The organism is Stenotrophomonas maltophilia (assembly GCF_003970865.1).
Lineage (GTDB): Bacteria > Pseudomonadota > Gammaproteobacteria > Xanthomonadales > Xanthomonadaceae > Stenotrophomonas > Stenotrophomonas maltophilia_AR.
In genome coordinates this window covers 1-54845 of sequence record NZ_RXLZ01000031.1, presented here as the reverse complement: position 1 = coordinate 54845, position 54845 = coordinate 1, and the positions used below count along the sequence as shown (strand labels likewise).

Below are 54845 nucleotides of genomic sequence, written 5' to 3'. Positions count from 1 at the left end.
ATGCCGCTGGTGCCGCCGATGACCAGAACCTTGTTGCCTTTGAAGATGTCGTTCATCTGGAGTGCCTTCGTATGCGTGGCCGATGATCGCCGGCCGGGGGGGGGGGGGGGCCCCCCCCCCCCCCGGCCCCGGGCGGGCGAGGGCACCGCGGACGTTTTCGCCGTGAAAGATTCTTCACAGGGGGGGGTGGGGTTACCGTCGGGGGGGGGGGCGGGCGAGGCGGGGGCGGCGGCGGCGGGGCGTCGACGATGGTCACCATGACGTTGCGCTCCTTCTCAGCCACGGCCTTGGGAGCCACGGCGGGGATCAGGAGCATCATGAACGCGGCCAGATGCAGGGCAATTACAAACGCGATGCCGACGATGCGAGGCCAGCTCAGCCCCTTGTCATCGGGTTGTTCGTACCGGTGAACGACTAGTTGTTCCGTCATGCGCCAAGAGCTCAATAGTGGGGCCGGGATGCCGGGGGCGGAATCCCTGATCAGCGGTGCATGACACCGCAGGAACCTCCAAGCTTATACCAATCCTGAGCGCCTGCGCATCAACTGTGCAGGCATTCAGGCGTTATTCCTACTTACTTCAGGTTGATGATTTTTTTGGCATCAGCCTGGTTCTTCACACCCTTCGCCAGCGCCTGCTGGGCGGCCTGCTTGGCCTCCGGGATGCGACCTTCGGCATGCAGGACGCGTGCCAGGTTCAGGTAGGTCTCACCGTCCTTGGACAGCGGGGCAGCCTTCTGCCACGCATCGATCGCCTGCGGCACCTGGTCGGAGTAGTAGTAGGACTGGGCCAGCGCCAGGTAGACCTGGTAGTCCGGCTTCAGGATGCCCTTCTGCAACCCTTCGTTGATGACCGCGATGACGTCCTTTTCCTTGTGTTCGGTGTTGGCATAGATTGAGTACAGCTGCTTGTACTCGCGCTCTTCGGTGAGCTGGCCGCTGCTGCGCAGCTTGTCCATCACCGCGGCAGCCTTCTCCATCTGATCGGCCTGCATGTACATGCTGGCCAGGTTCAGCTGGGCCTTCTTGTCGTTCGGGTTCTTGGCGGCCAGTGCCTCGGCTTCCTTCACCGCTTCACCGGACTGGCCGGCTTCGGAGAGGGCCGCCATCAGCAGTTGGTTCCAGTTGTCCTTCGGTTCGGCGGCGCCGGCGATGGCCTGCTTCAGCACCGGGATCGCTTCCTGGTAGCGCTCCAGCTGGTACAGCGCCTGGCCCTTGGCGATCAGTTCTTCCGGCTTGGTCGACTTGCTCTCGGCGAAGTACTTGTCCAGGGTCGCCAGGCCTTCGGCGGTCTGGTCTTCCTGCAGCTGCAGCTGGCCCAGCATCAGCATCGACTGGAAGTGGCCGTTGTTGTCCAGGCCGTTGAACTGCAGGACCTGCTTCAGGTAGGCAACGGCAGCCGGGGTGTCATCGGTCTGGTAGGCGGCCTGCGAGGCCAGCTGCGCGGCCAGCGACTTGTCGTACTCGTTCGCGGCGCTGTCAGCCAGGATCGCGTCGGCCTGCGTGCGCGTCTCCGGGAACTTTTCCTTGTTGTAGCTGTCGATCATCTTCTGCAGCTTGCTGCCCAGCTTGGCCGATGCCTTGACGGTCGGCTCTTCACGGGTCGCGTTCGGGTACAGCGCTTCGGCCTTGGCCTGCTTGCCGCCGCGGTTGCCACGCTCGGAGGAACGCGAGGACTGCGCGAAGGCATCGGTGACCACGGCGCCGGTCAGGGCGGTCGCGACGAGGACGGAAAGTACAGCTTTGTGGTTACGGAAAATCATCGTTCACCTCGATCGAACCGCCGGATAGCGGCAAAGTCGGACTGTCAGAAAAATCTGAGCCGCCAAACGTATCAGAAACAGATGGCGTGAGAAATCGTTTTATGTGCTGCAATACAGCATAGAAATGCGCACTCATCCGCACTTTGGCCGCATCCCGGCCGCCTGCGCCTGCTGATAGACCGGCGTCAGCCCCGGTGCATCGCGTCGCAGTTCCTGGATTCGGTTGGCTGGATCGGGGTGGGTGGACAGCCATTGCGGGCTGCGACCGCCACTGGCGGCCATCATGTTCTGCCACAGATCGACCGCCTGCGCCGGGTTGAAACCGGCCTGGGCCATCAGTCGCTGGCCGATCACGTCGGCCTCGCTTTCCTGGGTGCGTGAACCGGGCAACAGGAAAGCGGTCTGCGCGCCCATGCCACCGAGCTGGTTGACGGTGCTGGCAGCGCCTTCACCGTAGGCCGCGCCGGCCAGCGCGCCGAGCACGGCCAGCCCGGTCTGCGCACCCATCTGCCGGGTGATGCGCTCTTCGTGGTGGCGGGCGATGACGTGGCCGATTTCATGGCCGATTACGGCAGCCAGCTGATCCTGGTTCTTGGCGACGGTGAAGATGCCGGTGTTCACACCGACCTTGCCGCCGGGCAGGGCGAAGGCGTTGGGCTCCTTGTCGACGAACACGGCCGTCTCCCACCGTACGCCACGGTATTGAGGTGGCAACTGCGCGACCAGGGCGTTGACCACGCACTGCACGTAACCGTTCTGGCGGCCGTCGGTGCTGATCTTTTCCTTCTGCTTGGTTTCGGCGAACGCCTGTGCGCCGAGCTGGTCCAGCTGCGCCTGCGACACCCCGCCCACCATCTGCCGGCGGCCGGTAGGGGAGGTCGTGGTCGCGCAGGCGCTGACCAGGGTGGTGATGACAAGGGCCAGCAGCAGTTGTTTCATGGATCCACCCCCGTGTTCATATGCGCAGTGTGTAGCGTAGCGGCTTAATCTTTCGTCAAGCGGACACGGCGTTACGTTGCCCCGAAGAACACAAGCGCGGCAAGTGCCACACCGTTGTTCAGCGCGTGCGCGGTGATCGCGGCCCAGAGCGTTCCGGTGCGCTGGTACAACCAGCAGAACGCGGCACCCATGCCGCCGTAGACCAGCCACAGCTGCGCGATTTCGGCCGGGCCGTTGGCGCTGGTGCCAGGAATTTCATGGATCAGGGCGAAAGCAAGGCTGCTCAGTACCACGCCCAGCCACGGGCGCCCGGCCTTCCACAGGCGGCCAAACAGCACGCGGCGGAACAGCAGCTCCTCGTAGGCCGGTGCCAGCACCACCGCGAACAACACCAGGAACAAGGGAAAGCGCGCGATCGCGCTCTGCATCAGCGCCAGGTTGGTGGGGACCGGCTCGATGCCGAACTGCTTGGCCAGGAAGGCGATGCCATTGCTGCCGAGCACGATCAGGGTCGCCACCAGCAGGGTCCAGCCCCAGGTGGAGGGACGGCGCAGCGCCTGGCGCGACGCGTGGCGCTCGGCGGCGTTGGCCGGCCGTCGCCAGAAGTACAGCAGCAACGCGGCACCGCCGGTGGCAAACAGCGCCATGAGAATCTGCGCAAGCGCGCCGGGCTGGCCCAGTGACGCCGCTACCGAACTGGCGTCGGGTGCGCCAGCGCCAGCCTGCGCGTTCGCGTAACCGACCACCACGCCACGGTACAGGCCCCACAGCAGGCCGCTGATCAGGCTCAGGCCGAACAGGGTGACAGCGGCGATGCCCAGGTCGATGAAGAACCCCGCCAACGGCGAAACGGCACGCGGCGCGGCAGAAGCCGGCGGAACCGGGGGCGGAGCGGAAACCGGGGCGGATGCGGACATCAGGTACCTGCGTTCAAGAGTCGAAGGCCGGCGCGCCTCCCCGCGCACCGGCCGTGTCCCGATTGTGTCAGATATCCAGGTTTGCGACCTTCAGCGCGTTGTCTTCGATGAAGTCACGACGCGGTTCGACGACATCGCCCATCAGCGTGCTGAAGATCTGGTCGGCAGCGACAGCGTCTTCGATGCGCACCTGCAACAGTCGACGGGTTTCCGGATTCACCGTGGTGTCCCACAGCTGCTCCGGATTCATTTCACCCAGGCCCTTGAATCGCTGGATCTGGCGGCCGCGCTTGGCCTCCTCGAGCAGCCAGTTCTGTGCCTTGGCAAAGCTGTCGACTTCGATCGACTTGGCACCGCGGGAAATGATCGCGCCTTCGCGGACCAGACCGTGCAGCAGCTTGGAGGCCTGGTGGATCGCGCGCAGTTCGCCGCTTTCGAAGGCCGACATCGGCAGCACCTGGATGTGCTGTTCGCCCATGTGGCGACGGGTCACCAGCACAGCGGCCGGGCGCTCGTCGTTGGCTTCCTGCAGCTCCAGCGTGAAACGCGGGCTGCCCAGGCTGCCCTGGTTGAGGCGCTTGGCCAGTGCATCCAGACCCTCGCCTTCGCCGGCAGCGCGCAGGCTGTCCAGGTCCATCGGTACGAAGTCGACCAGCGCTTCAAGCAGGTTGCGGTCGTAGCGGTGTGCGTTGCGCTCGATCGAATCCAGCGCGGCCGCGTAGGCCAGCAGCAGCTTCTCCAGCGCAAGGCCTTCGATGCCGGGCTCGCCGGTGGCCGGCACCAGTGCAGCGTTTTCCACTGCGCTGCTCGCCAGGTAGCTGTCCAGCGCCGGGTCATCCTTCAGGTACAGCTCCTGCTTGCCCTGCTTGATCTTGTACAGCGGCGGCAGGCCGATGTAGACGTAACCGCGCTCGATCAGCTCCGGCATCTGACGGTAGAAGAACGTCAGCAGCAGGGTGCGGATGTGGGCGCCGTCGACGTCGGCGTCGGTCATGATGATGATCTTGTGGTAACGCAGCTTGTCCGGGTTGTACTCGTCACGGCCGATGCCGGTGCCCAGCGCGGTGATCAGCGTACCGACCTGGTCGGAAGACAGCATGCGGTCGAAGCGTGCGCGTTCCACGTTGAGGATCTTGCCGCGCAGCGGCAGCACCGCCTGGTTCTTGCGGTTGCGGCCCTGCTTGGCCGAACCACCTGCCGAGTCACCCTCGACGATGAACAGTTCGGACAGCGCCGGATCCTTTTCCTGGCAGTCGGCCAGCTTGCCCGGCAGGCCGGCGATATCCAGTGCACCCTTGCGGCGGGTCAGGTCGCGGGCCTTGCGCGCGGCTTCACGTGCACGTGCGGCATCGACGATCTTGCCGGCGATCGCCTTGGCTTCGTTCGGGTTTTCCTGCAGGAACTCTTCCAGGCGCGCACCGAAGGCGTTTTCCACCGCCGGACGCACATCGGAGCTGACCAGCTTTTCCTTGGTCTGGCTGGAGAAGCTCGGATCCGGCACCTTCACCGACAGCACCGCGATCATGCCTTCGCGCATGTCGTCGCCGGTCAGGTTGATCTTGGCCTGCTTGGCGATGCCGTTCTGCTCGATGTAGTTGTTGAGCACACGGGTCAGCGCACCGCGGAAACCGGCCAGGTGGGTACCGCCATCCTTCTGCGGAATGTTGTTGGTGAAGCAGTACATCGTCTCCTGGTAGGAGTCGGTCCACTGCAGCGCCACATCCACCACGATGCCGTTGTGCTCGCCGGTGACTGAAATGACGTTCGGGTGCAGCGGGGTCTTCAGCTGGGCCAGATGCTCCACGAAGCTGCGGATGCCGCCTTCGTAGTGGAAGTCATCGCGACGGCCATCGCCACGCTCGTCGGCAAGGACGATCTTGACGCCGGAGTTCAGGAACGACAGCTCGCGCAGGCGGCGGGCCAGGATGTCGTAGTGGAATTCCACGTTGTCGTGGAAGGCGACAGTCGACGGCCAGAAGCGCACGGTGGTACCGCGCTTGGTGGTGGCTTCCAGCTTGGCCAGCGCGGTCACGGCTGCGCCGTTGCTGAATTCCTGCTGGTAGTGGGAGCCGTTCTGGAACACGTCCACCAGCAACTTCTGCGACAGCGCATTGACCACGCTGACGCCGACGCCGTGCAGGCCGCCCGAAACCTTGTAGCTGTTGTCGTCGAACTTGCCGCCTGCGTGCAGGACGGTCATGACGACTTCGGCCGCAGACACTTCCCGGCCGAGCTTTGCGCTCATCTGCTCGTGCTTGCCGGTGGGAATGCCGCGGCCGTTGTCGGACACCGAGACCGAGCCGTCGGCGTGGATCGTCACCGCAACGTGGTCGGCGTGGCCGGCCAGCGCTTCGTCGATCGAGTTGTCGACGACCTCGAACACCATGTGGTGCAGACCGGTACCGTCATGCACGTCGCCGATGTACATGCCGGGACGCTTGCGGACAGCCTCCAGGCCTTCCAGGGCGGTAATGCTGTTGGCGTCGTAATTGCCGTTGTTTGCCGGGGTGTTCTGTTCGTCGCTCATTGCGCTTGCCGTAGGCTCCGCAGGTCGGCCACCGCTTGGGGCGATGTGCCGAGAATGAAAGGATTCCAACCCGAATTATACCAGCCGGGGTCGAGCGGCCCTGGTGTGCCCACTATGGCACAGCCACGATCTGTGCATGTTCCACGTGGAACCGGGCGATGTGGGTCAGTTCCTGCAGCGCCGCCGGGGTTTCGGTGGCGGTAATGAAGATCTGTGCCGGTCCATTGAGCAGGCGCTCCAGTACCCGCGCCTGATGGGTGCGATCCAGCTCCGAGGCCAGATCGTCCAACGCGATCACCGGCCATTCGCCTCGCTGTTCCGCATAGTCCTCGGCCTGTGCCAGCAGGCAGGCCAATGCCGTCAGCTTGGCCTGGCCGCGGGACAGCGCATCACGCCCCGGGATGCTGTGGAAATCCACACTCCAGTCCGCCCGGTGCGGGCCGACCGAGGTATACCCGGCCTGCCGGTCACGTTCCCGGGCCAGAAGCAGGGCATCGGCCAAGGGAAGCTCATGCCGCCGCCAACCGGGGCTCAGTTCCAATCCCTGGATACCCAGCTGCGGAGCCAGGCTGGCGGCCAAGGCCACCGTGCGCTGCTGCAGACGCTCCAGATAGTGCTGGCGGCGGCTGGTCAGCGGTTCCCCGGCCTCGGCCAGCTCGTGATCCCAGGTATCGAGCATCCGCGACGGCCCACCCTGCTTGAGCAGGGCATTGCGCTGCTTCAGCGCCCGGGAGTAGCGGCGCCACAGGGATAGAAAATCCGGTTCCACGTGGAACAAGCCCCAATCGAGGAAGCGGCGGCGGGGTTCGCCACCGCCACTGACCAGTGCATGGCTCCCGGGTTCGAACGTCACCACGGCCAGCGCTGCGCAGAGATTGCCCAGCTGCGCGACATCTTCGCCGTCCAATCGCCCCTTCCAGTCCTGGCCACTGTGGCGCAGCCCGGCTTTTCGGCGGTGCGGCGGGTGATTGGCACGCTGTTCGTCCCATTCCACGAAGATTTCCAGCGCTTCCTGGCCCTGCCGCACCAGACCGTCGCGCACCCGGCCACGGAAGCTGCGCCCATAGGCCATCAGGTGCAGGGCTTCGAGCACGCTGGTCTTGCCGGCACCGTTGTCGCCGGTCAGCAGGTTCAATCCCGGCTGGGGCGACAGGTCCACCGCACTGAAACGACGCAGTTGATGCAAGGCGAGGCGGCGGATCTGCATGGGGCGCGAAAGACCATCCGCACAAGGCGGTAGAGGGGCAGGGAATCCATCAGCTTACTGCATCGGTCAAGCCAGCCGTGCCGCGCCAGACATCGCCACTGTGCTGAAGCCTCCGCCTGGCAACCCTACGCGTGTTCCACGTGGTGGCGCTCCCTCACCTGGGCTCGCCTGGGTCTGGATATGCCCGGGAATCCTTGAATTCTGAGCGGCGGCGCAGGGTACAGGCCATCAGATTTCAGCGATTTCAGCCTCATTCCACGAGTATCGCCAAGCGCCCCCGCGGTGGATTGCGCGAACTCCGCGCAGATTTCTTGAAATCTACGATGCGATGCCCTGGAGGGTTCCACAGATTTCAAAGAATTCGAGCCGGTCGTTTCACGCTGTCCACAGCCGGTCTGTATGACTTATACACAAGGTATGGGCAAACTGTGGATAAAAAAGCCCTTTTGCCCGGCCTTGGAAACTATCCACAGGTTCCCCCCCAGCCTGAGGGGCCTCTATACAGGGGGTTTCATGTGCATAAATCTTTTAAAAATCAATTAGATAATGCATTTTTCCACGAAATCTGGCCCTACCATCACCACCATGCTTTAGATTTATACCCAGATTTAGAAGCTAGGCTAGCCCTGATTCGGCCCCAACCAAGCCTGTGGACAGTGACGTCTGCAGATGAAGCAACCGCAGCGTTGCGCCCTGCGATCTGCTTGATGCATCCGGCCTGTTCGGGGTAAATGCAATCAGGTCTGAAGACCCAGTACTGTCTACAAGATCGAAGGTGGCTGGACAGCGCCCGAGCAAGCAACCTGGGCTCCAATCGCTCAGGACAATTGCATCGGGAGGCTAGCCAGGATCAATCGGCAGCCAGCAATCTCGGGGAAGCCGTTCACACAGACGTGGAGATCCAGCGATCCCGATGCTCCACGTGGAACCTGCAAAAAAAAAACGCCCGGGAAGATCCCGGGCGTCCTTCGGTTCCACGTGGAACAGGCTGCTGTCAGAGACGCAGCGGCATCACCACGTGGCGCGACTTCTCGCTGCTGGATTCACGCACCAGCGCCGAGGAATTGGAGTCGCGCAGCTGGATGATGACTTCCTCGTCGCGCAGGGCAGACAGGGCATCCAGCAGATAGTTCACGTTGAAGCCGATGGCCAGATCGCTGACCGTGGTGTCGGCTTCGATCTCTTCCTGGGCTTCTTCCTGTTCCGGGTTGTGCGCGCTGATCTTCAGGTTGCCCGGCGAGACTTCCACGCGGATGCCGCGGTACTTCTCGTTGGACAGGATCGCGGCGCGCTGCAGCGAGGCACGCAGTGCTTCACGATCAACCTTCACTTCGCGGTCGGCACCGATCGGGATCACCGCTTCGTAATCCGGGAAACGGCCGTCGATCAGCTTCGAGGTGAAGGTGACATCGTCGCGCTTGACGCGGACGTGGCTACGGCCGACTTCCAGTTCGATCTCGCGATCACCGCTCTCCAGCAGGCGCTGCAGTTCGGTCACGCCCTTGCGCGGCACGATGATCTGGCGCTTGGAACCGCTCGGCTTGGCCAGGTCGGTTTCGCACAGCGCCAGGCGGTGGCCGTCGGTGGCAACGGTACGCAGGGCATCACCGCGCAGGTCGAACAGCAGGCCGTTGAGGTAGTAGCGCACGTCCTGCTGGGCCATCGCGAACGCAGTGCGCTCGATCAGCTCCTTCAGGGTCGCTTCGCCGATGGCCACGCGCTCGGTGGCTTCCACTTCGTCCACCGACGGGAAGTCGTTGGAGGGCAGGGTCGCCAGAGTGAAGCGGCTGCGGCCAGCCTGCACGGTGATCTTGTCACCGGTCTGCGAGACGGTGATCCGGCTGCCGTCGGGCAGGGCACGGATGATCTCGAACAGCTTGCGGGCGGGGATGGTGGTTTCGCCGTCCTGGGCATCTTCAACCGCGATCCGCGACACCATCTCCACTTCCAGGTCGGTACCGGTCAGCGACAGCTGGCCGTTCTGCACCTGGACCAGGAAATTGGCCAGAACCGGAAGGGTCTGGCGGCGTTCGACCACGTTGACGACCTGTGCCAACGGCTTGAGAAAGGCTTCGCGCTGCAGTGTGAAACGCATGTGGTTCCGTGCCCCTATGCTTTAAAAAATGTGGAATAAATCAAAAGCTTGGTGGTGCTGGTAGAGACAGAATCGCTGGAAAACAACGCTAAGTCTTTGTAAATAAAAGAATTTCAGACCTCGAAACCCTCTGTATTACCGCCCCCCAGGGGGTGGGGAAAGCTGTGGATAAATCCGACGCGATTTCAGACGCCTTTTTTATCCACAACGTGTCCCGCGCTTGCTACCGGATTCTGCACCGTTTTGTGCGATGACGCCTCATCGGCATCCGTGCATCATTCGCTCAGCTTCCGGATCAGCTTGTCCCAGTCCTCACGGAGCTTGCCGTCGGTTTCCATTAGGGTCCGGATCTGGCGGCAGGCATGCAGCACCGTGGTGTGATCGCGACCGGCAAAGGCGTCGCCGATCTCGGGCAGGCTGTGCTCGGTCAGTTCCTTGGTCAGGGCCATGGCGACCTGGCGGGGGCGGGCCAGCGAGCGGGTCCGACGCTTCGACAGCAGATCCTTGATCTGCAGGCCGTAGTAGTCGGCAACGGTTTTCTGGATGTTGGGAATGCTGATCGCCTGCTGCTGGGCGCGCAGCAGGTCGCGCAGGGTTTCCTGGGCGAATTCGGTGGTGATCGCGCGGCCGGTGAAGTTGGCGCGGGCGGTCAGGGTATTGAGCGCACCTTCGAGGTCGCGCACGTTGGAGCGCATCTTCTTGGCGATCAGGAACGCAACATCATCGGGAATCTCGGCACCGCGTTCGCGTGCCTTGGCCAGCACGATCGCGGCGCGGGTCTCGAAGTCCGGCGGTTCGATCGCGACCGACAGGCCCCAGGCAAGCCGCGACTTCAGGCGCGCTTCCAGGCCTTCGACTTCGCGCGGATAGCGGTCGCAGGTCAGGATGATCTGCTGCTTGCCATCGAACAGTGCGTTGAAGGTGTGGAAGAACTCTTCCTGCGTGCGGTCCTTGCCGGCGAAGAACTGGATGTCATCGATCAGCAGCGCGTCCACCTGCTGGAACTGGCGCTTGAACTGATCCATGGTCTTTTCCTGCAGGGCCCGGATCATCGCGCTGAAGAACTGTTCCGAACGCAGGTACAGCACCTTCGCGCCCGGATTGGCCTGGCGCATGGCGTTGCCGGCGGCGAACATCAGGTGGGTCTTGCCCAGGCCGGTGCCTCCGTACAGCAGCAGCGGGTTGTGCGCACGGTCGCCCGGCTTCTGCGCTGCCTGGAAGGCAGCGGCCAGGCCCAGCTGGTTGCTGCGGCCTTCGACGAAGTTGGCGAACGTGTAGTGGTTGTCCAGGTTGCCGGCGAACGGCACCTGCGGTTCGCTGGACACATGCGCCGACGGCGTGGAAACCGGCGCGTTCTGCGCCTCCACGGGACGCGGGCGCGAGCCGATTTCAAGAAAAACGTCGCTGAAACCGGCGAAATGAGCCAGCAGTTCGCGGATCCGGGCCAGGTACAGCTCGCGGACCTGGTCGACGATGAAGGCATTCGGTGCATACAGCACCAGGCTGTCCACGCGCAGATCGGCCTGCAGTGGCTTCAACCAGGTATGAACGTCTTCCGGCGGGAACTCCGCTTCGAGGCGCTCGAGACTACGGGACCAAGCATCCATCAGCAATAATCGTCCGGTGGCCGGGGCATGGACGCGACAAGGCGCCCAAACACAGGCCGGAAAGGGGGGAAATGGATGGCTCAGACTACCACCGAGCGCCCGCCTTCGGAATGCTTGTCCCCTACTTATTCACAAAAACATCCACAGCTATTGCACAGCCCAGTGAATTCGCGTAGCTGACAGGGGTTGACTTGGGGCGGGGTACCTCTCTAGAATTTCCGGTTCTTTCCGTCCCATTCATACGAGAGGCCCCCAATGGCCACGAAGCGCACCTACCAGCCCAGCAACCTCAAGCGTAAGCGCGACCACGGCTTCCGTGCCCGTATGAAGACCGCTGACGGCCGCAAGATCCTGTCGCGTCGCCGCGCCAAGGGCCGCAAAGTCCTGAGCGCCTGATTGCCATGCCGCACATCGCGGCAGACGCAATCCCTTCGACAGTGAATACTGCAGACCCGCGCAAGCGATTCCCTCGCTCTGCGCGGGTTCGCACGCGTGCCGAATACTCAACGGTCTTCAACGGCGCCCGCCGTGTGTCCGATCCGCTGATGACCCTGCACTGGCTGCCGGCTGACCGGCCGGCCAGGCTGGGTCTGGCGGTTTCCCGCAAGGTTGATCCGAACGCCGTCGGGCGTAACCGGATCAAGCGCGTCCTGCGCGACATCCTGCGTCAGACACGTACCGACATCCAGCCAGGCGACTTTGTCGTCGTGGCTCGTAGTGCTGCGCGTTCTGCCAGCAACGATGAGATCCGCCAGGCCTTCCTGCGCCTGCTGCGTCGCCTGCGTGCATTGCCCACGCCGGGCGTGGACGGCACAATGCCGCCGCCTGATGGCATCGCAACTCCTTCTTTGACCGAGCCGGCATCGCGTCCCGGCCCCGCCGAGCCTGTCCGCTGATGAACCAGACCCGCGTATTCCTCATTTTTGCCTGGCTGATGGTGGCCGTGCTGCTGTGGATGGAGTGGAGCCGTGAAAAGGCTGCTCCGACCCCGGCACCGACGACCACGTCGGCCCCGGCCGCCGCACAGAGCGTTCCGGGCGCAACCCCGGGCGCCATCCCCAGCGCCCAGGTTCCGGGTGCCCCCGGCCAGGCCGCCGTGCAGGCGCAGGCCAGCGCCACCCCGGCCAGCCAGCGCGTGACCGTCACCACCGACGTTCTGCGCCTGGTGCTCGATGGCGGCCGCGTGCTCGACGCCGAGCTGCTGCAGTTCCCGCAGACCAAGGACGAAGGCAGCCCGCCGGTCCGCCTGCTGACCGAAGACCCCGCGCACCCGTACAGCGCGATCAGTGGCTGGGCCAGCGAAGACAAGAACACCCCGGTCCCCGGCGCTGACGGCTTCAAGCTGGTCGGTGACACCAAGGACTTCGTGCTGGCCAAGGGCCAGAACGAGCTGCAGATCCCGTTCGTGTGGACCGCCGACAACGGCGTGACCATCAAGCGCACCCTGACCGTCTCGCGCAACGAGTACGCCGTGCGCTTCAAGGACGAAGTCAGCAACGCTGGCGCCGCCCCGTGGAACGGCTACGTCTACCGCACCCTGGACCGCACCCCGACCATCCTGTCGCGGAGCATGACCAACCCGGATTCCTTCAGCTTCAACGGTGCCACCTGGTACGACAACGACAAGAAGTACCAGCGTCGTGCGTTCAAGGACTACCTGGAAGACGGCACGCTGAACCAGAACATCACCGGTGGCTGGCTGGCGATGCTGCAGCACCACTTCTTCACCGCCTGGATCCCGCAGAAGGACCAGACCGCGCACTACGTGCTGTCGCAGGTGGCCGGTCGTGACCTGATCGAAGCGCGTGGCCCGGCCTTCACCGTGGCCCCGGGCCAGTCCACCAGCACCGAAGCCCGCCTGTGGGTCGGCCCGAAGCTGGTCAACCTGATCGCCAAGGAAGACGTGCCGGGCCTGGACCGCGTGGTCGACTACAGCCGCTTCTCGATGATGGCGGTGATCGGCCAGGGCCTGTTCTGGGTGCTGAACCAGGTGCACAAGCTGGTCGGCAACTGGGGCTGGGCGATCGTCGGCCTGGTGGTGCTGCTGAAGCTGGTGCTGTACCCGCTGTCGGCGACCCAGTACAAGAGCGGCGCCAAGATGCGTCGCTTCCAGCCGCGCATCGCGCAGCTGAAGGAACGCTATGGCGATGACCGCCAGAAGTTCCAGACCGCGATGATGGAGCTGTACAAGAAGGAAAAGATCAATCCGATGGGCGGCTGCCTGCCGATCCTCATCCAGATGCCGATCTTCTTCGCCCTGTACTGGGTGCTGGTGGAATCGGTCGAACTGCGCCAGGCGCCCTGGTTCGGCTGGATCCAGGACCTGACCGCACGCGACCCGTACTTCATCCTGCCGGTGATCAACGTGGCAGTGATGTGGTTCACCCAGAAGCTGACCCCGGCACCGGGCATGGACCCGATGCAGCAGAAGATGATGCAGTTCATGCCGCTGGTGTTCGGCGTCATGATGGCCTTCATGCCGTCCGGCCTGGTCCTGTACTGGGTGGTCAACGGCGGCCTGGGCCTGCTGCAGCAGTGGTGGATGACCAAGCGCCATGGCGGCGAGCCGGTTCCGGCCACCACCGCGCCGGCCCCGGTCAAAAAGAAGTAATCGGTAGAGCCGGCCGCTGGCCGGCTGACCCCAGCAAAAGCCCGCCGAAAGGCGGGCTTTTCGCATGCGGCGTTAGAATCGCCTGCACATCGTTCCTCCCACCTTCGAGTTCACCATGCCGCGTGCGTCGTCGTTTCGCCTGTTCCTGCCTTCGCTGTTGTTGACGCTGGTTGTTGCCGGCTGCGGCGACAAGGACGCGAAGGCGCCGGCGACCACGGTCACCCAGCCGAGCGCGCAGGCCGCGGCCGTCGCCGATCCCGCCGCAGCGCCGTTGCTGGCGGCGCTGCAGAAGCAGCTTGACGGCTACCGCCGGATCATCGTGCTGCTGGCCGACGAGGAACAGCAGTCGGCTGCCGACCGCGGCACCTCCACGCGAGTGGGCCAGCAGCTGTTCCACGATGGCCTGGAACAGCGCACGGCCATCGCCGCGCAGTTCGACACCCTGCTGCGTGGCTCCAGCGCACAGCGCTTCGCTACCCTCGGCACCGTGCTGGACTACATCGAGTCGGCGCCGGAACTGTTCGACGCCGACCGCCTGGCCTTCCGCGAAGTTCTGCGTGACCTGCATGAGCGGGTCGGTACTGATTCCTCGCTGCCGGCGGTGAAGCTGCACCAGCGCATCGGCGAGGATCTGGAGGCACTCGATGAAATCGAGCGCAACTACAACCAGGAACTGACCCGCATCTTCAGCCGCTTCGAGCGCACCCGCGCCATCGAGTTGAAGCGTGAGAAGTGGGACGACTACATCGCCCATCTGCACAAGGACTACAGCCGCGAAGCGATCCTGCGCGACTACGGCGTGATCGAGCCGTACCCGATGTCGATGAAGGATAGCGACCGCGAGATCTTCGGCCGTGACCTGCCGGCCAAGACCGTGGTGCTGACCTTCGACGATGGCCCGCACAAGGCCTATACCGATGAAGTGGTGGCCATCCTCAAGCGCTATGACGTGCCGGGCGTGTTCTTCGAAGTGGGCCGCAACCTGGGCAAGGTCGAGGCCGATGGCAAGGTCAGCCTTGGCCCGATGGCCAAGATCAGCCGCAACCTGATGGAAGAGGGCTATGCGGTCGGCAACCACAGCCTGACCCACGCCCAGCTGTCGCGCACCACCGGCGACGCGCTGCGCCAGCAGGTGCTCGACACCGACGCGCTGCTGAAGGACGTGGACAGCAAGCGCGCGCCCCTGTTCCGCTTCCCGTATGGCGCGCGCAACGCCGAAGGCCTGCAGCTGCTCAACGAAGCCGGGCTGAAGTCGATCATGTGGAACATCGATTCGATGGACTGGGCCGACCCGGTGCCGGAGTCGATCGTGCAGCGCGTGCTCGACCAGGTGAACAAGGAACAGCGCGGCATCATCCTGTTCCATGACATCCACGACCGTGCGGTGAAGGCGCTGCCGCAGATCCTCGATCGTCTGATCGCCGATGGTTACCAGTTCGCCGGCTGGAACGGCCGCGACTTCACCGTCGCCCGTGCGCGCAAGGGTGATGCCGGTGCCGCCACGGTTACCACCGGCTACGAGAAGTCGTGGGCGATCGTGGTCGGCATCGACAACTACGCCAAGTGGCCGAAGCTGGAATACGCCAGCCATGACGCACAGGCAGTGGCCGATACTTTGACCGGGCAATTCGGCTTCCCGTCCTCGCAGGTGATCGTGCTGAAGAACGAGCAGGCCACCCGCAACAACATCCTGGCCGCCTTCCACGACCGCCTGGCCGATGACCGCACCGGCAAGAACGACCGCGTGTTCGTGTTCTTCGCCGGCCATGGCGCCACACGCCAGCTCGCCTCCGGGCGCGACCTCGGCTACATCATTCCGGTCGATTCGGATCCGAAGGAATTCGCCACCGACGCGATTGCGATGACCGACATCCAGAACATCGCCGAAAGCATGCAGGCCAAGCATGTGATGTTCGTGATGGATGCCTGCTACAGCGGCCTGGGCCTGACCCGTGGTGGCCCGTCGTCGTCGTCGTTCCTGCGCGAGAACGCGCGCCGCAGCGCGCGGCAGATGCTGACCGCCGGCGGTGCCGACCAGCAGGTGGCCGATGCCGGCCCGAACGGCCACTCGGTGTTCACCTGGGTGCTGCTGCAGGCATTGGCCGGCAAGGGCGACCTCAACGGCGATGGCCTGATCACCGGTACCGAGCTGGCCGCCTACGTGGCGCCAGCGGTCTCGGCGGTCTCGCACCAGACCCCGGCCTTCGGCAGCCTGCCGGGATCGCAGGGTGGCGAGTTCGTGTTCCAGGTGCCGGACAGCCAGGAATTCCTCAATGCCGATACGCGCCAGCTGACTGCCGATGCGATCGCGCTGAACAACAAGGTGGATGCCGCCAGCGAAGTAAAGGGCAGTCAGGCGCCGGTGACCGTGGCCGACCTGCAGGGCGGCAAGGCCAAGCTGGTGGTGCCCACCGCCGGCCCGGCGTCCGACCGCCAGCGCGCGCAGCAGGCCAATGACCGTGGCCTGCAGCTGTACCGCGAGAAGCAGTACGACGAAGCGGTAGCCCAGTTCACCGAGGCGCTGAAGCTGCGTCCGGACTTCGCCCAGGCCGCCAACAACCTCGGCTTCGTCTACTACCGTCAGCAGCGCTATGCCGAAGCCGCGCGCTGGCTGGAGAACACGCTGAAGATCGACCCCTCGCGTGCCGTGGCCTATCTCAACCTGGGCGATGCCTACTTCAACGCCGGCGACAAGGCCAAGGCGAAGCAGGCCTACACCACCTACCTGGCGTTGCAGCCGCAGGGCAGTGGTGCCGCGCAGGCGCGCGCACAGCTGGAGAAACTCTGAGCCATGAACGACGCGATCCGCACCGACACCATCGTGGCCATCGCCAGCGCCTCTGGCGCCGGCGGTGTCGGCCTGCTGCGCCTGTCCGGCCCGCGTGCAGCGGCCATCGCCAACGCGCTGGGCGCGCCTGCACTGCGCCCGCGCCACGCGCACTATGCGCGGCTGCGCGATGCCGATGGCGAGGTCATCGACGATGGCATCGTGCTGTGGTTCCCGGCGCCGAACAGCTTCACCGGCGAGGAAGTGGTGGAACTGCAGGGCCATGGCAGTCCGGTGCTGCTGCAGCAACTGGTCGCGCGCTGCATCGCGCTCGGTGCGCGCCAGGCGCGACCGGGTGAGTTCAGCGAACGGGCGTTCCTCAACGGCAAGCTCGACCTGGCCCAGGCCGAGGCCATCGCCGACCTGATCGCCGCGGGTGACAACCGCGCCGCGCGCGCGGCACGTCGTTCGCTGGATGGCGTGTTCTCGCGTCGCATCGACGCCGTGGTCGAGCAGCTGGTGCTGCTGCGAATCCACGTGGAAGCGGCCATCGACTTCGCCGACGAACCGCTGGACACGCTCGGCGGCGCGCAGGTGCGGCGTGGGCTGGAGCAGGCACGCAGCGACCTGGCCATTCTGCGCCGCGATGCCGAACGCGGCCGTCGCCTGCGCGATGGCCTGCACGCGGTGCTGATCGGTCCGCCGAATGCGGGCAAGAGTTCACTGCTCAACGCGCTGGCCGGTAGCGAACGCGCCATCGTCACCGACATCGCCGGTACCACCCGCGACACCCTGCGCGAGACCATCCGCCTGGACGGCCTGGAGCTGACCCTGGTCGACACCGCCGGCCTGCGCGACGGCGGCGATGCCATCGAACGCGAAGGCATGCGTCGCGCCCATGTGGAGATCGAGCGCACCGACCTGGCGCTGATCGTGCTGGATGCGCGCGATCCGGCGGCCGGCGAAGCGGCGCTGGGCGATGCGGTGGCGGCGGTGCCGCACAAGGTCTACATCCACAACAAGTCGGATCTTCTGACGGCGCTGCCAACGCTGGACGATCCGGATCGCGTGTTCGTGTCGGCCGCCACCGGTGCTGGCCTGGAAGACCTGCATACCCGCCTGCGTTCGATTGCCTCGGCCGGGGCAGGGGAGCAGGTGGACGGCGAATTCTCCGCGCGCACCCGTCATGTGGATGCGATCGAGCGTGCGCAGGAACATGCGCAGCGCGCCGATGGCGAGCTGGCGTATGAGCACCTGGAACTGGCTGCCGAGGAACTACGGCTGGCGCATGACGCGCTGGGCGAGATCACCGGACAGATGAGTGCCGATGACCTGCTGGGAAGGATCTTCTCCAGCTTCTGCATCGGCAAGTAACGCCAGGGTCGGATCCCCGCCGGGGCTCTGACCCTTCGCATCACCACAATCGACGCCATGTGGTTTCAACCCGGGCCGCGACACCGCCTTGATATCATCCCGCCATGAACCCGATCACCGACAGTGACGTGCGCTCAGCGCTGCTGAGCAAGGTCATCGCAGAGCATGTCGCCAATCCGAATACGCTTGTCGTAGAGGAAATGGCGCTTGCGCGCGGGGCCTGCCGGGTCGATGTCTGTGTCATCAATGGCCACCTGCACGGCTACGAGATCAAGAGTGATGTAGACACGTTGCGCAGATTGCCATTGCAGCAGCAGTTCTATTCCGACGTGCTCGACAAGGCGACGATCGTGGTGGGCCAGCGCCATCTGGATCATGCGCTGGAGACGCTGCCTGCGTGGTGGGGCGTCAGGCTGGCCTCACGTGGTGCGCGCAATGCCGTCAGGATGGAACTGCTGCGACCTGCCAGGCTCAACCCCTCGGTGAGCGCCACCGCCGTGGCGGCACTGCTGTGGCGCGATGAGCTGACAGCCCTGATCAGCAGCAGGACCGCTGAAAAATCAGCGCTGCGCGGAAACCGTGCAGCGCTGTGCGAGCGCCTGGGTGAGCTCTACAGTCTTGCGGAAATCCGCACGCTGGTCAGGGAACAGATGAAGCGCCGGCCAGATTGGCGAGGTCGCGAACAACCTTAGTCAGGTGGTGGTTGGTGGCCACGGTCGGCCAGGTGGAACTTCCGCCGGTACTGCTGACATTGTTGGCACAGTCCTCGATGTACGCATCCCCCCAGCTGTAGCCGCGTCCCATGAACACCACCGGTGGATCAGAGACCAGGTGGTTGCACAGATCGCGGTACTGGTTGCGGCCATTGCGCTTGATCTGGGTGCCGACCACGATCCGCCACTGGTCGTCGATCGTGTACTTGACCTTGGCATTCGGGTCGAACAGGCGTGGATCCATCAGCTCGGTATGCGGGGAAGCGCAGCCGTAGTCGCCAAACCACGGCATCCGATCGGGACGACTACCGACAAGGCGGTTGTACGCGCGCCATTCCCGGCGGTTCACATCACCATGCGGGCGATAGTTCGACGAGGGGCTCAGGCTGGCAGGGAAACTTCCGCCCGCGATGGTGATCGATCGCCAGTCGGCCAGATCCGGAACGGCTGCGATCCAGGCCTGCCACGTGGTGGCCTGCAGCGTGGGCGAGTCGGCGACATCGGCCGAGCTGTCCAGGATCAGGTCCACCTGCCCTGGCGCAAGGCCCAGCAGCTTCAACAATGCCGGGATGCGGGCCAGACCCCTGCCTTCAAGATCATCCGGAATCAGCCGCAATCCGCAGCCGCGATCGTCGCGGGCCGCGATGCGGGCCACTGCCTGCTGGTAGTCGGCATGCCGGTCAATGCCAGTTACCGGAACGGCCTGGCAGCCGGCCGTGCGCGTGAGGTCGAGAACCCGCTCAAGATGGTGCTGCCCGTCCGCCATGGTGTCGTCGCCGGCAAGATAGGGCGAGTCGAACAGGCAGCGCCGTGCTTTCCAGTTCTTGGCCAGGCGATTGCCGACGTTCTTCAGGTGCTCGTCGAGTGACTTCGCAGGCGCATCGTTCTCGAAGTCCCACTGCTCGATGGGAATCTCGAACAGAGGATGGATCCAGTCCTTGATGCCTTCGCTGGCACGGCCCACTGCAAGATACTCACCCTGTCGCCATTTCAGGATCGGCATGTACATTGGCTTTTCCACGATCTGCCTCCGACAACGTCACTGTTGGTTACTCGAGGCTAGTCGCGTACTACTTCGCGCATCAATCGGAATAGTTGAAGAATGACGGCGCCGGGGGCGGAGCCCCTGCGGGGATCCGATCTCTTCCCCGACACCCCCACCTGTCACATTGCCGCCGCATACTGACGCCCATCACATACCGCTTGGGGAAGTCGCAGTGAAGTCGTGGGGTTGTGCGTTGCTGTTGTCGCTGGCCGTGGCACCATCTGTGGCCATGAGTGCTGAATCCTCCACCCCGGCCGCGCACAAGGTGTCGGTCTATGGCCATCGCGGCGCAAGCGCGCTGCTGCCTGAGCACACTCTGGCGGCCTATGCGCAGGCCATTGCCGATGGCGCCGACTACATCGAACCGGACCTGGTGATGACCAAGGACGGGGTGATGGTGGCCCGCCACGAGAACGAGATCGGTGGCACCACCGATGTCGCCTCGCATCCCGAATTCGCCAGCCGCCGCACCAGCAAGGTCATCGACGGGCAGAAGGTCGACGGCTGGTTCACCGAAGACTTCACCCTGGCCGAGTTGAAGACCCTGTATGCGCGCGAGCGCCTGCCGGAGCTGCGCAGCACCGCCTATGACGGGCAGTTCCGCATCGCCAGCCTGGACGAGATCCTGGCCTTCCTGGTGCAGCAGGCCGGTCGTGCCAACCGCGGCATCGGCCTGGTGCCGGAGATCAAGCACCCGACTTACTTCCAGTCGATCGGCCTGCCGATGGAAGACGCGCTGCTGGCCGCACTGCGTGGCAATGCGTACACCAATGTCGGCCCGGTCACCATCCAGTCGTTCGAGACCGCCAACCTGCGCTACCTGCGCGGCAAGATCGGGCGGGGCAGCAACATCCGCCTGCTGCAGCTGCTGTGGAAGGGCGACACCCAGCCGGCCGACATCGCCAAGGCCGGTGGAAAGCTGACCTACGCGCAGATGATGACCCCGGCTGGACTGAAGGATGTTGCCAGCTACGCCGACAGCATCGGCCCGGAGCTGCGCTCGATCATTCCGCTGGACGCCAAGGGCGCATTGGGGACACCGACCACGCTGGTACAGGACGCACATGCAGTGGGCCTGATGGTGATTCCGTACACCTTCCGCCCGGAGAACCACTTCCAGGCCAGCAACCTGCGCAAGGGCGCCGACAACGCGCGCAATGCCGAGGGCTCGATTGCCGAGATGCGTGCCTATCTGGCCACCGGCATCGATGCCTTCTTCACCGACGACCCGGCACTGGGCCGGCAGGCGGTGGATGGCACGGGCGCGGCAGGGAACTGAGCGATCAACGCCGCCGGGCATGGCCCGGCGCTACCCGGGGTGCCGGTGTGCTCTGGTAGATGCCAACCTTGGTTGGCACACAACAACCGCGCCGACCAACGTCGGCCACTACCGGGTCATGAGGTTGCCGGCCAGCGGCCGGCACTACCGTCACCTCAGCCGCGCGGCTCGTCTGGCCGGCGGAACGGGATCACCACGTAGTCCTGGCCTTCGCGCGGCTGCCACAGTACCGGCACGCGCTGCGGTGACGGTGGCTCCAGCTCGTCGTCGGGCAATGGTTCGACGTCTTCTTCCTCGTCTTCCCAGCTGTAGCGCGGGCGCGGCGGCAGCGGGTCGGCATTGCGGAACAGCAGCGCGGCGATGATGCCGGCGAAGGCGCCGCCCATGTGTGATTGCCAGGACACGCCGTCGGCGTGCGGCAGGATGGTCATCAGCATGCCGCCGTAGAACAGCATGCCGATCAGGCCGGTGGCGATCGCTGCACGGTCGCGGCGCAGCAGGCCCAGGCTGGCCAGCAGGAACATCAGGCCATGGGTCACGCCGCTGGCGCCCAGGTGCACGCTGCCTGGATTGCCCAGCATCCAGGCGCCTATGCCCGAGCCCAGCCACAGCAGGGGCAGGGCGCGCACGGTGGCTTTCGGGTAGACGCTGCCGGCCAGCGTGCCGAGGATCAGGATCGCGATGCTGTTGGCGACGATGTGCTCGACCGAGGCATGCAGCATCGGGCCGCCGATCAGGCCAAGCAGGCCCTTGGCTTCCAGCGGTGCGACCGCCCACGGTCGCCAGTCGAACGTGCCTTGCAGGGCGAACACGGCCACCAGCACCAGCACGGCGGCCAGGCTGACATTGAACGCCCGCAGGATGCGCGAGCGGTCATTGCGGGGGGCCGGCACGTTGCCAGCGGGCAGGGGCGCGTTGTTGTTCATACCTCAGCAATGGCGGTGGTTGGCGCGAAACCAAGGCCACCGCAGCGGGAGAGTGGAAACGGCCGGCGGGACAATCCCACCGGCCGCGCCATCCAGCGGGTCAGGCTCAGGCCTGGCCTTCGCCTTCCTTCGGCGGGTACTTCAGGCTCAGCACCACGGTGGCGGCGATGATCACCGCGACCACGCCCAGCGACACCGGGGTCGGGATCTTGAACAGGTCGATGATCATCATCTTGATGCCGATGAAGCCCAGCACCAGCGCCAGCCCGTACGGCAGCAGGTGGAAGCGGTCGGCCATGCCGGCCAGCAGGAAGAACATCGCACGCAGGCCCAGCACCGCGAACACGTTGGAGGTGAGCACGATGAACGGGTCGGTGGTGATCGCGAAGATCGCCGGGATGCTGTCCACCGCGAAGATCACGTCGGTGACCGCGATCAGGATCAGCACCGCGAACAGCGGGGTGAACCAGCGCACGCCGTCGCGCTTCACGCTCAACGCGTTGCCGGCGTAATCCGGCAGCAGGCGCAGGTGCTTGCGCATCCAGCGCAGGGCCGGGTTGGCCTCCAGGTCCGGCTCCTGGCCGGCGGCGAACCACATCTTCCAGCCGGTGAACAGCAGGAAGGCGCCGAACACGTAGAGCAGCCAATGGAACTGGGTGATCAGCACGCTGCCAGCGAAGATCATGATCGTACGCAGCACGATCGCGCCCAGGATGCCGATGATCAGCACCTTCTGGCGCTGTTCCTCCGGCACCGCGAAGTAGCTCATGATCATCAGGAAGACAAAGATGTTGTCGACCGCCAGCGCCTTCTCGACCAGGTAGCCGGTCAGGAACTCGAGGCCGACCTTGTTGGCCACCACCTGGCCGGCGGTCTCATTCAGGTAGTACCAGAGGCCCGCATTGAACAGCAGGGCCAGCGCGACCCAGCCGATGGACCACCACAGGGCCTCCTTGAAGGTGACCTTGTGCGGTCCACCATGGCGCATCAACACGAGGTCGACCAGCAGGGCGATGACCACCACCGCTGCGAAGCCGCCCCACAACCACACGTTACCGATCGTCTGCATTGGGAATGTCCGTTGGAAAGATGAATGCCAGGCCGGACGGCGAGGATCTGCAACGGAGGATCGGGAGGGGGATCCAGGGACAGAGCTTCGCCAGTACGGCGAAGGTCTCGCTCGCAGTTCCAGTCGGCTGGAACTGCCGTTGCACCGGAGCCTGCGGGCTCGAAATGACGGCGACAACGTCTGGGAGCTACTCCCCTTCTGCCGCCGATTCTGCGGCCTGGCCGGGCCGCCGTCAAATGCCGGAGGGTTGGGGCCGGATCCCCGCAGGGGCTTCGACCCCGTTCCCGAGCCCCCGCTCTGGTAGGTGCCAACCTTGGTTGGCATACCCGCCGGGGTCAGAACCCCTTCGGAGATCCGACCCCGGCGCCCGGTTTACAATAGGTGGATGAATACCCCCCTTCCGATTGTCCGCCTCAAGAATGCGTGGCGCTCCAGCCACCCGTGGATCTTCCAGAAACTGGTCGAGAAGCCGACCGTCCGGCCCAAGCCCGGTTCCATCGTCGATGTGGTCGGCATCGATGGCGAGTTCATTGGCCGCGGGTTCTACAACGGGCACTCGCGCATTGCCGTGCGCATCCTTGAAACCGATCAGAACGTGCCGGTCGATGCCGGCTGGTTCTCGCGCAAGATCGCCCAGGCAGTGTCGCTGCGCCGTGAGGTGCTGAAGCTCGATGCGGTCTCCGACGCCTGGCGCGTGGTGCACAGCGAAGGCGACGGCCTGTCCGGCCTGGTGGTGGATCGCTACGGCGACCTGGTGGTCGTCGAATTCTTCGCCGCCGGCATGTTCCGCCACCGCGAATGGATCTACGACGCCCTGCGCGAGCAGTTCCCGGGCTGCCGCTTCCACAGCTTCGCCGACGAACACGTGCAGAAGCAGGAAAGCTTCGACTTCCACGGCAACACCACCACCGAAGCGTCGGTGATCACCGAGTACGGCATCAAGTTCCGCGCCGACCCGGCCGGTGCGCACAAGACCGGTTTCTTCGCCGACCAGCGCGAGAACCGCGAATGGCTGAGCCAGCAGGTGGAAGGCAAGAGCGTGCTGGACCTGTGCTGCAACACCGGCGGTTTCGCCGTGTACGCAGCAGCGCGTGGTGCCACAGAAGTGGTCGGCATCGACATCGATGAAGACGTCATCCAGATCGCCAAGGGCAATTCGCGCCTGAACAACGTGCGCCCGAAGTTCGTCCAGTCCGACATCTTCCCGTGGCTGCGCGACGCCGCCAACCGCGGCGAGCAGTACGACGTGGTGATCCTGGACCCGGCGAAGATGACTCGCGACCGCGACCAGGTCATCACTGCGCTGAAGAAGTACCTGGACATGAACAAGCTGGCGCTGGGCGTGGTCAAGCCGGGTGGCCTGTTCGCCACCTTCTCGTGCACCGGCCTGGTGGCCGAGGACCAGTTCCTCGACATGCTGCGCCGCGCGGCCTATTTCTCCGGCCGCACGATCCAGATCCTGAAGGTCGCTGGTGCGGGTCCGGACCATCCGTTCATGGCTCACGTGCAGGAATCGCGTTACCTGAAGGCCGTGTTCTGCCGCGTGGTTGACTGATTTCCAGATGTAGAGTCGAGCGATGCTCGACTCGCGGTGCCTGATCAGTCGAGCACGCCTCGACTCTACAAATCTGCTGGCCGCAGCGCTATGGTCGGGCTCTTCCCATTGCCGGTGAGAGCCCATGCCATCGTTGCGCCACCTGTCCGTCGTGCTTGCCCTGGCGCTATGCGCGCCGCTGTCGGCTCATGCCATCGAGTTCAGTGCACAGGAGCTGGCCCGCGCCAAAGCCCTGCAGCAGCGCCTGGTCACCCTCGACAGCCATCTGGATACGCCGGCCAACTTCGGCCGAACCGGCTTCGATATCGAGCAGCGCCACGACCGCAACGCGCTTTCGCAGGTCGATTACCCGCGCATGGTCGAAGGTGCGCTGGACGGTGGTTTCTGGGCCATCTACACCGATCAGGGCGACCGCAGCCCCGCCGCGCATCTGGCTGAGCGTGACCATGGCCTGCAGCGGTTGCTGCAGATCCGCGAAATGCTGGCCGCCAATCCCGAGCGTTTCGCGCTGGCATTGACCGCCGATGACGCGGCGCGGATCAAGGCCGCCGGCAAGCGCGTGGTCTACATCAGCATGGAAAACGCCAGCCCGCTGGTGGAAGACCCCAGCCTGCTGTCGTTCTACCACCGTGCCGGCCTGCGCCTGCTCAGTACCGTGCACTTCGCCAACAACGAGTTCGCCGATTCGGCCACCGACCCCAAGGGTGCGGAGTGGAAAGGCCTGAGCCCGGCCGGCAAGGACCTGGTGCGGCAGGCGGTGAAACTGGGCATCGTGATCGACCAGTCACATGCCTCGGACGCGGTGTTCGACGACCTGCTGGCGATGATGCCGGTGCCGTTCGTGCTGTCGCACAGCTCGGCCAAGGCGGTCTACGACCACCCGCGCAATCTGGATGACACGCGCTTGCGCAAGCTGGCCAAGGCCGGCGGCGTGATCCAGGTGAACGCCTATGGCGGCTACCTGATCGACACCGCAAAGACGCCCGAGCGCAAGCAGGCCGAGGAAGCGCTGAGCAAGCAGCTGGGCGGCTGGGAAGGCATGGGCATCGAACAGGGCGTTGCCCTGCTGAAGGCCGAGCAGGCGCTGGACCACGAGCATCCGGTGCGCCATGCCAGCCTGGACGACTTCTTCGCCCACTTCGAGCACATCCTCAAGGTGGTCGGCCCTGAGCACGTGGGCATCGGCCTGGACTGGGATGGCGGCGGTGGCCTGAGTGACCTGCCCGATGTCAGCCAGCTGCCGAAGATCACCGCCTGGCTGCTGCGCAAGGGCTATACCGAGAAGCAGATTGCCGGCATCTGGGGCGGCAACCTGCTGCGGGTGATGCGCCAGGCGCAGGATTACGCCGCAAAGCAGGGCGGTTGACCACCCTGCGGTAGTGCCGGCCGCTGGCCGGCATTGCCCGTATCAACAGGATGCGGGTTGCCGGCCAGCGGCCGGCACTACCGGTGATCCGGTTATTTCGCGATCAGCGCGTGGCGACGGCTGTACAGGAAGTACAGCACCAGGCCGGCCAGGTTCCACAGCAGGAAGTACAGCTGGGTGCTGTGCGGCAGGCTGAGGAACAGATAGATGCAGCCCAGCGCGGCCAGCGGGCCGACCACGAAGGCCAGCGGGGTTCGGAAGGTGCGTTCGCGGTTGGGCTCGCGCAGGCGCAGCACCACCAGGCAGATGCCCACGGCGGTGAACGCGGCCAGGGTACCGGCATTGGCCAGTGCAGCGATCTCGTCCAGGCGTGCCACGCCGGCCAGCGCCGACACAACCACTGCGGTGAACAGCGTGGTCGCCACCGGCGTACCGGTACGTGCGTTGACCTTGGACAGGCTGCGCGGCAGCAGTCCATCGCGGCTCATCACGAAGAAGATGCGGCTCTGGCCGTACAGGAAGGCCAGCAGCACGGTCGGCAGCGCGATGATCGCGATCACGCCGATCACCATCGCCGCGGTCGGATGGCCCAGCTGGCGCATGATCAGGGCCAGCGGCTCGGCGCTGTGGCCGAACACCGCGTAGCTCATCGCACCGACCGCGGCCAGCGCCACCAGCACGTAGACGATGGTGCAGCCGATCATCGAACCGATGATGCCGATCGACAGGTCGCGGCCCGGGTTCTTGGTTTCCTCGGCGGCGGTGGAGATCGCATCGAAGCCATAGAACGCGAAGAAGATGATCGCCGCTGCCGCCATCACGCCGTGTTCGACGCCATCGGGTCCGATCGACTTGGCGAAGCCGTACGGCATGAACGGCTGCAGGTTGGCGCTGTCGAAGGCGGGCAGCGCCACGGCCACGAAGATGGCCAGCGCGATCAGCTTGAACACCACCAGGATGGCGTTGAGGGTGGCGCTTTCCTTGGTGCCGGCCATCAGCATGCCGGCCACCAGCCAGGTGATGATGATCGCGGGCAGGTTGATCATGCCGCCTTCCACGTGCGGACCGGCCGCCAGCCAGGCGGGCAGGTGTATGTTCCAGCCGAACTGGGTGTGGACCCATTCGAGGAAGCCGACGAAGTAGCCGGACCAGCCCACCGCCACCGTACTCACCACCAGCGAGTACTCCAGGATCAGGCTCCAGCCCACCACCCAGGCAAACACTTCGCCCAGCGCGCTGTAGCTGTAGGTGTAGGCACTGCCGGCGGCCGGCATCATCGTCGACAGCTCGGCGTAGGACAGCGCCGCGCAGGCACAGACCGCACCGGCGATGGCGAAGGAGATCAGCACGGCCGGGCCGGCCAGGTTGGCACCGACGCCGATCAGCGTGTAGATGCCGGTACCGACGATGGCGCCAATACCCAGCGCGATCAGATGCGGCCAGCTGAGCGTCGGGATCAGACGCCTGCCGGCTTCGTGGACGGTGACGGAATCTAGGGACTTGCGCCGGAACAGGGACATGCAGGCCTCGGAAGGGGTGACTAAGAACGACAAGTTCCCGAGTGTGACCGAACGCAGCGCAGCATTACCACTGACGGGGGTCATGCATGGCGGGGCGCGCGCTGCGCCCCGGCCAGGCTGCCGGAATCGGCACAATCCGGCGGTAGCCACCGGTGTGCGTTCGTCCCGGCCGCTGCTACGACTCGATGTTGGCCATGCCACTGACCGAATAGCGGTCACCGGCCGCGGCATGCAGCGGGAAGGCCGCATCCAGTGCGTCCAGCGTGGCCGCATCCAGTTCCACCTGCAGCGCAGCGAGGTTCTCGTCCAGCCGTGCCCGCCGCGTCGTGCCCGGGATCGGCACGATGTGCTCGCCGCGCGACAGCACCCAGGCCAGCGCCAGCTGCGAGGCGGCGATGCCGCGCTCGGCGGCCAGCGCCTGCACGGTGTCCACCAGCGCCAGGTTGCGCTGGAAGTTTTCGCCTTCGAAGCGGGGCGAGGTACGCCGGTAATCGTCGGCGTCGAAGTCATCCGGGCTGCGGATGGCGCCGGTCAGGAAGCCACGGCCCAGCGGCGAATACGGCACGAAGCCGATGCCCAGTTCCGCCGTGGTGGCCAGAACTCCGTTCTGCTCCGGCTCGCGCGACCACAGCGAGTACTCGCTCTGCACCGCAGTGATCGGGTGCACCGCATGGGCGCGGCGGAGGGTGGCCGCCGAGGCCTCGGACAGGCCCAGCCAGCGCACCTTGCCCTGTTCCACCAGGCGTGCCATCGCACCTACGGTGTCCTCGATCGGCACGCTGGGGTCGACGCGGTGCTGGTAGTAGAGGTCGATGTGGTCCACGCCCAGCCGGCGCAGGCTGGCCTCGCAGGCGGCCTGCACATAGTCCGGATGGCCGTTGACCTGCCGCCCCTTCGGGTCGGTCGGGTCCAGGCCGATGCCGAACTTGCTGGCGAGGAACACCTGGTTGCGGCGGCCGGCAATCGCGCGGCCGACCAGCACCTCGTTGGTGTGCGGGCCATACACATCGGCGGTGTCGAGCAGGGTCAGGCCACGGTCCAGCGCGTGCCGGATGACGGCAATGCCTTCATCGTCACTGCCACGGCCGCCGTAGTAGGCGCTCATGCCCATGCAGCCCAGGCCGAGGGCGGACACGGTGGGGCCGGTAGGGCCGAGAGTACGGGTCTTCATGCGGATCTCCTTGGGGGAAGGCGCCACGCCTGGAGGGGCAGCGGCGAGGGGCACAGCATCCTCCACGCCATCATGTGGATAAACTGCCGATCACCGGACTTACCTTGAAGGCTGGCTTCACAATGGATGCCTCCGTCCCCCTCACCGCTGTGGTCGCCTTCGTCCACGTGGCCGAGCATGCCAGCTTTACCCGCGCCGCCGATGCCCTGGGCGTGTCGACCTCGGCGCTGTCGCAGAGCGTGCGCGCGCTGGAAGCGCGGATGGGCGTGCGGCTGCTGCAGCGGACCACACGGCGGGTCAGCCTGACCGAACACGGCGCGCGTTTCCTGCAGCGCGTGCGTGGCGGCCTGGACCAGATCGACCAGGCCTTTGCCGAACTGGACAGCGCGCGCTCGGTGCCTGCCGGGCGGCTGCGTGTGACCCTGCCGCGCATCGTCGCCGATCGCATGGTGCTGCCGCGGCTGCCCGATTTCCTTGCGCGTTACCCGCAGGTGCAGGTGGAATTGTGCGTCGACCCGGCGCTGACCGATCTGGTGGCCGAGGGCTTCGACGCCGGCATCCGCCTCGGCGAATCACTCGCACAGGGCATGATCGCGGTGCCGGTCGGGCCACCCGAGCGGCAGGTGGTGGTGGCCACGCCGGCCTATTTCGAACGCCATGGCGTGCCGCAGACCCCGCATGACCTGCAGGGCCACGCCTGCATCGTGCACCGGCTGGCCAACGGCCGGCTGATGCCCTGGGAGTTCAGCCGCGAAGGCCATGACCTGGACGTGGAAGTGAGCGGGCGGCTGGTGTTCAACGATGCCGGCGTCGCCCATCGCGCCGTGCTGGCGGGGCTGGGCATGGCCCAGGGCTTCGCCTCGTTGATGGCCGACGACATCAACGCTGGGCGACTGCAGAGCGTGCTGCAGGACTGGCAGCCGCCGTTCCCTGGTTTCCATCTGTATTACCCCGCGCGCGAGCAGATGGCGCCCAAGCTGCGCGTGTTCATCGACCACCTGCGCGCGGGAATGCATGATTCCCAGCCCTGGTAGACGCCAACCTTGGTTGGCGGACGCCGCGTCGGCTCAGTCGAGCCCGCTCGACGCGACGGTCAGCGGCGCGACGCCCGGCCAATGGCAGCCATCCTCCTGCCACGCCTCGCTGTCATCGTGGAAGGTGGTGCGACGGCCATCACGGGCGCGTTCGTAGCTCAGGTCCAGTACCAGCGCGCCCTGCGTGCTCAGCTGGTAGCGGCCATTGAGGCGCCCGTCGATGCGTTCTTCCCAGACGCTGTCGAACTGGTACGGGCGATCTTCGGCCAGCACCGTCGCTTCCTGCGACACCTGTTGCAGCTGCAGGCGGCCGCGCTGCCCGGCGTACTGCACGTCGGCGCTGCCATCGTCCAGCCAGCGCCACAGCAGGTGGATGCCGTCGTTGCGGCCGCCCGTCAGGCAGCGATGGTCCTGCACGCTGGCCGCTGCGGTGTCGGCCAGAAGACCGATGAACCCCAGCACCAGCACTCGCCGGATCATCCGTTCAGCCCCAACCGGATGCCGAACCCCACCAGGAACAGGCCGGCCACGCGGCGCAGCGCATCGCTGATCCGCGGGTGCTGGATCAGGCGGCGACGGGCCAGGTTGCCCACGCCGATCAACATCGAGCAGTAGGCGATGCTGACCACCAGGATGACGCCGGCCAGGGCCGCGAAGGTCGCGATGCCCTGGTGTGCCTTCGGATCGATGAACAACGGCAGGAAGGCCATGTAGAACAGGATCGCCTTCGGGTTGAGCAGGCTCACCAGGATCGCCTGCTGGAAGTAGCGGCCCGGCTGCATGCGGATCGGGCCGGCGTCACCGCCCTCGTGCTTCGGCGTGCGCAGCAGGCTGATGCCTACCCACACCAGGTAGGCCGCACCCAGATACTGCACGGCGTGGAACACCAGCGGGTTGGCCTTCAGCAGTGCGGCCACGCCGGCCAGCGCCAGCCACATCAGGATCTGGTCGCCGACCAGCAGGCCGGCCAGTGCGGTGTAGCCGCCGCGCACGCCGCCACGGCCGGTGGCGGTCAGCAGGGTGAAGGTACCGGGGCCGGGCAGGGCGAGAAACACCAGCACAGCGACCAGAAACGTCCACAGGTCCTGGATGCCCATCCACGGCATGGCGGCGTTCTCTTGTTACGGGGGACCGCCATTGTCGGTCAGCGCCGGGATTGGCGACAGGGGGCCGCTGGACCCACCCGGCATGCCAGACAGCAGCGGTTGCAGGTGCTGGCGCAGCTGCGCATGCAGTTGCCGTACCGCGGGCGAGAACTGCTTGCGGTGCGGGCAGACCAGCTGCAACGGGATGCTGCTGCCAACACCGTCGAGCAGCAGCTGCAGGCGCCCGGCCAGTACGTCCTCGCGCAGGTCCAGCCAGGACTTGTAGGTGATGCCTTCACCGGCCACGGCCCAGCGTCGCACCACATCGGCGTCGTCGCAGACCAGCGGACCGCGCACCGGAATCACGCTGCGGCGCCCGTCGACCTCGAACGACCAGCGATCGTAGGCGCGGCCACTGAGCTGGTAGACCAGGCAGTCGTGCTCACGCAGCTCGTCCAGACGGGTGGGCGTACCGCGCCGCTGCAGATAGCCGGGCGAGGCCGCGAGTACGCGCCGATTGCCTTCCAGCAGGGGCAGGGCGACGTAGTTGGCGTCGTCGAAGTGGCCGATGCGGATGGCCACGTCGACCGGGTCGCGGAACACATCGGCCACTTCGTCGGACAGGCGCAGGTGCAGGCGCAGCCGCGGGTGCGCGGCGCGGAACGCGCTCAGCCAGGGCAGCAGCAGGTTGCGGCCGAGGTCCGAGGGCGCCGACAGCTGCAGGGTGCCGTGCAGCTCGGTGTCCTCGCCCTGCACGCGCGCCTGGCCCTCGCGCAGGGTGGCCAGCACCTCCTGCGCATACGGCAGGTACAGCGCACCTTCGCCGGTCAGACGCAGGCTGCGGGTGGTGCGCACGAACAGGCGCAGATCCAGCTCGCGTTCCAGCCGCGCCACCGCCGCGGCGACCTGCCCCGGTAGCAGGTCAGCCTCGCGTGCTGCCTGCGAGAAGCTGCCCAGTGCGGCAGTGCGGACGAACAGCTGCAGATCGTCGAAGCGGATCATCTTCATCGCCAGAGTGAAAGTGCTGCCCGATTCTGCGCCTTTCTGCGGGAGCGCGCGCGGCGCAACCTGTCGCCTCCTTCCCCACTGGACCGCTGCCATGCGCGCCATTGCCTATACCCAAGCCGGCCTGCCGATCGATGATGCCCAGGCCCTGATCGACATCGAACTGGAGCTGCCGCAGCCCGGCCCGCGTGACCTGCGCGTGGCAGTACGTGCGGTGGCGGTGAACCCGGTCGACACCAAGGTCCGTCGCGGCGTGGCCACCGATGGACCGCGCGTGCTGGGCTGGGACGCGGTCGGCATCGTCGACGCCGTGGGCAGCGAAGTGACCCTGTTCCAGCCCGGCGATGCGGTCTACTACGCCGGCGTGATCGACCGCCCGGGCAGCAATGCCGAATACCAGCTGGTGGACGAGCGCAGCGTCGGCCGCAAGCCGGCCAGCCTCGATGATGCGGCCGCCGTCGCACTGCCGCTGACCGCGATCACTGCATGGGAACTGCTGTTCGACCGCCTGCGCATCCCCGAGGGCGGCGGCGAAGGCCAGACCCTGCTGGTGATCGGTGCGGCCGGTGGTGTCGGTTCGATCCTGGTGCAGCTGGCGCGGAAGCTGACCAAGCTGACCGTGATCGGCACCGCCTCGCGTCCGGATACCCAGGACTGGGCGTACGCAATGGGCGCACACCATGTGATCGACCACAGCCTGCCGCTGGCCGAAGGCCTGGCGCGGCTGGGTATCAGCGAGGTGCAGCACGTGGCCAGCCTGACCCATTCCGACCAGCACTACACGCAGATCGTGGAACTGCTGGCGCCGCAGGGCCAGCTGGGCCTGATCGATGATCCCGGCCAGGTCGATGTGATGGCGCTCAAGCGCAAGGCGTTGTCACTGCACTGGGAATCGATGTTCACCCGGCCGCTGTACCGCACCGCCGACATGCAGCGCCAGCATGACCTGTTGAACCGGGTGGCCGAGCTGATCGACACGGGCGTGCTGCAGACCACACTGGGCGAGCACTTCGGGCGCATCGACGCGGCCAACCTGCGGCGTGCCCATGCGCTGCTGGAGAGCCACCGCGCCAAGGGCAAGATCGTGCTGGAAGGCTGGTAACGCCCGGTCTTCCCTGTAGCGCCGAGCATGGGCCCGGCGCTACAGCGCTTCATCCACGCATGGGGTGAATCCACCGTGTCGACCAAGGTCGACACCTGCCAACAACTGCGGGAACCACGGCTCACGCCACGCCGTTGTCGACGTGTTCGGCGAAACCGGGCTGCTGGCGCAGGCGTTCGAACCATGCTGCGAGGTGTGGCAGCGCCGGTTTGCTGCCGGGTGTGCTGCGCCAGCGCTGGGTCGACAGCCCCAGCACGATATCTGCAAGGGTGAAGGTGCTGCCCGCCACGTAGGCATCGGTGGCGGCCAGCTGGGCTTCAAGCACACCCATCAGCCGGTTCCACTGCGCCAGGCTGGCGTCCGCACGGGCATCGTCCGGGTAGTCCGGATGCTGGCGTACGCGGGCCATGAACACGTGGCGCCAGGCGCTGTTGAGGTCGCTGGCCTGCCAGTCCATCCACTGCTCCACCCGGGCTCGGTCCTTCGCTGCAGGTGGCAGCAGATCCTCGCGACCGGCGCGTGCGGCCAGGTAGCGGCAGATGCTGTTGGATTCCCACAGCACGAAGTCGCCATCGCGCAGCACCGGCACCTGCCGGTTGGGGTTCAGCGCGGCCAGCAGGTCCGGCGGGGGGGCCGGTTCATGGTGCAGGGGCAGATCCAACCCCGCGCACAGCCACAGCACCTTGCGCACATTGATGGAGGTGGGCTTTCCGTACAGAGCGAGCATGGTCCTGACGCAGCAGCTGAGACTCGGCCAGCCTACACTTGCCCCATGCAAACCGAATATCTGCTCATTGGCGGCCTTCTATTGGCCGTGCTCATCCTGCAGCTGGTCGCCCTGCTGCGCCGTCCGCCGCATGACCGCCTGGAACAGGCGGTGCGTGAGGAGGCGCGCGCCGGGCGCAGCGAGCTGCGCGAACAACTCGATGGCTTCGCCCGCGCGCTGACCGATCTGTCCACCCGCACCGACCAGCGCCTGGACCTGCTGCGCGAAGCACTGGGCGAAGATGCCCGCAAGGCGCGCGCCGAAGCGGCCGAGAGCCAGCAGCGGGGCGCGGCGTTGATGGGACAGCGGCTGCAGGAACTGCGCGGCCAGCTGGAGACCTTCGGCCAGCAGCAGGAAGCCCGCATCCATGCGTTTGGCCAGCAGCTGCAGGAGCTCACCGGGCGTACCGATACCCAGCTCGGCGCGCTGCGCCAGACCCTGGTGGACGATGCACGCAAGGGCCGCGAGGAGGGCGCGCAGTCGCAGCAGCGGCTGACCGAAAGCCTTGGCCTGCGCCTGCAGGAACTGACCCAGCGCAACGAGCAGCGCATCGCCGAGATGCGCACGACGCTGGAAGAACAGCTGCGCGCGCTGCAGAGCGACAATGCGCAGAAGCTGGAACAGATGCGCGTGACGGTGGATGAAAAGCTGCAGTCCACCCTGGAAACACGCCTGGGCCAGTCCTTCAAGTTGGTCTCGGAGCGTCTGGAACAGGTGCAGCGTGGCCTCGGCGAGATGCAGCAGCTGGCCACCGGCGTGGGTGACCTCAAGCGCGTGCTGACCAACGTCAAGACGCGCGGCAGCTGGGGTGAAGTACAGCTGGAGAACATCCTCGAGCAGACCCTGATCCAGGAGCAGTACGCGCGCGGGGTGAAGGTACGCCCGGATAGTGGCGAGATGGTCGATATCGCCGTGCGCCTGCCGGGCCGCAGCAGCGATGACACGCCGGTGTGGCTGCCGATCGACTCCAAGTTCCCACGCGAAGACTACGAGCGCCTGCTGGACGCGCAGGAACAGGGCGACGCCGAACTGGTACGCGTGCAGGGTACGCAGCTGGAGCGTGCGGTGAAGGTGCAGGCCAAGTCGATCTGCGAGAAGTACATCGTGCCGCCGCACACCACCGACTTCGCGGTGATGTTCCTGCCCACCGAAGGCCTGTATGCCGAGGTGATCCGGCGCCCCGGCCTGGTCGATCTGCTGCAGCGTGACCACCGTGTGGTGGTCGCCGGGCCGACCACGATCACCGCACTGCTCAACAGCCTGCAGATGGGTTTCCGCACGCTGGCCATCGAGAAGCGGTCCAGCGAGGTGTGGAGCCTGCTGGGTGCGGTGAAGACCGAGTTCGGCAAGTTTGGCGATGTGCTGGACAACGTGAAGGCCAAGCTGGACCAGGCCAGCAAGCAGATCGACCAGACCGGGGTACGCACCCGCGCGATCGCCCGCAAGCTGAGGGACGTCGAGTCGCTGCCGGTTGAGCAGAGCCGCCAGTTGCTGCCGGACGCGCTGCCGGCTGAGGAAGGTAGTGACGGCGACGAGGCCTGAGCCACGCTGACACGCCGCCTGCATCGCCGATGCGTATGCTGGCGGCCTGTCCGCTTCGATCAGGTATCGTCATGCGCCTGCGCCGCTTCACCAGCCTTGTCCTGACCGCGCTGCTTGCCGCCTGCAGCAGCACACCACCGGCTGCCGATACGGCGGCGGCACCCGCCGCAGCCACCAGCCCCGAAGCGGCCGAGGCGTACCGCGAAGCGCGCGACGTCGACTGCCAGGCAGCCGGCGGGACCCTGCAGCGGCTCGGCCGGCTGCAGCGCGAGCAGTGCGTGATTCCCCATGCCGACGCCGGCAAGGCCTGCAGCCGCAAGAGCGACTGCAGCGGCCAGTGCCTGGCCACGGGCGACGTGGCCGCCGGCAGTGCCGCCACCGGTACCTGCCAGCGCGACGTGCGCCAGAATTTCGGCTGCCGCCAGCGCATTGATGACGGCAAGGCACAGGGCACGATCTGCGTGGATTGATCGTCGTGCCGGCATCGTGCGGCGCTATGCTGGTGGGCCATTCCCCGTTGTTGCCGGAGCCCCCGCGTGAGCACCTCGATCCAGGACATTTCCCTCACCACCATCGACGGCCAGCCGTCCTCGCTTGCCGACTACCAGGGCAAGGTGCTGCTGCTGGTCAACGTCGCCTCCAAGTGCGGCCTGACCCCGCAGTACGAAGGCCTGCAGGCGCTGTATGCGGAAAAGCACGCGCAGGGCCTGGAAGTGCTGGGCTTCCCCGCCAACAACTTCCTGGGCCAGGAGCCGGGCAGCGAGGCGGAGATCCAGCAGTTCTGCCAGCTCACCTACGACGTCAGCTTCCCGATGTTCTCCAAGATCAGCGTGGCCGGTGACGACACCCACCCGCTGTACCAGCAGCTGACCGCCGCCCAGCCGCAGTCGATCGGCGAAGGCCCGCTGCGTGAGCGCCTGGCCAGCAAGGAGATCCCGATCCACGCAGCACCGGCGGTGCTGTGGAACTTCGAGAAGTTCCTGGTTGGCCGCGACGGCAGGGTCATCGCGCGCTTTGCCCCGGACGTGGCTGCCGATGACGCGCGCCTGCGCGAGGCCATCGAGGCCGCGCTGGCCGCCTGAGGAAAGCGTGCCAACCGAGGTTGGCACCTGCCGGAAAAGAAAAACCCCGCCGAGGCGGGGTTTTTTCATGCACGGCCTGCAGCGATCAGTTGCTCCAGCTCGGCATCGGCATCGCATCCACCGGGATCGGCGAATTGGCATCGTCGTGGCCACGGTCGCGCTTGCTGCGCAGATCGTTCTCGATCTGGTAGTTGCGGCGCTGCATCCATGCATCGCGTACCAGCGAGTATTCGTCCACGGCGGTGTCACGCAGGTCGTCGATCGCCAGCAGCTGCGCGCGGGTATCGACCAGCTGCAGGCCCTGCAGGCCGATGCGGATCTTGTCCTCTTCGATGCGGCGGATCGGCGACAGCGGAATGTCACCGGCCAGGCCGAACACATCGCGCACGGTACGCGGGCCGAAGAACGGCAGTTCCACGTAGCGCGAACGCCGCCAGCCCCAGGCACCCAGGGTCTGGCCGAAGTCTTCATTGCGACGCGGCACCATCGCCTTGCTGGCCGGATCGAACAGGCCGCCGATACCCAGCGTGCTGTTCATCAGGAAGCGGCCGAGGCTGTCCCACGCATCGGCACCGCGGCCCTGCAGCAGCTGGTTGGTGATGGTCACCGGTGCGCGCAGGTTGCTGAAGAAGTTGCTGACGCCGGTGCGGGCGAAGCGCGGCACCACGTGGGTGTAGGCCGTGGCCAGCGGGCGCGCGATGCCACGGTCAACCGCGTTGTTGAAGGTGTGCACCTTGCGGTTGAACGGTTCCCACGGATCGTAGGCCGCCGCGCTGCCGGTGTTGCCGGCGCCGCCATAGAGGGCATCGAAGTCGTCATCACCACCGGGTGCGGTCGCCGCTGCGGCCCTGGCCGCATCGGTGTCGGCGCTGCGGGCCGGTGTGGATGGCGGCGTGGTCGGCGGCGTGGTCGGCGCAGCTGCGGCAACCACGGCTGCGGCCGGCGCGGTATCGACCGTAGCCGGATCGGTGGTCGGGGCGGAGGCCTCGGCGATGGTGCTGGCCGGGACCGCGGTGCTGGCTGCCGGTGCATCGCTGCGTGCGGGCTTGCCGGCGCAGGCGGTCAGGGCGGTGGCCAGGACGATCAGGGGGAAAGTGCGTACGACGTTCATGTCAGCTCGCAGCAGAAGTAGCGTTGAAATCCAGGTCGGGCGACAGCCGGTAGGCTGCGCTCAGCTCGTTGTAGCCGGCCGGCGCGCCGGAGACTGCCAGCGGGTGACCGCACTTGCGCGCGCGCGCGGCCAGTTCGGCCAGCAGCGCCAGGCCGGCGCTGTCCACGCGTTCGACCTCACCCAGCTCCAGCCGTGACAGCTTCGCCGGCAGGGCCTGCAGCTGCGGCCACAGCGCGATCACCGCGGCACGGTCGAGCACCCCGCGCAGGCGCAGGGTGTCGCCTTCCAGCAGCGCCAGCGCGTTACTTGCCATTGCCCGCGGGCCCGGCCTGCATGCTGCCGCTGTGCAGCTCGGTGGCCACCTGCTTGATGCCCTTCTGGCGCAGCGGGGTATCAAACTGGTTGCGGAAGGTCTGCACGTAGGAAATGCCTTCGATGTTGACGTCGAAGATCTTCCACTGGCCGTTCACGTTGCGCATCCAGTACTCGACCGGGGTCGGCTCGTTGCCGGCGCGGACCAGTTCGGTGCTCACGCGCACGCCACGATTGCCCGGCAGCGGGCTTTCACCCTTCAGGCGGAAGCTCGGCTTGCCCTGGATGTTGAGCAGGGTCGAGCCGTAGCGCTGCATCAGGCTGTCGGCCATCGCATCGGCGAACAGCTTGATGTCGGCGTCGGAGGCGCCGCGGGCGTGCGGGCCCAGCACCAGGCGCGCGGCGTAGTCGCGGTCGAAGGTGCGGGTCAGCTCGCTGTCGATGTAGCTGCGCAGGCTGGCCGGGTTGCTGGTGAACTCGCTCTTGCGCTGCTGCAGCGTGGACAGGATGCGGCTGCTGGCATCGATCACCACCTTGCCGGCCTGGCCCTGCGTTGCGGCAGCGGCAGGCGCGGCAGCCTGGGCCTGGGCGAGGAACGGAGTGGCCGCCAGCAGCGCCGAGGCGAGCAGGGCCGGGATCAGTTTCATCTTCATGGTTGCGGTTCCGTTGCAGGCGCCTGCGCGCCATCGTTGGGCTTCTGAGCAGCGCCGCCACCGGCGCCGCCACTGAACATGTACTTGCCGACCAGCTGGATCAGGTCCACCGCCGGCTGGGTGAAGACGATCTCGTCGCCGGCCTTGAGCACGTCCGGATCACCGCCCGGCTGCAGACCGATATAGCTCTCGCCGAGCAAACCACTGGTGAAGATGCCGGCGGAGGTGTCGGCCGGCAGGTCCTTGACCTTGCTGTCCATGCGCAGGGTCACGATCGATTCGAACTTCACCGGGTCCAGGTCGATCGAAGCGACCTGGCCGACGGTGACGCCGCCGATCTTCACCGGCGCCTGCTTGCGCAGCTGGCCGACCTGGGAGAAGCGCGCCTTCAGGTCATAGCCTTCGCTGCCCCAGCTCCAGCGCTGGTTGGTCGAGGCCACGGCCAGCACCATCAGCGAGGCCAGGGCCAGCAGCAGGAAGGCGCCGACGGAAAATTCGAGTCTGGGACCGCGGATGGCCATGTGGATTACCTGATCGAGTCGTTGTGGCCGCGCGCATGCGCACCGCCGGTGGAGGGGTTAGGTGAACAACATTGCCGACAGCACGAAGTTGAACATCAGCACCAGCAGCGAGGCGTTGACCACCGCACGGGTGGTCGCCACCGAGGTACCCTCGATGGTCGGCTCGGCATGGAAACCAACATAGGCGGCGACCAGCGCGGCAGTGCCGCCGAAGATCGCCGACTTCAGCATCGCCACGCCGAAGTCGTCCCAGAAGTCCACGCTGTTGCGCAGCGCCGACCAGAACACGCCGTTGTCCAGGCCCAGCACGTGTACCGCTTCGAAGTAGCTGGCGCTGATCGCCAGCGAACAGAAGATGCCGGTCAGTAATGGCACGGTCAGCACCGCCGCCCAGAAGCGCGGCGCCACCGCCTTGGCCACCGGGTCGATCGCCATCAGCTCCAGCGCCTTGATCTGGTCGGTGGCACGCATCAGGCCCAGTTCGGCGGCGATCGAGCTGCCGGCGCGGCCGATGAACAGCAGCGCGGTCAGCACCGGTGCCAGCTCGCGGTACAGCGACAGGCCGAGCAAAGTCGACAGCGCGTCGGCCGCGCCGAAGGTGGTCAGCGTGCGGTAGCCCTGCAGGGTCAGCACCAGGCCGACGAAGGCACCGCCGACGGCGATGATCGGCAGCGAGCGCGCGCCGATCTTGTAGATCTCGCGGGTCAGCTCGGCCAGGAAATCACGCGTGGGCAGCGAACCGCGCAGCACGGTCAGCGAGAACAGGCCGGCGCGGCCAAGCGAGCGGGTGGCTTGGACGAACGGCATCAGGCAACCCTCGCGCGTGGCGCGGCATCGAACGGGATGGGGCCATCGGGCTGGCCGTGCAGGAACTGCTGCAGCAGCGGGTCCTGGCTGGACTGCAGTGCCTCGGGCGTGCCCTGGAACACGATGCCGCCATTGGCGATCGCGATCACCTGGTCGCAGATCGGCAGGGTCTCGTGCACGTGGTGGCTGACGATGATGCTGGTCAGGCCCAGGCTGTGGTTGAGGCGCTGGATCAGGCTCATGATCACCCCCGAGGCGATCGGGTCCAGCCCGGTGAGCGGCTCGTCGTAGATCATCAGCGGCGGATCCAGCGCCAGTGCACGGGCCAGCGCCACGCGGCGGGCCATGCCACCGGACAGCTCGCGCGGCCAGGCATCGGCGGCGGCCAGCAGGCCCACCGCATGCAGCTTCATCTGCACCAGCCGGCGCAGTACGGCGGTCGGCAGGCGGGTGTGCGTGCGCAGCGGCAGGGCGACGTTCTCGGCCACGGTGAGGTCGGTCAGCAGGCCGTTGCCCTGCAGCAGCACGCCCACGCTCTTGCGCATTTCCAGCAGCGCGCCGCTGTCATGCGGAATCGGCTTGCCGAACAGGGTGACCTCACCGGCGACCGGGCGCAGTTCGCCGGTCAGCGCCGCCAGCAGGGTCGACTTGCCGCTGCCGGACGGACCCAGCACCGCAGTGATGCTGCCCTTGGGCACCTGCAGCGACACGTCGCGCAGGATCGTGCGTCCGCTCCGGTCGATGCGGACGTTGGATAACTGCACCAGACTGGAGGTGGAAGCCGACATGGGCACCATTAACGTTTTTTAGACATCGAAGGATCGGGCCCGTCGGCTGAACATAAGCAGACTGGACGGTCCAGTATTGTGGCATGGCAGGACCCTTGCCAGGCCGGGACAATCGGCCGGCAGCCCGGAACAATCCGTACCGGCGACGGGCTGACCATTGAATACTGCCTGCCGTCCTGCACACTGTGCATGATGAGTGACCCAGGCAGCGATTTCCGCCTCTACCATTCCAACTCCCTGGACGTGCTGGCTGCGCTGCTGGCGCGCAACGTGCGTGCGCCGGTACCGGGCCAGCCACTGCTGGCGCCGGAAGTGGTGTTGATCCCGCAGGTGGCGATGCGGCGTTGGCTGCAGGCGACACTGGCGGCCGAGTTCGGTGTGGCTGCCAACCTCGAATTCCTCACCCCGGGTGAGTTCGTGGCGCGCGCGCTGAAGGCCAACGTCAGCGGTGAGCAGGACGATCTGGACGCGGCTGGCCTGCACTGGAAGCTGTACCAGGCACTGCGCGACCCGGCGTTGCTGGCGCAGCCACCGATGCGCGCGCTGCAGTCCTATCTTGCCGGTGACGACGCATTGAAACCGTGGGCGCTGGCCGGCGAGCTGGCCTCGGTGTTCGAGAAGTACCAGGCCTGGCGCCGTGACTGGTTGCTGCGCTGGGCCGCCGGTGCCGATCCGGCCGATCCGCAGGCGATCCTGTGGCGCACCATCACCCATGGCCACGACTACCGCGCCCGCCGCATCCAGGAGTACCTGGACCGCTTCGAAGGCGCCGGCCAGCCGCTGCCGCAGGGCTTGCCGCCGCGCATGTCTGCGTTCGCGACGCTCAACATCTCGCCCGACGTGCTGCGGGTGATGGCCACCCAGGCGCGGGTGGGCGAGCTGCATTTCTATATGCCGACCCCGGTGCACTCGTACTGGGGCGACCTGCAGACGCTGGCCGAGCGCCTGCGCAGCGGCGCGCCCGATCCCTTCGGTGAAGCGGCCGGCGAGAACCGCCTGCTGGAAGCCTGGGGTGCGGCCGGGCGCGACTTCATGGCGGTGCTGGGCAGCTACGAGGTGGTGCATCCGGCCGGCGAGATCGCCGCCTATTCCGATCCGGAGGAGGACACCCGGCCGACCCTGGACGAAGGCGGCCTGTCCGACAGCCTGCTGCATCGCCTGCAGCGCGACCTGTTCCATCGCCGCGCGCTGCCCTCGGGCGAGCTGCGCGATGGCCTGCGCAGCGACGACCCCAGCCTGCAGGTACATGCCTGCCACACCCGCCTGCGCGAGCTGCAGGTGCTGCACGACCAGCTGCGCAGCCTGCTGCAGGACCCGCGCTTCGACCCGCCGCTGCAGGCGCGCGAGATCGCGGTGCTGGCGCCGGACATCGATCCCTACGTGCCGTACCTGGAAGCGGTGTTCGGCGGCCGTGGGGGCGACGAGGAACACATTCCGTATGCGCTCGCCGACAGCAGTCCGCTGGCGGGCGAGCCGTTGGCCGATGTGTTCGTGCACCTGCTGGGCCTGCCGGTCTCGCGCTTTGGCTTGAACGAAGTGCTGGATCTGCTGGCCAGCGCGCCGCTGGCCGAAGCGGCCGGGCTGGAAGCGGTGGACTTCGACCGTCTGCATGGCTGGCTGCAACAGGCCGGTGCACGCTGGGGCCTGGACGCGAAACACCGCAACCAGCACCAGGCACCGGCCGACGACGCCTACACCTGGCAGTTCGCGCTGGATCGCCTGGTACTCGGCCATGCCACCGGCAGCGAGGCCGACCTGGCCGGGGTGGCGCCGTGGGTCGAACTGGAAGGCGGCGCGCTGGACGCGCTGGACCGGCTGCTGCGCCTGCTGCGCGTGCTGGCCATCTACCAGCGCCGACTGGGCGAGCTGCTGACCCCGGCGCAATGGCGACAGCGCCTGCTGTCGCTGCTGGATGCACTGCTGCCGACCGCGCCCAGCTCGTCCAACAGCCAGCGCGCGCTGGAGCGTCTGCGCAAGCTGCTCAACCAGTTTGCCGACGATGCCGCCAAGGCCGGCTTCGCGGAAGGCGTGCCGCCGGAGGTGGTGCGTTCGCACTTCGCCGGCGCGCTGGGCGAGGCCGATACGCGCGCACCGCTGCTGACCGGTGGCATCAGTTTCGGCCGCATGGTGCCGATGCGCCTGCTGCCATTCCGGGTGATCTGCGTGCTGGGCCTCAACGACGGTGATTTCCCGCGCCGTGACCCGGCTGCTGGTCTCAACCAGCTCACCGCCGAGCTGGATACGCCGCGCCGCCGTCCGGGCGACCGCTCCACCCGCGAGGATGACCGCTTCCTGTTCCTGCAGCTGTTCGCCGCCGCGCAGGAGGTGTTCTATCTCAGCTATCTCGGCGCCGACCCGCGCGATGGCAGCGTGCGCGAGCCGTCGGTACTGGTCAGCGAACTGATCGATGCCGCCGCCGCGTATCACCTCGATCCGCCTGCGGCGGTCCGCGACCTCACCGTGCGTCATGCCCTGCAGCCGTTCTCGCCAGCCGCGTTCGGCGATGGCGATCCACGCCGTTTCAGCTATCGCCGCCAATGGCATCCGGCTGCCGGCCGCCTCACCGGCCAGCGCGGCGGCCTGCAGCCGTGGTTCGATGCACCGTTGCCGCCGCCGCTCGACGATGCGGTGGAAAACGAGGTCGCGCTCGACACCCTGCGCCGCTTCCTGTGCGACCCGGCAGGGCAGTTCCTCGCACAGTCGCTGGGCCTGCGCCTGGCCGACGATGTCGAGGAGGTTGATGACCTGGAACCGCTGGTGCTGTCCTCGCGCGGGCCGGAAAAGCGCAGCGTGCAGGCGGCGGTGGTGCGCGCCACGCTCAGCGGCGATACCGAGCCGTTGTACCCGCGGCTGCGCGCGCGTGGACTGCTGCCGTCGGGTCCATTGGGCGAGCGTCAGTTCGAGGTGGAGCAGTTGAAGACGCGCCCGTATGCCAGCGCATTGCTGGGCTGGATGCAGGGCGAACCATTGGAAAGCCGTCGCTACGAAGTGGACATCGATGGCGTGCGCCTGCATGGCCGCGTGGCTGATCGTCATCCCGAAGGCCTGGTACGCCTGCGTGCCGGCACGCTCAATGGCAATGCAGTGATCCGCCAGGGCCTGGACTGGCTGCTGGCCAACGCCGCTGGCGACGCGCTGCCACTCGTGCAGTTCCACGATGGCGGTGACGCCGGTCCCGGCCCGCATGTGCTGCCGGCATTGAGTGCTCCCGCTGCACGCGCGGCACTGCGTGCGCTGCTGCAGCTGCGCCAGCGTGGCCTGCGTGAGCCGCTGCGCTTTGCCCCGTATACCGGCTGGGTGCTGTACAACGCGCCGACAGAAAAACAGCGCAGCGAAGGCTGGAAGCAGTGGCACGGCAGCGACCGCAGCTGGGGTGAATCCAGCAGCGACGCCTGGCAGCTGCTGCTGCGCGGTGCCGACCCGTTCGCCACCGATGCCAGCTACGCCGACCTGCTGCGCAACAGCCAGGTGGTCTTCAGCGCGGTGCGCGAAGGCCGCACTCTCGGCACCGAAGCGCGCCAGGAGGGCAACCCATGAACACCGCCATCGCCGAAGACGGCATCGAATCCCTCAGCCGCGATCCCTACCTGGCCCTGCCGCTGGAGGGCATCCGGCTGATCGAAGCCAGCGCCGGCACCGGCAAGACCTTCACCCTGGCCACATTGTTCACCCGCCTGGTGGTGGAGCAGGGCCTGCGCATCGGCCAGATCCTGGCGGTGACCTTCACCGATGCCGCCACCCAGGAACTGCGCAAGCGCATCCGCGAGCGCCTGGCGCTGGCCGCGCGCCTGGTCGATCTGGAACCGGCCGAGGGCGAAGCACCGGACGTGCGATTGACCCGCGACGTGCTGCAGCGCCATCTGCAGGGTGGCACCGAGAGTGCCACAGCACTGAAACGCCGCCTGCAGGTGGCCGCCGACGAGATCGACCTGGCGTCCATCTTCACCATCCACGGCTTCTGCACCCGCGTGCTGCGCGAGCATGCGCTGGAAAGCGGCCACACCTTTGATCCGCCGGAACTGCTGGCCAGCGATCGTGAGTTGTTGGAGGAGCTGGCCGCTGATCTGTGGCGCGTGCATGCCAATGACCCGGCCACGCTGGAGCCGCTGACCTGGCTGTGGTCCAACCCGGACGCGCTGGCCGCCGATCTGCGCGCGCTGCTGGGCACACCGCCGCTGCACCCGTTGCCACGGCCGGTGGCGCTGGCCGATCCACACCCGGCATTGCAGAGCGCGGCGGAAGCCCTGTCCGCAAGCGTGCGTGAGCATGGCGAGCAGTTCTTCATCGACCTCTGCGATGCGGTCGACAACAAGTGGCTCAACGGCGTGTCGTACAAGCTGGGCTGGCTGCACCCGCTGGGCCGGCAGTTGCTGGCCTGGGCCGGGCGCGCCGACTCGCGCGAGCTGCTGGCCAGCGATCGTCTGCCGGCACTGCTGCCGGAGGTGCTGGCCGACAAGACCAACAAGAAGTTCCCGGATCGCACGCCGTCGTCGCCTTTGCAGGCGCCGTTGGCGCGCTATGTCGCGCTGCTGGCCGAACGCGATGCCTGGCTGCGTGGTACCGCGCTGAATTTCCTGCACACGCTTCGCGCCGAAGCCACGCAGCGGCTGCGGGTGCTGAAGCGCACGCGCCGGGTACAGACCTACGACGATCTGATCGATGGCGTAGCACTCGCCCTGGAAGGCCCGCAGCGACTGATGCTGGTCAGGCAGCTGCGCGCGCAGTACCGCATCGCGCTGGTCGATGAGTTCCAGGATACCGACGACCGCCAGTGGGGCATCTTCCACACCGTGTTCGGCGATTCGCCGGAGGTGCGCGAGCTGGGCCTGGCGCCGGCGCTGTTCCTGATCGGCGACCCCAAGCAGGCGATCTACGGTTTCCGCGGCGGTGATATCCACACCTACCTGAAGGCCAAGCAGGTGGCGCAGCAGGCGCCGGTGCTGGACCAGAACTTCCGCTCGCGACCGTCTGTGCTGCGCGCGTTGCAAGCGCTGTACGACAATGGTGGCGAAGACGCCTTCCTCGAACGCGACATCCAGTTCGAGCCGGTGCGGCCCGGTGGCGTGCGCGGCGATGCGGACTACCTGCGCGACGGCCAGGCCGCCATGGCACTCACCCTGCGCGTGCTGCGCAGTGGCGGTGACAAGGCGATGAGCGCCGATGCCTCGCGCGATGCGGCGACCCAGGCCTGCGTGGCCGCGATTCACCAGATCCTGGTCGATGCGCGCGCGGGCAATGCCATGTTGCGTGGGCGACCGGTGCAGCCGGGTGACATGGCGGTGCTTGTGCGCTCGCATCGCGAGGCCACCCTGGTACAGCGCGCGCTGGCTGCGGTTGGCATTCCGGCGGTGGCAGCGGGCAAGCAGAGCCTGTTCGCCACTGCTGAAGCCCGCGATCTTCGTGCGCTGCTGCTGGCGTTGCTGCAACCGGCCGACGAAGGCCGCCTGCGTGCGGTGCTGGCCACCGTGCTGCTTGGCCAGCGGGCCAGCGCGATCGCGGCGATGGAGCGCGAGGGCGACCTGCAACGCGGGTTCCAGGCGCAGCTGCTGCACTGGCGCGAGCGCTGGCAGCGCGGCGGACCGTTCGCAGTGATTGCCGATGTCTGCGCCGCACAGGGTGAACGCCTGCTGGCGCTGATCGATGGCGAGCGCCGCCTGACCAATTACCTGCAGCTGGGTGAACTGCTGCAGGAAGCTTCGGCGCAGGCGCTGGGCATGCACGGGCTGCTGGACTGGCTGCAGGGGCAGATGGCCAGCGCCGACCAGGATGACGAGCAGCAGCTGCTGCGCCTGGAATCGGATGCGCGCCGCGTGCAGATCATCACCCTGCACAAGAGCAAGGGCCTGGAGTATCCGCTGGTGTTCCTGCCGTTTGTCGGCATCGACGGCGGCGCACCGAACACCGCCTCGCACTGCACCGTGCACGTCGGCGGCGAGCGCCAGCTGCACTGGAAGCTGGACAAGGACGAGGCCTGGGAAGCGGCCAGCACGCAGCGTGAGCGCGAGCAGCGCGCCGAGGATGCGCGCCTGCTGTATGTGGGACTGACCCGTGCCGAGCATGCGCTGTGGATCGCCGTGGGTGATCTGGCCGGGCTCGGCAAGACGCGTCTGGCGCCGCTGCTGGGTGACCTGCAGGCGCTGCGCGCGCATGCCGATGTGCACATCGATGACAGTGAGGCACCGGCCGCGCTGCCGCAGCTGGCGGCCGAAGTGGAAGGTGATCTTCCGGCGGTGCGTGCTCTGACCCGGCGCGTGCCGCACGACTGGTGGGTGTACAGCTTCACCCAGCTGGCCCACGCGGACGCCGGTGCCGGCAACGATATCGAAGCGGCCGCCACCGAGCTGCCGGCACCGGCCGCCGACGAACCGGCCGGCCCGGAGCTGCCGCTGGAACCGGCGCTGCCCGAACCTGCCGCCGTCGTCGAAGACAGCGCGCCGATCGACCCGCGCTTCATGGGCAGCCGCTTCGGCAATGTGCTGCACGAGGCGATGGAGAACGTCGACTTCGCCGCATGGGGTGACTGGCATCCGGGCCTGGAAGCCCCTGAGGGCCAGGCCAAGGTACTGCGCAAGGCGCTGCATGACGAAGGCTATGCCGACGTCGACCTGGACGATGGCGTGGCGGTGCTGGTGCCGCTGGTCGGTCACACGCTGACCGTGCCGCTGCCCGAAGGCGGTGCGCTGCACAGCCTGGGTGAAGGCGAGCGCCGCGCGGAAATCGACTTCCATTTCGCCATCGAGCCGACCACGGTGCCGGCACTGCTGCAGGTGCTGCATGCGCACGGCGTTTCCAGCGGTCGTCGAGGCTTCGGCCAGCGCCGTCGGCTGGAAGGGTTGATGACCGGCATGATCGACCTGACCTACGTGCGCGACGGGCGCTGGTATGTGCTCGACTACAAGTCCAACCGCCTGCCCGGCTACAGCCCGGACCTGCTGGCCATTGCCATGCGCCACAGCGAGTACGACCTGCAGGCGCTGATCTATACCGTGGCCCTGCATCGCTGGCTGCGCTTCCGCCTGGGCGCGGCCTACGACTACGAGCGCGACATGGGCGGCATCCGCTACCTGTTCTGCCGCGGCCTGGATGGCACCGGCAATGGCGTGCATGTGGACCGCTTCCCGCTGGCGCTGGTGGATGCACTGGATGCGTTGTTCGCCGGTGGCGAACAGGCCCAGGCCGAACTGGCCGCACGTGCCCGTGGAGCCAGCGCATGAGCTTGCTCCACGAGTTGTATCGCAACGGCCAGCTGCGAACTCTCGATCACGCACTGGCGACCAGCCTGCAACGCTTGCGGGAGGACACCCCTGACAGCGTGGCAGTGGCGGCCGCGCTGGCCTCGCTGGCGGTGTCGCAGGGCCACGCCGCATTCGACCCCGCGCAACCGCAGCGGTTGCTGGAAGGCGTGCCCGAGTGGCCTGCCGCGCACGACTGGCTGGCACAGTTGCGTGCATCGCCGTGGGTAGCGACGCCGGACCAGGCAGAGGCCATCGCCGAGGATGCGCCGCTGGTGCTGGAAAACGGCCTGCTCTACCTGCGCCGCTACCGTGAGTACGAGCGTCAGCTGGCCGCCGGCCTGCAGCGTATCGGCCGGCATCCGCTGCCGGCACCGGACATGACGGCGTTGGCGCCATTGTTCGGGCAGCTGTTCCCGCAGGCATCGGGCAGCGAGGATCACCAGGCACGCGCCGCCGGCGTGACCCTGCGCCATCCGCTGGCACTGGTCACCGGCGGCCCCGGCACCGGCAAGACCACCACCATCGCGCGCCTGTTGCTGCTGCTGGCCGCGCAGGCCCGGCACGCCGGCCAGCCGCTGCCCGAAGTGGCGCTGGCCGCGCCTACCGGGCGCGCCGCCGAGCGCATGGCCGAGAGCCTGCGCGTGGCCGTGCAACGGTTGCAGGAACAAGGGCTGGACCCGGCGTTGTGCACGGCGCTGCCCAGTACCGGCACCACCCTGCATCGCCTGCTCGGCGTGATTCCCGATTCACCACGCTTCCGCCACCACGCCGACAATCCGCTGCCGGTGGACGTGGTGGTGGTCGACGAAGCCTCGATGATCGATCTGCCGATGATGGCCAAACTGGTCGACGCGATCGCCAGCGGCACCCGGTTGATCCTGCTTGGCGATCCCGATCAGTTGCCGTCGGTCGAGGCCGGTGATGTGCTCAGCGCGATCCTGCGTGCCAGCGGCGACGGCATCGGCACCCGTGCCGACGACGCGCAGGCACTGCATGGTCTGCTGCTTCCGGCCACGCTGCAGCCGCAGGCGGCACCACGCGCCTTCGCTGGCCGCCGGGTGCAGTTGCAGCGGGGGTACCGGCAGAGCGATGCGCTGGACCTGGCACCGCTGGCGCATGCCGTGCGCGAGGGCGACAGCGCCGCCGCACTGCAGCTGCTGCGAAACGGTGCATTGGCTGGCGTGCATTTCCACGAAGGCGAAGCCGATCCATTGCGTGGCCAGCGCGAGCATCTGCTCGGCCACTGGCGCGCATTGGCCGACGCGGCCGATCCAGTGCTTGCCCTGCAGCAGGCCGGGCAACTGCGCGTGCTGACCGCGCTGCGCGAAGGCCCGCAGGGCGCGCGCGGGCTCAACAGCCGTATCGAACAACTGCTGGCCGGCAATACCCCGGGCTACTTCCAGGGTCGCCTGCTGCTGGTCACCGAAAACAGCTACCGGCACCGCCTGTTCAACGGCGATATCGGCATCTGCCTGCGCGATGGCAGCGGCGCGATGGTGGCCTGGTTCCCCGGCGACAGCGTCGACCAGCCGCGCGCCTTCCACCCGGCGGCACTGCCTGCGCACGAAAGCGCCTTCGCGATGACCGTGCACAAGGCGCAGGGCTCGGAGTTCGATGAGGTGTGGCTGCAGCTGCCACGCCAGGACAGCCGCGTGCTGTCACGCGAACTGGTCTACACCGGCCTGACCCGTGCCCGCCAGGTGCTGCATGTGGCGGGCAGCGCTGATGTGCTGCAGGCTGCGTTGAAACGCCACGCCAGCCGGTTGGGTGGCCTGGCCTGGCGGCTGGGTGCGGAAGAGGTGATCGAAGCGCCATCGACACCGATCGAAGAACCGACGGTGCAGGGCCAGCTGTTCTGACCTTAGTCCTTCCAGTTCCTCCAATCACAAGGCGCACCTTCATCCACGCATGGCGTGGATCTGCTGTGTCGACCAAGGTCGACACCCACCAGAAGCAAGCCATGCCACCCCGCCATCCCGCGGAGTGCAGGCTTTTGATGTTGACGTTGATTCGGCAGGTGCAGGGCGCAGCCCTGCCGCCCCCGTCATTCAGCGATGAGTACCAGCCCATCCGGGAACACGATCGCCGCATCATCGGCACTCACGTCGAAGAAGCCCACGCCGTGCTTCTCGGCCAGGTCCTGCACCCGCCCGTGCGCGCGCTCGGCCACCGAGTAGGCGAACGCGCCGTAGATCACCTCGCGGCCGATGCTGTACTCGGTCACCTCGGCACGGTCGTCATCGTCGTTGCTCAGTGGTCCGTTCAACGGCGGGAAGTCCTGCGCCATCTCCGCGAACCACGTCTGCAGCGCCGGGCTGCTGACCGCCGGGTCGTCGTACTCGTGGCGCTCGTTCCACTGCGTCTGCTTTTCGAACCAGGCGATGAAAGCCGCCGCCTCACGTGGGGCGGCGCTGGCCTCGAACACCATCATGTCGTAACTCATTGGAGCTTCCTGTGCAGAGCGGGGGCTGTGGACGCACAGGGTATCGCGCTACGGCAGTGCGGCCGCGCTCATCGCCAACCCCGGCGCCAACGCCTTCGCCTCCGGGAACAGCGCGAAGCGCAGGCCGATCAGGCCCATCAGGGCTTCATCGCGGGCCTTGCAGGCGGCCACGCTGCCGACCCGGCCCAGCGAGGTATCCAGCCGCTCGCGCAGCGCCTCGGCCGCCACAATGGGTTTGCGCGCGGCGATCTGCCGGCGGTAATGCACGGCGATCTCTTCCAGGATGTGTTCGACCGCTTCGCGGCTGCGCTCGGGCAGCTCCAGCCGGGCGCGGCGCAGCTGCAGGATGTTCAGGCCGATGCGTGCTTCATTGAGCATGTCCACCGAGGCGATGTCGCTGCCCTCCGGCGTTGCCGCCAGGCGCGGCGCGAGCAGTCCCAGCAGGTCGAGCATGCGTGCGGCGAAGCGCTGGCGGTCCTGCTGGCCACGTCCTTCGGCAGCTTCGGCCAGCGTGGTCCAACCCTGCCGCACCAGCCGGCGCGCGGTCCACTCGGCACCCACCGAACGGAACAGGCGGGTCATCACCACCGCAAAGCCAATGCCGATGAACATCGCGATGGACGAGTTGAGGAAGGTCTGGATGTTGGCGCTGTAGGTGTTCTGCAGGCTCAGCAGCGCGGCCAGGTTCACTGTCAGCGGCAGCGCGAACAGCGCGCTCTTGGGGTGGTGCAGCATCAGCCCCAGTGGCAGGAACGCCACCGCCAGCACCAGTGCCAGCAGGCCGAAGTCGTGCACCGCCGGGAACACGCCGAACAGGTACACGCCGGCCACCACCGAGGCGACCATCGCCCACACCAGGAACGACACCATGCTCGGCGCCGGGTCGTCCTGTGCGGCGAAGAACGCGGCGGTCACCGCGGCCATCATCGCGCCGTTGCCACCACCTTCCCAACCCAGCGCGATCCACAGCACGCAGTAGCTCATCAGCGCCACGCCGGCACTGAGCGCGGAGAACAGCGCCATGCCGTAGTCGACGTGCTTGTCGGCGGCTACGCGTTCGGTGCGGATGCGGTAGTGCGCGCGGTCCAGCGGCGCGGTGCCGTGGTCGATGGCGTGCTGCAGGGTGCGGCAGTCCTGCCACAGGTCCACCAGTTCCTCCAGGCGCAGCAGCAGGCTGGCCAGCTGCAGGTGCTGCAGGTCGCGGTCCACCTGCGGTTTCAGTGCGCTGATGCGCGCGCGCAGGCGGGCGTATTCGCTGGCGTTGGTCGGGCCATCCAGCCAGTCGTGGATGTCATCGACCAGCGCCGGCAGCCCTTCGGGCAGGGCCTGGCCATCGCTGCGCAGCGCACTCAGGCGGTCGGCAATCGAAGACAGCACCGGCAACAGCAGCAGCATGCGCTCGCGCAGGCGCTCCATCGACACCGCCGAACCGGCATGGCGCGGATCGTCACGGCGCAGGAACTCGATCAGTGCCTCGAACTGCACCAGGTCGGCGGCCAGCCGGTTGCGTGGCGCGTGTGCGCGGCCACGTTCAAGGATCTGCCGGCACCACTGCGCGGCGTCCTCCATCCAGTTGCCGATGCGGGCGCGCAGCATCGGGCGCACCGAGGCCGGGAACAGCAGCGAAGCAAACAGCACTGCCACCACCGTGCCGAGGATGATCTCCTCGCTGCGTGCCACCACCGTGTCGAAAATGGATTCCGGCGAGGTCACCGCCGGAAAGCCGATGAAGGCGGTGGTGTAGCCGGCCAGCAGGAACGCGTAGCCGCGCGGACCGCGGTTGAGCAGGGCCATGAACAGGCAGCCGGCCAGCCAGATCGACATCGCCGCGCTCAGCACCAGCGGCGTTTCCACCAGCGCCGGCAGCACCAGCAGGGTGGCCAGGCCGGCCACCAGGGTGCCAACGATGCGGTACACGCCCTTGGCCCGGGTTGGGCCCAGCAGCGGCTGGCTGACGATGTACACCGTGCCCATCGCCCAGTACGGGCGCGACAGGTTGCCGGCCATGGCGATGTACAGCGCGGCCACCGCGGCCAGGTAGGTCTTGATCGAGAACAGCCAGGCCTGGCGGTCGGTCAGCGCGTTCATGGCTTACTTCGCTGCGGTCGAGGCGTTGGGCGCGGCGGCGCTGGCCTGCCAGCCACCACCCAATACCAGGAACAGGTGGATCTGGTCGCGCGAGACCTGCGCTTCGGCGGCCGCCAGGGTGGCATCGCTGGTGGCCAGGCTGCGGTCGGCATCCAGGCTGGACAGGTACGGCGTGCGGCCACCCTGGTACAGCCGGCGGTTCTGCTCGGCGGCCAGCGCGGCCTGCTCCTGCGCGATGCGCAGCGACTGCAGCCGGCGCAGGTCCTGCGCATAGCGGTCCAGCGCGGTCTGGGTCTCGCGCAGTGCCTGCAGCACGGTGTGGTCGAACTCGGCCAGGGCCGCATCGGCACCGGCTTCGGCAGCGTGGATGCGTGCGTGCGTGCCGGACGACGGCAGCGTCCACGAGATCAGCGGGCCGATCGACCACTGCTGGGTCATTGGCGTGCCGAAGTCCTCCAGCAGGCCGGCGGCACCGAGCGAGGCCCCCAGGCGGATGTCCGGGTACAGCTCGGCGGTGGCCACACCAATCCGCGCCGTGGCCGAGGCCAGCTTGCGCTCGGCCTGGCGCACGTCCGGGCGGCGCTGCAGCAGTGCGCGGCCATCACCGACCGGCAACGGCTGCGCTAGGTGGGGGGCATGTGCACAGTCGATCACGCCGGCTGGCAACTGGCCCGGTGTCTGGCCCAGCAGCGCGGCCAGCGAATACGCTGCTGCAGAACGCTGCGCATGCAGCGGCGGCAGTGCAGCTTCCAGCAGCGCCACCTGGGCATTGGCGCGGGCCAGTTCCGGTGGCGTACCGCGACCGGCCGCAATCAGGCGTTCGGTGACCGTGCGGCTGCGCTGCTGCAGCTGCAGCGAATGCTCGGCCACGTGCAGTTCGTGGTTGGCATGGCAGATCTCCAGGTAGCTGTCGGCCACCTGTGCCACCACGCTGACCTGGGCCAGGTCGCGCGCCGCAGCGACCGACTGCTCGTCGGCACGCGCTGCTTCGGCGCCGCGCTTGAGCTTGCCGAACAGGTCGAACTGGTAGCTGACCGCGAACTTGCCATCGGCCAGGTTGATCACCGGCAGCTCGTGCTCCTGCAGGAACGATTCGGCCGACAGCTGCGCGCGGCTGACGCCGGCCTCGGCCTCGTACTCGAAGCCACCGGCGTCCAGCGCCTGTTCGTACACCGCCGCGGCACGACGCAGATGTGCATCGGCGGCCTTCAGCTCGACGTTGTCGCGCAGCGCCTGGGTGATCAGGCCGTCCAGCACCGGGTCGTTGTACAGCGACCACCAGCGGTCGGGCAGCGCCTGGTTGGCGGCCACCTGCGGGTTCTGCGTATCGATGAAGGCCGCATTGGCCTCCGGGCGCTTGAACGCCGACCCTTCCGGCAGCGCGTAGTCGGGGCCGACGGTCCTGCATGCGGCCAGGCTGGCCAGCGCGACGATCAGGCCAAGACGGGGCAGGGCAGCGTTCACAGGCCCGCCTGTGTCGGTGCGGTGCCGGCCTTGTCGTTGTGCGGATGGCGGCCGGTGTCCACGGTCACCGTGGCGGTGCGACCGGCGATCAGTTCCACGCCCTTGGGTACTTCGTCGATGGCGATGCGCACCGGAATGCGCTGCGCCAGCCGCACCCAGTCGAAGGCCGGGGTCACGTTCGGCAGCAGGGTGCTGCCGTTGCTGCGGTAGCGGTCCTCGATGCCGGCGGCGATGCTCTCGACATGGCCGCGCAGCGGGGCCGATTCGCCCATCAGGCGGATGTCCACGCTCTGCCCCGGGGCCACGCCTCGCAAGCGGGTTTCCTCGAAGTAGCCATCGATGCGGAACGAGCCGGTATCCAGCAGCGCCAGCACCGGCTTGCCGGCCACCACGTAGTCGCCCACGCGCATGGTGCGGTCGTTGACGCGGCCGTCGGCCGGTGCGCGCACCTCGGTGCGGCCCAGGTTGAGCTCGGCCAGGTCGACCGCCGCCTGTGCGGTGGCCAGCGCGGCCTGTGCGGCCTGCAGCTTGGCGCGGCGCACTTCGGCGTCCTCGGCGGCCACCAGGTCCTGCAGGCTGCGGTCACGGCCGATCTCGCGGCGCAGCTGTGCCACCGAGGCCTGGCGCTCGCCCAGGCTGGCGCGGGCCTGCTCCAGCGCGATGCGGTAGCGGGCGCGGTCGACCACGAACAGCAGGTCGCCCTTCTTCACCGCCTGGTTGTCGGCCACCTGCACCGTTTCCACCAGCCCGGACACGTCCGGCGCCACCTGCACCACGTCGGCACCGACATGCGCATCGCGGGTCCACGGCTCATCCATGTAATAGACCCACAGCTGGCGCAGCACCAGCAGGGCGACGATCACGGCTGCGCTGGTGAGCAGCACCGGCAGGGTCTTCTTCACGATCTTGTTCACGATTGCATCCAACGCAGGAGGTGGAACAGCAGGCCAAGCACGATCCCGTACAGCGCCAGGTTGAACAGCGGCGGGTGCCAGATATGGCGATAGGCACCGGCACGCTGCAGCAGCGCGTGCAGGCCGCTGTTGACCAGATAGGCCAACAACATCAACCCGAGCAGGGTCGGGACGAACACTCCGTGGAGACTGAATTCACCGGGCATCGGTAGGGGCGGGGGCGAGGAGGGGGCCTTGGGTCAAGGTACCCGGGGCGTTGGGGGGCTGGAGAAGGCGAGTGCCGGGGAAGGGTGAGGGGTGTGAAGGGGGCAGGTGGGGGCCAGCGTGTGCAGTGACGCCTGTTCCTCACGTCCGTCGAAGTGCTCCAGCAGGGCGCCGGTGCTGATGTCCGGGCGTTGCTCGACCAGGTCCAGCAGCTCCAGCAGCAGCTCCACGCCGGGCAGG

The 54845-nt window shown here is 67.0% G+C and carries 44 protein-coding genes and 2 pseudogenes; 17 read left to right on the top strand and 29 right to left on the bottom strand.

Annotated features, from left to right (window positions below; translation table 11 throughout):
• Window positions 1-94: 94 nt before the first annotated feature.
• The 8 genes and pseudogenes from EKL94_RS11970 to dnaA all read right to left on the bottom strand — a co-directional run.
• Window positions 95-430: pseudogene (locus EKL94_RS11970) on the bottom strand (energy transducer TonB); the annotation flags it as partial.
• Between the two features lie 143 nt (window positions 431-573).
• On the bottom strand, window positions 574-1761 hold the full coding sequence (locus tag EKL94_RS11965) for a tetratricopeptide repeat protein (protein ID WP_126929274.1): 1188 nt from the start codon (window positions 1759-1761) through the stop codon (window positions 574-576).
• A gap of 132 nt (window positions 1762-1893) precedes the next feature.
• The gene (locus EKL94_RS11960; protein WP_126929273.1) at window positions 1894-2700 is read right to left on the bottom strand and encodes a M48 family metallopeptidase; all 807 of its coding nucleotides are present in this window, start codon (window positions 2698-2700) and stop codon (window positions 1894-1896) included.
• A 71-nt stretch (window positions 2701-2771) separates the two neighbouring features.
• Window positions 2772-3617 carry a CPBP family intramembrane glutamic endopeptidase gene (locus tag EKL94_RS11955; RefSeq protein ID WP_049399023.1) on the bottom strand — a complete coding sequence of 282 codons (846 nt, stop codon included), beginning with the start codon at window positions 3615-3617 and terminating at the stop codon, window positions 2772-2774.
• Between the two features lie 67 nt (window positions 3618-3684).
• Complete coding sequence (gyrB, locus tag EKL94_RS11950; RefSeq protein WP_126929272.1) at window positions 3685-6144, bottom strand: DNA topoisomerase (ATP-hydrolyzing) subunit B; 2460 nt, start codon at window positions 6142-6144, stop codon at window positions 3685-3687.
• A gap of 112 nt (window positions 6145-6256) precedes the next feature.
• Window positions 6257-7351, bottom strand: coding sequence for a DNA replication/repair protein RecF (gene recF / locus EKL94_RS11945; protein ID WP_126929271.1), 1095 nt, complete (start codon window positions 7349-7351; stop codon window positions 6257-6259).
• A gap of 994 nt (window positions 7352-8345) precedes the next feature.
• Window positions 8346-9446, bottom strand: coding sequence for a DNA polymerase III subunit beta (dnaN, locus tag EKL94_RS11940; protein WP_005411731.1), 1101 nt, complete (start codon window positions 9444-9446; stop codon window positions 8346-8348).
• Between the two features lie 275 nt (window positions 9447-9721).
• The gene (dnaA, locus tag EKL94_RS11935) at window positions 9722-11053 is read right to left on the bottom strand and encodes a chromosomal replication initiator protein DnaA (protein WP_005411730.1); all 1332 of its coding nucleotides are present in this window, start codon (window positions 11051-11053) and stop codon (window positions 9722-9724) included.
• Window positions 11054-11308: 255 nt separating this feature from the next.
• On the opposite strand from dnaA, the gene rpmH reads away from it, so the two are divergent.
• From rpmH to EKL94_RS11905, 6 genes are all read left to right on the top strand, one after another.
• Entirely contained in the window at window positions 11309-11449 is a 141-nt protein-coding gene (gene rpmH, locus EKL94_RS11930) for a 50S ribosomal protein L34 (RefSeq protein WP_005411729.1), read from the top strand.
• Between the two features lie 5 nt (window positions 11450-11454).
• Complete coding sequence (gene rnpA / locus EKL94_RS11925; RefSeq protein WP_021203275.1) at window positions 11455-11949, top strand: ribonuclease P protein component; 495 nt, start codon at window positions 11455-11457, stop codon at window positions 11947-11949.
• Complete coding sequence (yidC, locus tag EKL94_RS11920; RefSeq protein ID WP_049399025.1) at window positions 11949-13664, top strand: membrane protein insertase YidC; 1716 nt, start codon at window positions 11949-11951, stop codon at window positions 13662-13664. The genes rnpA and yidC overlap by 1 nt, the downstream gene beginning before the upstream one ends.
• 115 nt (window positions 13665-13779) lie before the next feature.
• Window positions 13780-16452: a polysaccharide deacetylase family protein gene (locus EKL94_RS11915; RefSeq protein ID WP_126929270.1), complete on the top strand. Its 2673-nt coding sequence runs from the start codon at window positions 13780-13782 to the stop codon at window positions 16450-16452.
• A 3-nt stretch (window positions 16453-16455) separates the two neighbouring features.
• Window positions 16456-17805, top strand: coding sequence for a tRNA uridine-5-carboxymethylaminomethyl(34) synthesis GTPase MnmE (gene mnmE, locus EKL94_RS11910; RefSeq protein ID WP_126929269.1), 1350 nt, complete (start codon window positions 16456-16458; stop codon window positions 17803-17805).
• A 104-nt stretch (window positions 17806-17909) separates the two neighbouring features.
• A complete protein-coding gene (locus EKL94_RS11905) occupies window positions 17910-18497 on the top strand; it encodes a sce7726 family protein (RefSeq protein ID WP_126929268.1) in 588 nt (195 codons plus the stop codon).
• On the opposite strand, the gene EKL94_RS11900 is transcribed toward EKL94_RS11905, so the two are convergent.
• Window positions 18445-19527 (bottom strand): beta family protein, encoded by a 1083-nt coding sequence (locus EKL94_RS11900; RefSeq protein WP_126929267.1) that lies wholly within the window; start codon window positions 19525-19527, stop codon window positions 18445-18447. The genes EKL94_RS11905 and EKL94_RS11900 overlap by 53 nt on opposite strands.
• 208 nt (window positions 19528-19735) lie before the next feature.
• On the opposite strand from EKL94_RS11900, the gene EKL94_RS11895 reads away from it, so the two are divergent.
• Window positions 19736-20842: a glycerophosphodiester phosphodiesterase gene (locus tag EKL94_RS11895; protein WP_126929266.1), complete on the top strand. Its 1107-nt coding sequence runs from the start codon at window positions 19736-19738 to the stop codon at window positions 20840-20842.
• A gap of 155 nt (window positions 20843-20997) precedes the next feature.
• On the opposite strand, the gene EKL94_RS11890 is transcribed toward EKL94_RS11895, so the two are convergent.
• A complete protein-coding gene (locus tag EKL94_RS11890; protein ID WP_126929265.1) occupies window positions 20998-21768 on the bottom strand; it encodes a rhomboid family intramembrane serine protease in 771 nt (256 codons plus the stop codon).
• Window positions 21769-21874: 106 nt separating this feature from the next.
• Complete coding sequence (locus EKL94_RS11885; RefSeq protein WP_049447414.1) at window positions 21875-22837, bottom strand: TerC family protein; 963 nt, start codon at window positions 22835-22837, stop codon at window positions 21875-21877.
• Window positions 22838-23222: 385 nt separating this feature from the next.
• On the opposite strand from EKL94_RS11885, the gene EKL94_RS11880 reads away from it, so the two are divergent.
• Both EKL94_RS11880 and EKL94_RS11875 read left to right on the top strand, forming a co-directional pair.
• Window positions 23223-24392 carry a class I SAM-dependent rRNA methyltransferase gene (locus EKL94_RS11880; RefSeq protein ID WP_126929264.1) on the top strand — a complete coding sequence of 390 codons (1170 nt, stop codon included), beginning with the start codon at window positions 23223-23225 and terminating at the stop codon, window positions 24390-24392.
• Between the two features lie 124 nt (window positions 24393-24516).
• On the top strand, window positions 24517-25758 hold the full coding sequence (locus EKL94_RS11875) for a dipeptidase (protein WP_126929263.1): 1242 nt from the start codon (window positions 24517-24519) through the stop codon (window positions 25756-25758).
• A gap of 92 nt (window positions 25759-25850) precedes the next feature.
• On the opposite strand, the gene EKL94_RS11870 is transcribed toward EKL94_RS11875, so the two are convergent.
• Both EKL94_RS11870 and EKL94_RS11865 read right to left on the bottom strand, forming a co-directional pair.
• Window positions 25851-27278 carry an amino acid permease gene (locus EKL94_RS11870; RefSeq protein WP_126929262.1) on the bottom strand — a complete coding sequence of 476 codons (1428 nt, stop codon included), beginning with the start codon at window positions 27276-27278 and terminating at the stop codon, window positions 25851-25853.
• A 175-nt stretch (window positions 27279-27453) separates the two neighbouring features.
• On the bottom strand, window positions 27454-28449 hold the full coding sequence (locus EKL94_RS11865) for an aldo/keto reductase (protein WP_126929261.1): 996 nt from the start codon (window positions 28447-28449) through the stop codon (window positions 27454-27456).
• 122 nt (window positions 28450-28571) lie between these two features.
• Between EKL94_RS11865 and EKL94_RS11860 the strand changes: the two genes are divergently transcribed.
• Window positions 28572-29483, top strand: a complete 912-nt coding sequence (locus EKL94_RS11860; protein ID WP_126929260.1) for a LysR family transcriptional regulator — start codon at window positions 28572-28574, stop codon at window positions 29481-29483.
• Between the two features lie 33 nt (window positions 29484-29516).
• Here the strand turns inward: EKL94_RS11860 and EKL94_RS11855 are convergent, their stop codons facing one another.
• From EKL94_RS11855 to EKL94_RS11845, 3 genes are read right to left on the bottom strand one after another with little or no spacing between them, the layout of a single operon-like run.
• Complete coding sequence (locus EKL94_RS11855; RefSeq protein ID WP_126929259.1) at window positions 29517-29963, bottom strand: hypothetical protein; 447 nt, start codon at window positions 29961-29963, stop codon at window positions 29517-29519.
• Window positions 29960-30589 carry a leucine efflux protein LeuE gene (gene leuE / locus EKL94_RS11850; protein WP_126929258.1) on the bottom strand — a complete coding sequence of 210 codons (630 nt, stop codon included), beginning with the start codon at window positions 30587-30589 and terminating at the stop codon, window positions 29960-29962. The genes EKL94_RS11855 and leuE overlap by 4 nt, the downstream gene beginning before the upstream one ends.
• Before the next feature lie 15 nt (window positions 30590-30604).
• Window positions 30605-31576 carry a LysR family transcriptional regulator gene (locus EKL94_RS11845; protein ID WP_126929257.1) on the bottom strand — a complete coding sequence of 324 codons (972 nt, stop codon included), beginning with the start codon at window positions 31574-31576 and terminating at the stop codon, window positions 30605-30607.
• A gap of 91 nt (window positions 31577-31667) precedes the next feature.
• On the opposite strand from EKL94_RS11845, the gene EKL94_RS11840 reads away from it, so the two are divergent.
• Complete coding sequence (locus tag EKL94_RS11840) at window positions 31668-32675, top strand: zinc-binding alcohol dehydrogenase family protein (RefSeq protein ID WP_126929256.1); 1008 nt, start codon at window positions 31668-31670, stop codon at window positions 32673-32675.
• Window positions 32676-32796: 121 nt separating this feature from the next.
• On the opposite strand, the gene EKL94_RS11835 is transcribed toward EKL94_RS11840, so the two are convergent.
• Complete coding sequence (locus EKL94_RS11835; protein WP_126929255.1) at window positions 32797-33402, bottom strand: glutathione S-transferase family protein; 606 nt, start codon at window positions 33400-33402, stop codon at window positions 32797-32799.
• Between the two features lie 45 nt (window positions 33403-33447).
• On the opposite strand from EKL94_RS11835, the gene rmuC reads away from it, so the two are divergent.
• The 3 genes from rmuC to EKL94_RS11820 all read left to right on the top strand — a co-directional run bounded on the left by rmuC (window position 33448) and on the right by EKL94_RS11820 (window position 36065).
• The gene (gene rmuC / locus EKL94_RS11830; protein ID WP_126929254.1) at window positions 33448-34983 is read left to right on the top strand and encodes a DNA recombination protein RmuC; all 1536 of its coding nucleotides are present in this window, start codon (window positions 33448-33450) and stop codon (window positions 34981-34983) included.
• A 71-nt stretch (window positions 34984-35054) separates the two neighbouring features.
• A complete protein-coding gene (locus EKL94_RS11825; RefSeq protein WP_126929253.1) occupies window positions 35055-35453 on the top strand; it encodes a hypothetical protein in 399 nt (132 codons plus the stop codon).
• A gap of 66 nt (window positions 35454-35519) precedes the next feature.
• Complete coding sequence (locus EKL94_RS11820) at window positions 35520-36065, top strand: glutathione peroxidase (protein WP_126929252.1); 546 nt, start codon at window positions 35520-35522, stop codon at window positions 36063-36065.
• Window positions 36066-36150: 85 nt separating this feature from the next.
• Here the strand turns inward: EKL94_RS11820 and EKL94_RS11815 are convergent, their stop codons facing one another.
• Genes EKL94_RS11815 through EKL94_RS11790 form a run of 6 tightly spaced genes read right to left on the bottom strand, consistent with a single transcriptional unit; the run spans window position 36151 to window position 40257 of the window.
• Window positions 36151-37176, bottom strand: coding sequence for an MlaA family lipoprotein (locus EKL94_RS11815; protein WP_126929251.1), 1026 nt, complete (start codon window positions 37174-37176; stop codon window positions 36151-36153).
• A gap of 1 nt (window position 37177) precedes the next feature.
• Window positions 37178-37489, bottom strand: a complete 312-nt coding sequence (locus tag EKL94_RS11810) for an STAS domain-containing protein (protein ID WP_126929250.1) — start codon at window positions 37487-37489, stop codon at window positions 37178-37180.
• Window positions 37479-38141: an MlaC/ttg2D family ABC transporter substrate-binding protein gene (locus EKL94_RS11805; protein WP_088028135.1), complete on the bottom strand. Its 663-nt coding sequence runs from the start codon at window positions 38139-38141 to the stop codon at window positions 37479-37481. The genes EKL94_RS11810 and EKL94_RS11805 overlap by 11 nt, the downstream gene beginning before the upstream one ends.
• Window positions 38138-38662 (bottom strand): outer membrane lipid asymmetry maintenance protein MlaD, encoded by a 525-nt coding sequence (gene mlaD / locus EKL94_RS11800; protein WP_010487482.1) that lies wholly within the window; start codon window positions 38660-38662, stop codon window positions 38138-38140. Before mlaD ends, EKL94_RS11805 begins: the two co-directional genes overlap by 4 nt.
• Before the next feature lie 57 nt (window positions 38663-38719).
• Complete coding sequence (locus EKL94_RS11795) at window positions 38720-39469, bottom strand: MlaE family lipid ABC transporter permease subunit (RefSeq protein ID WP_005414955.1); 750 nt, start codon at window positions 39467-39469, stop codon at window positions 38720-38722.
• Window positions 39469-40257 (bottom strand): ABC transporter ATP-binding protein, encoded by a 789-nt coding sequence (locus EKL94_RS11790; protein ID WP_126929249.1) that lies wholly within the window; start codon window positions 40255-40257, stop codon window positions 39469-39471. Before EKL94_RS11790 ends, EKL94_RS11795 begins: the two co-directional genes overlap by 1 nt.
• A 189-nt stretch (window positions 40258-40446) precedes the next feature.
• Here EKL94_RS11790 and recC point away from each other — a divergent pair, with 189 nt between their 5' ends.
• Genes recC through recD form a run of 3 tightly spaced genes read left to right on the top strand, consistent with a single transcriptional unit; the run spans window position 40447 to window position 49351 of the window.
• Window positions 40447-43794 (top strand): exodeoxyribonuclease V subunit gamma, encoded by a 3348-nt coding sequence (recC, locus tag EKL94_RS11785; protein ID WP_126929248.1) that lies wholly within the window; start codon window positions 40447-40449, stop codon window positions 43792-43794.
• Window positions 43791-47471: an exodeoxyribonuclease V subunit beta gene (gene recB, locus EKL94_RS11780; protein ID WP_126929247.1), complete on the top strand. Its 3681-nt coding sequence runs from the start codon at window positions 43791-43793 to the stop codon at window positions 47469-47471. Before recC ends, recB begins: the two co-directional genes overlap by 4 nt.
• On the top strand, window positions 47468-49351 hold the full coding sequence (recD, locus tag EKL94_RS11775; RefSeq protein WP_126929246.1) for an exodeoxyribonuclease V subunit alpha: 1884 nt from the start codon (window positions 47468-47470) through the stop codon (window positions 49349-49351). The genes recB and recD overlap by 4 nt, the downstream gene beginning before the upstream one ends.
• A gap of 185 nt (window positions 49352-49536) precedes the next feature.
• Here recD and EKL94_RS11770 read toward each other — a convergent pair whose 3' ends face one another.
• The 6 genes and pseudogenes from EKL94_RS11770 to EKL94_RS11745 form a co-directional block, all read right to left on the bottom strand.
• Window positions 49537-49935 (bottom strand): hypothetical protein, encoded by a 399-nt coding sequence (locus tag EKL94_RS11770; RefSeq protein WP_126929245.1) that lies wholly within the window; start codon window positions 49933-49935, stop codon window positions 49537-49539.
• Window positions 49936-49983: 48 nt separating this feature from the next.
• Window positions 49984-52023, bottom strand: a complete 2040-nt coding sequence (locus tag EKL94_RS11765) for an FUSC family protein (protein ID WP_126929244.1) — start codon at window positions 52021-52023, stop codon at window positions 49984-49986.
• A 3-nt stretch (window positions 52024-52026) separates the two neighbouring features.
• A complete protein-coding gene (locus tag EKL94_RS11760; protein ID WP_126929243.1) occupies window positions 52027-53487 on the bottom strand; it encodes an efflux transporter outer membrane subunit in 1461 nt (486 codons plus the stop codon).
• Entirely contained in the window at window positions 53484-54401 is a 918-nt protein-coding gene (locus EKL94_RS11755) for an efflux RND transporter periplasmic adaptor subunit (protein WP_185830021.1), read from the bottom strand. The genes EKL94_RS11760 and EKL94_RS11755 overlap by 4 nt, the downstream gene beginning before the upstream one ends.
• The gene (locus EKL94_RS11750) at window positions 54398-54607 is read right to left on the bottom strand and encodes a DUF1656 domain-containing protein (RefSeq protein WP_005411696.1); all 210 of its coding nucleotides are present in this window, start codon (window positions 54605-54607) and stop codon (window positions 54398-54400) included. Before EKL94_RS11750 ends, EKL94_RS11755 begins: the two co-directional genes overlap by 4 nt.
• A 111-nt stretch (window positions 54608-54718) precedes the next feature.
• Window positions 54719-54845: pseudogene (locus EKL94_RS11745) on the bottom strand (hypothetical protein); the annotation flags it as partial.

Excerpts from the sequence above, each read along its gene's own strand:
- EKL94_RS11880 (WP_126929264.1), top strand. The coding sequence starts at position 23,223 with ATGAATACCCCCCTTCCGATTGTCCGCCTCAAGAATGCGTGGCGCTCC.
- EKL94_RS11965 (WP_126929274.1), bottom strand. The coding sequence starts at position 1,761 with ATGATTTTCCGTAACCACAAAGCTGTACTTTCCGTCCTCGTCGCGACC.
- EKL94_RS11770 (WP_126929245.1), bottom strand. The coding sequence starts at position 49,935 with ATGAGTTACGACATGATGGTGTTCGAGGCCAGCGCCGCCCCACGTGAG.
- EKL94_RS11845 (WP_126929257.1), bottom strand. The coding sequence starts at position 31,576 with ATGAAGATGATCCGCTTCGACGATCTGCAGCTGTTCGTCCGCACTGCC.
- EKL94_RS11815 (WP_126929251.1), bottom strand. The coding sequence starts at position 37,176 with ATGAACGTCGTACGCACTTTCCCCCTGATCGTCCTGGCCACCGCCCTG.
- EKL94_RS11795 (WP_005414955.1), bottom strand. The coding sequence starts at position 39,469 with ATGCCGTTCGTCCAAGCCACCCGCTCGCTTGGCCGCGCCGGCCTGTTC.
- EKL94_RS11900 (WP_126929267.1), bottom strand. The coding sequence starts at position 19,527 with ATGTACATGCCGATCCTGAAATGGCGACAGGGTGAGTATCTTGCAGTG.
- dnaA (WP_005411730.1), bottom strand. The coding sequence starts at position 11,053 with ATGGATGCTTGGTCCCGTAGTCTCGAGCGCCTCGAAGCGGAGTTCCCG.
- EKL94_RS11865 (WP_126929261.1), bottom strand. The coding sequence starts at position 28,449 with ATGAAGACCCGTACTCTCGGCCCTACCGGCCCCACCGTGTCCGCCCTC.
- dnaN (WP_005411731.1), bottom strand. The coding sequence starts at position 9,446 with ATGCGTTTCACACTGCAGCGCGAAGCCTTTCTCAAGCCGTTGGCACAG.
- EKL94_RS11805 (WP_088028135.1), bottom strand. The coding sequence starts at position 38,141 with ATGAAGATGAAACTGATCCCGGCCCTGCTCGCCTCGGCGCTGCTGGCG.
- EKL94_RS11790 (WP_126929249.1), bottom strand. The coding sequence starts at position 40,257 with ATGTCGGCTTCCACCTCCAGTCTGGTGCAGTTATCCAACGTCCGCATC.
- EKL94_RS11840 (WP_126929256.1), top strand. The coding sequence starts at position 31,668 with ATGCGCGCCATTGCCTATACCCAAGCCGGCCTGCCGATCGATGATGCC.
- EKL94_RS11875 (WP_126929263.1), top strand. The coding sequence starts at position 24,517 with ATGCCATCGTTGCGCCACCTGTCCGTCGTGCTTGCCCTGGCGCTATGC.
- EKL94_RS11835 (WP_126929255.1), bottom strand. The coding sequence starts at position 33,402 with ATGCTCGCTCTGTACGGAAAGCCCACCTCCATCAATGTGCGCAAGGTG.
- mnmE (WP_126929269.1), top strand. The coding sequence starts at position 16,456 with ATGAACGACGCGATCCGCACCGACACCATCGTGGCCATCGCCAGCGCC.
- EKL94_RS11750 (WP_005411696.1), bottom strand. The coding sequence starts at position 54,607 with ATGCCCGGTGAATTCAGTCTCCACGGAGTGTTCGTCCCGACCCTGCTC.
- EKL94_RS11960 (WP_126929273.1), bottom strand. The coding sequence starts at position 2,700 with ATGAAACAACTGCTGCTGGCCCTTGTCATCACCACCCTGGTCAGCGCC.
- EKL94_RS11825 (WP_126929253.1), top strand. The coding sequence starts at position 35,055 with ATGCGCCTGCGCCGCTTCACCAGCCTTGTCCTGACCGCGCTGCTTGCC.
- recB (WP_126929247.1), top strand. The coding sequence starts at position 43,791 with ATGAACACCGCCATCGCCGAAGACGGCATCGAATCCCTCAGCCGCGAT.
- EKL94_RS11885 (WP_049447414.1), bottom strand. The coding sequence starts at position 22,837 with ATGCAGACGATCGGTAACGTGTGGTTGTGGGGCGGCTTCGCAGCGGTG.
- EKL94_RS11855 (WP_126929259.1), bottom strand. The coding sequence starts at position 29,963 with ATGATCCGGCGAGTGCTGGTGCTGGGGTTCATCGGTCTTCTGGCCGAC.
- EKL94_RS11915 (WP_126929270.1), top strand. The coding sequence starts at position 13,780 with ATGCCGCGTGCGTCGTCGTTTCGCCTGTTCCTGCCTTCGCTGTTGTTG.
- rpmH (WP_005411729.1), top strand. The coding sequence starts at position 11,309 with ATGGCCACGAAGCGCACCTACCAGCCCAGCAACCTCAAGCGTAAGCGC.
- leuE (WP_126929258.1), bottom strand. The coding sequence starts at position 30,589 with ATGCCGTGGATGGGCATCCAGGACCTGTGGACGTTTCTGGTCGCTGTG.
- gyrB (WP_126929272.1), bottom strand. The coding sequence starts at position 6,144 with ATGAGCGACGAACAGAACACCCCGGCAAACAACGGCAATTACGACGCC.
- EKL94_RS11905 (WP_126929268.1), top strand. The coding sequence starts at position 17,910 with ATGAACCCGATCACCGACAGTGACGTGCGCTCAGCGCTGCTGAGCAAG.
- mlaD (WP_010487482.1), bottom strand. The coding sequence starts at position 38,662 with ATGGCCATCCGCGGTCCCAGACTCGAATTTTCCGTCGGCGCCTTCCTG.
- EKL94_RS11870 (WP_126929262.1), bottom strand. The coding sequence starts at position 27,278 with ATGTCCCTGTTCCGGCGCAAGTCCCTAGATTCCGTCACCGTCCACGAA.
- recC (WP_126929248.1), top strand. The coding sequence starts at position 40,447 with ATGATGAGTGACCCAGGCAGCGATTTCCGCCTCTACCATTCCAACTCC.
- EKL94_RS11860 (WP_126929260.1), top strand. The coding sequence starts at position 28,572 with ATGGATGCCTCCGTCCCCCTCACCGCTGTGGTCGCCTTCGTCCACGTG.
- rmuC (WP_126929254.1), top strand. The coding sequence starts at position 33,448 with ATGCAAACCGAATATCTGCTCATTGGCGGCCTTCTATTGGCCGTGCTC.
- recF (WP_126929271.1), bottom strand. The coding sequence starts at position 7,351 with ATGCAGATCCGCCGCCTCGCCTTGCATCAACTGCGTCGTTTCAGTGCG.
- EKL94_RS11955 (WP_049399023.1), bottom strand. The coding sequence starts at position 3,617 with ATGTCCGCATCCGCCCCGGTTTCCGCTCCGCCCCCGGTTCCGCCGGCT.
- rnpA (WP_021203275.1), top strand. The coding sequence starts at position 11,455 with ATGCCGCACATCGCGGCAGACGCAATCCCTTCGACAGTGAATACTGCA.
- yidC (WP_049399025.1), top strand. The coding sequence starts at position 11,949 with ATGAACCAGACCCGCGTATTCCTCATTTTTGCCTGGCTGATGGTGGCC.
- EKL94_RS11765 (WP_126929244.1), bottom strand. The coding sequence starts at position 52,023 with ATGAACGCGCTGACCGACCGCCAGGCCTGGCTGTTCTCGATCAAGACC.
- EKL94_RS11810 (WP_126929250.1), bottom strand. The coding sequence starts at position 37,489 with ATGGCAAGTAACGCGCTGGCGCTGCTGGAAGGCGACACCCTGCGCCTG.
- recD (WP_126929246.1), top strand. The coding sequence starts at position 47,468 with ATGAGCTTGCTCCACGAGTTGTATCGCAACGGCCAGCTGCGAACTCTC.
- EKL94_RS11890 (WP_126929265.1), bottom strand. The coding sequence starts at position 21,768 with ATGAACAACAACGCGCCCCTGCCCGCTGGCAACGTGCCGGCCCCCCGC.